General features: G+C 33.8%; 48 protein-coding genes (1 of these 48 cut by a window edge). 9 read left to right on the top strand and 39 right to left on the bottom strand.

Annotation, left to right across the window (positions count from 1 at the left end; translation table 11 throughout):
• Nucleotides 1–451: the beginning of a type IX secretion system membrane protein PorP/SprF gene (locus tag OD917_RS15200; RefSeq protein WP_111283807.1), read on the bottom strand. Its footprint begins 539 nt before the window's first position; the window shows 451 of its 990 coding nt (coding positions 1–451); the start codon lies at nucleotides 449–451; its stop codon lies off the left edge, out of view.
• A 143-nt stretch (nucleotides 452–594) separates the two neighbouring features.
• Here OD917_RS15200 and OD917_RS15195 point away from each other — a divergent pair, with 143 nt between their 5' ends.
• The 3 genes from OD917_RS15195 (at nucleotide 595) to OD917_RS15185 (ending at nucleotide 2,945) form a co-directional block, all read left to right on the top strand.
• The gene (locus OD917_RS15195; protein ID WP_263524266.1) at nucleotides 595–1,494 is read left to right on the top strand and encodes a NifU family protein; all 900 of its coding nucleotides are present in this window, start codon (nucleotides 595–597) and stop codon (nucleotides 1,492–1,494) included.
• A gap of 144 nt (nucleotides 1,495–1,638) precedes the next feature.
• The gene (locus OD917_RS15190; protein WP_263524265.1) at nucleotides 1,639–2,046 is read left to right on the top strand and encodes a YtxH domain-containing protein; all 408 of its coding nucleotides are present in this window, start codon (nucleotides 1,639–1,641) and stop codon (nucleotides 2,044–2,046) included.
• 86 nt (nucleotides 2,047–2,132) lie between these two features.
• Complete coding sequence (locus OD917_RS15185) at nucleotides 2,133–2,945, top strand: mechanosensitive ion channel family protein (RefSeq protein WP_263524264.1); 813 nt, start codon at nucleotides 2,133–2,135, stop codon at nucleotides 2,943–2,945.
• Between the two features lie 2 nt (nucleotides 2,946–2,947).
• Here the strand turns inward: OD917_RS15185 and tsaB are convergent, their stop codons facing one another.
• From tsaB to OD917_RS15150, 7 genes are all read right to left on the bottom strand, one after another.
• Entirely contained in the window at nucleotides 2,948–3,619 is a 672-nt protein-coding gene (tsaB, locus tag OD917_RS15180; protein WP_263524263.1) for a tRNA (adenosine(37)-N6)-threonylcarbamoyltransferase complex dimerization subunit type 1 TsaB, read from the bottom strand.
• A gap of 296 nt (nucleotides 3,620–3,915) precedes the next feature.
• A complete protein-coding gene (locus OD917_RS15175; protein WP_263524262.1) occupies nucleotides 3,916–5,208 on the bottom strand; it encodes an efflux RND transporter periplasmic adaptor subunit in 1,293 nt (430 codons plus the stop codon).
• A 6-nt stretch (nucleotides 5,209–5,214) separates the two neighbouring features.
• Nucleotides 5,215–6,666: a TolC family protein gene (locus tag OD917_RS15170; RefSeq protein WP_263524261.1), complete on the bottom strand. Its 1,452-nt coding sequence runs from the start codon at nucleotides 6,664–6,666 to the stop codon at nucleotides 5,215–5,217.
• Nucleotides 6,667–6,752: 86 nt separating this feature from the next.
• Nucleotides 6,753–7,868: an efflux RND transporter periplasmic adaptor subunit gene (locus OD917_RS15165; RefSeq protein ID WP_263524260.1), complete on the bottom strand. Its 1,116-nt coding sequence runs from the start codon at nucleotides 7,866–7,868 to the stop codon at nucleotides 6,753–6,755.
• Nucleotides 7,869–7,906: 38 nt separating this feature from the next.
• Entirely contained in the window at nucleotides 7,907–9,172 is a 1,266-nt protein-coding gene (locus tag OD917_RS15160; protein ID WP_111283791.1) for an ABC transporter permease, read from the bottom strand.
• Between the two features lie 2 nt (nucleotides 9,173–9,174).
• Nucleotides 9,175–10,419 (bottom strand): ABC transporter permease, encoded by a 1,245-nt coding sequence (locus tag OD917_RS15155; protein ID WP_263524259.1) that lies wholly within the window; start codon nucleotides 10,417–10,419, stop codon nucleotides 9,175–9,177.
• Nucleotides 10,412–11,113, bottom strand: a complete 702-nt coding sequence (locus tag OD917_RS15150; RefSeq protein ID WP_110347013.1) for an ABC transporter ATP-binding protein — start codon at nucleotides 11,111–11,113, stop codon at nucleotides 10,412–10,414. Before OD917_RS15150 ends, OD917_RS15155 begins: the two co-directional genes overlap by 8 nt.
• A 177-nt stretch (nucleotides 11,114–11,290) precedes the next feature.
• Between OD917_RS15150 and OD917_RS15145 the strand changes: the two genes are divergently transcribed.
• A complete protein-coding gene (locus OD917_RS15145; protein WP_263524258.1) occupies nucleotides 11,291–12,697 on the top strand; it encodes a DUF4403 family protein in 1,407 nt (468 codons plus the stop codon).
• An 18-nt stretch (nucleotides 12,698–12,715) separates the two neighbouring features.
• Here OD917_RS15145 and OD917_RS15140 read toward each other — a convergent pair whose 3' ends face one another.
• The 16 genes from OD917_RS15140 to OD917_RS15065 all read right to left on the bottom strand — a co-directional run bounded on the left by OD917_RS15140 (nucleotide 12,716) and on the right by OD917_RS15065 (nucleotide 32,636).
• Nucleotides 12,716–12,976: a hypothetical protein gene (locus OD917_RS15140; protein WP_263524257.1), complete on the bottom strand. Its 261-nt coding sequence runs from the start codon at nucleotides 12,974–12,976 to the stop codon at nucleotides 12,716–12,718.
• Nucleotides 12,966–13,550: a DUF420 domain-containing protein gene (locus OD917_RS15135; RefSeq protein ID WP_263524256.1), complete on the bottom strand. Its 585-nt coding sequence runs from the start codon at nucleotides 13,548–13,550 to the stop codon at nucleotides 12,966–12,968. Before OD917_RS15135 ends, OD917_RS15140 begins: the two co-directional genes overlap by 11 nt.
• A 2-nt stretch (nucleotides 13,551–13,552) precedes the next feature.
• Entirely contained in the window at nucleotides 13,553–14,239 is a 687-nt protein-coding gene (locus OD917_RS15130) for an SCO family protein (protein ID WP_263524255.1), read from the bottom strand.
• A gap of 11 nt (nucleotides 14,240–14,250) precedes the next feature.
• On the bottom strand, nucleotides 14,251–14,892 hold the full coding sequence (locus tag OD917_RS15125; protein WP_263524254.1) for a hypothetical protein: 642 nt from the start codon (nucleotides 14,890–14,892) through the stop codon (nucleotides 14,251–14,253).
• A 79-nt stretch (nucleotides 14,893–14,971) separates the two neighbouring features.
• Nucleotides 14,972–15,322 carry a cytochrome C oxidase subunit IV family protein gene (locus tag OD917_RS15120; protein WP_111364867.1) on the bottom strand — a complete coding sequence of 117 codons (351 nt, stop codon included), beginning with the start codon at nucleotides 15,320–15,322 and terminating at the stop codon, nucleotides 14,972–14,974.
• A 19-nt stretch (nucleotides 15,323–15,341) separates the two neighbouring features.
• Nucleotides 15,342–16,325: a cytochrome c oxidase subunit 3 gene (locus OD917_RS15115; protein ID WP_263524253.1), complete on the bottom strand. Its 984-nt coding sequence runs from the start codon at nucleotides 16,323–16,325 to the stop codon at nucleotides 15,342–15,344.
• Between the two features lie 42 nt (nucleotides 16,326–16,367).
• Nucleotides 16,368–16,955, bottom strand: coding sequence for a heme-copper oxidase subunit III (locus OD917_RS15110; protein ID WP_263524252.1), 588 nt, complete (start codon nucleotides 16,953–16,955; stop codon nucleotides 16,368–16,370).
• 2 nt (nucleotides 16,956–16,957) lie between these two features.
• On the bottom strand, nucleotides 16,958–17,860 hold the full coding sequence (gene cyoE, locus OD917_RS15105; protein ID WP_263524251.1) for a heme o synthase: 903 nt from the start codon (nucleotides 17,858–17,860) through the stop codon (nucleotides 16,958–16,960).
• A 156-nt stretch (nucleotides 17,861–18,016) separates the two neighbouring features.
• Nucleotides 18,017–20,140 (bottom strand): energy transducer TonB, encoded by a 2,124-nt coding sequence (locus OD917_RS15100; RefSeq protein ID WP_263524250.1) that lies wholly within the window; start codon nucleotides 20,138–20,140, stop codon nucleotides 18,017–18,019.
• 19 nt (nucleotides 20,141–20,159) lie between these two features.
• Nucleotides 20,160–20,903 carry a deoxyribose-phosphate aldolase gene (gene deoC / locus OD917_RS15095; protein ID WP_263524249.1) on the bottom strand — a complete coding sequence of 248 codons (744 nt, stop codon included), beginning with the start codon at nucleotides 20,901–20,903 and terminating at the stop codon, nucleotides 20,160–20,162.
• Between the two features lie 114 nt (nucleotides 20,904–21,017).
• Complete coding sequence (locus OD917_RS15090; protein ID WP_263524248.1) at nucleotides 21,018–21,401, bottom strand: VanZ family protein; 384 nt, start codon at nucleotides 21,399–21,401, stop codon at nucleotides 21,018–21,020.
• On the bottom strand, nucleotides 21,394–21,774 hold the full coding sequence (gcvH, locus tag OD917_RS15085) for a glycine cleavage system protein GcvH (RefSeq protein WP_111283763.1): 381 nt from the start codon (nucleotides 21,772–21,774) through the stop codon (nucleotides 21,394–21,396). Before gcvH ends, OD917_RS15090 begins: the two co-directional genes overlap by 8 nt.
• Before the next feature lie 83 nt (nucleotides 21,775–21,857).
• The gene (sprA, locus tag OD917_RS15080; RefSeq protein ID WP_263524247.1) at nucleotides 21,858–29,078 is read right to left on the bottom strand and encodes a cell surface protein SprA; all 7,221 of its coding nucleotides are present in this window, start codon (nucleotides 29,076–29,078) and stop codon (nucleotides 21,858–21,860) included.
• A gap of 25 nt (nucleotides 29,079–29,103) precedes the next feature.
• Complete coding sequence (gene ruvA, locus OD917_RS15075) at nucleotides 29,104–29,685, bottom strand: Holliday junction branch migration protein RuvA (protein WP_263524246.1); 582 nt, start codon at nucleotides 29,683–29,685, stop codon at nucleotides 29,104–29,106.
• Between the two features lie 78 nt (nucleotides 29,686–29,763).
• On the bottom strand, nucleotides 29,764–32,055 hold the full coding sequence (locus OD917_RS15070) for an NADP-dependent malic enzyme (RefSeq protein WP_263524245.1): 2,292 nt from the start codon (nucleotides 32,053–32,055) through the stop codon (nucleotides 29,764–29,766).
• A 155-nt stretch (nucleotides 32,056–32,210) separates the two neighbouring features.
• Nucleotides 32,211–32,636 (bottom strand): CBS domain-containing protein, encoded by a 426-nt coding sequence (locus OD917_RS15065; RefSeq protein ID WP_111283755.1) that lies wholly within the window; start codon nucleotides 32,634–32,636, stop codon nucleotides 32,211–32,213.
• A 290-nt stretch (nucleotides 32,637–32,926) separates the two neighbouring features.
• Between OD917_RS15065 and OD917_RS15060 the strand changes: the two genes are divergently transcribed.
• Nucleotides 32,927–33,157 carry a hypothetical protein gene (locus OD917_RS15060; RefSeq protein ID WP_263524244.1) on the top strand — a complete coding sequence of 77 codons (231 nt, stop codon included), beginning with the start codon at nucleotides 32,927–32,929 and terminating at the stop codon, nucleotides 33,155–33,157.
• A gap of 129 nt (nucleotides 33,158–33,286) precedes the next feature.
• Here OD917_RS15060 and queG read toward each other — a convergent pair whose 3' ends face one another.
• The 11 genes from queG to OD917_RS15005 all read right to left on the bottom strand — a co-directional run bounded on the left by queG (nucleotide 33,287) and on the right by OD917_RS15005 (nucleotide 48,082).
• The gene (queG, locus tag OD917_RS15055; RefSeq protein ID WP_263524243.1) at nucleotides 33,287–34,210 is read right to left on the bottom strand and encodes a tRNA epoxyqueuosine(34) reductase QueG; all 924 of its coding nucleotides are present in this window, start codon (nucleotides 34,208–34,210) and stop codon (nucleotides 33,287–33,289) included.
• Nucleotides 34,210–35,556: a cytochrome P450 gene (locus OD917_RS15050; protein WP_263524242.1), complete on the bottom strand. Its 1,347-nt coding sequence runs from the start codon at nucleotides 35,554–35,556 to the stop codon at nucleotides 34,210–34,212. The genes queG and OD917_RS15050 overlap by 1 nt, the downstream gene beginning before the upstream one ends.
• Nucleotides 35,557–35,567: 11 nt before the next feature.
• The gene (gene ruvB / locus OD917_RS15045; RefSeq protein WP_263524241.1) at nucleotides 35,568–36,590 is read right to left on the bottom strand and encodes a Holliday junction branch migration DNA helicase RuvB; all 1,023 of its coding nucleotides are present in this window, start codon (nucleotides 36,588–36,590) and stop codon (nucleotides 35,568–35,570) included.
• Between the two features lie 106 nt (nucleotides 36,591–36,696).
• On the bottom strand, nucleotides 36,697–38,499 hold the full coding sequence (locus tag OD917_RS15040) for a cbb3-type cytochrome c oxidase subunit I (RefSeq protein ID WP_111368034.1): 1,803 nt from the start codon (nucleotides 38,497–38,499) through the stop codon (nucleotides 36,697–36,699).
• Between the two features lie 30 nt (nucleotides 38,500–38,529).
• Entirely contained in the window at nucleotides 38,530–39,720 is a 1,191-nt protein-coding gene (locus OD917_RS15035; protein WP_111368032.1) for a cytochrome c oxidase subunit II, read from the bottom strand.
• Between the two features lie 19 nt (nucleotides 39,721–39,739).
• On the bottom strand, nucleotides 39,740–41,134 hold the full coding sequence (locus OD917_RS15030) for a quinol:cytochrome C oxidoreductase (protein WP_263524240.1): 1,395 nt from the start codon (nucleotides 41,132–41,134) through the stop codon (nucleotides 39,740–39,742).
• A gap of 27 nt (nucleotides 41,135–41,161) precedes the next feature.
• Nucleotides 41,162–41,707: a c-type cytochrome gene (locus OD917_RS15025; RefSeq protein ID WP_129748548.1), complete on the bottom strand. Its 546-nt coding sequence runs from the start codon at nucleotides 41,705–41,707 to the stop codon at nucleotides 41,162–41,164.
• Between the two features lie 8 nt (nucleotides 41,708–41,715).
• Nucleotides 41,716–42,240: a DUF3341 domain-containing protein gene (locus tag OD917_RS15020; RefSeq protein WP_008466841.1), complete on the bottom strand. Its 525-nt coding sequence runs from the start codon at nucleotides 42,238–42,240 to the stop codon at nucleotides 41,716–41,718.
• Nucleotides 42,233–43,636, bottom strand: a complete 1,404-nt coding sequence (nrfD, locus tag OD917_RS15015) for an NrfD/PsrC family molybdoenzyme membrane anchor subunit (RefSeq protein WP_008466839.1) — start codon at nucleotides 43,634–43,636, stop codon at nucleotides 42,233–42,235. The genes OD917_RS15020 and nrfD overlap by 8 nt, the downstream gene beginning before the upstream one ends.
• A gap of 34 nt (nucleotides 43,637–43,670) precedes the next feature.
• Nucleotides 43,671–46,721, bottom strand: a complete 3,051-nt coding sequence (locus tag OD917_RS15010) for a TAT-variant-translocated molybdopterin oxidoreductase (RefSeq protein WP_263524239.1) — start codon at nucleotides 46,719–46,721, stop codon at nucleotides 43,671–43,673.
• A gap of 32 nt (nucleotides 46,722–46,753) precedes the next feature.
• Nucleotides 46,754–48,082 (bottom strand): c-type cytochrome, encoded by a 1,329-nt coding sequence (locus tag OD917_RS15005; RefSeq protein WP_263524581.1) that lies wholly within the window; start codon nucleotides 48,080–48,082, stop codon nucleotides 46,754–46,756.
• 220 nt (nucleotides 48,083–48,302) lie between these two features.
• Between OD917_RS15005 and OD917_RS15000 the strand changes: the two genes are divergently transcribed.
• The gene (locus tag OD917_RS15000; protein ID WP_111287991.1) at nucleotides 48,303–48,692 is read left to right on the top strand and encodes an SPOR domain-containing protein; all 390 of its coding nucleotides are present in this window, start codon (nucleotides 48,303–48,305) and stop codon (nucleotides 48,690–48,692) included.
• A gap of 99 nt (nucleotides 48,693–48,791) precedes the next feature.
• Here OD917_RS15000 and OD917_RS14995 read toward each other — a convergent pair whose 3' ends face one another.
• From OD917_RS14995 to rimP, 4 genes are all read right to left on the bottom strand, one after another.
• A complete protein-coding gene (locus OD917_RS14995; protein ID WP_263524238.1) occupies nucleotides 48,792–49,301 on the bottom strand; it encodes a DUF4920 domain-containing protein in 510 nt (169 codons plus the stop codon).
• 153 nt (nucleotides 49,302–49,454) lie between these two features.
• Nucleotides 49,455–52,331: a translation initiation factor IF-2 gene (infB, locus tag OD917_RS14990; protein WP_263524237.1), complete on the bottom strand. Its 2,877-nt coding sequence runs from the start codon at nucleotides 52,329–52,331 to the stop codon at nucleotides 49,455–49,457.
• 59 nt (nucleotides 52,332–52,390) lie between these two features.
• A complete protein-coding gene (gene nusA / locus OD917_RS14985; protein ID WP_223707140.1) occupies nucleotides 52,391–53,644 on the bottom strand; it encodes a transcription termination factor NusA in 1,254 nt (417 codons plus the stop codon).
• Nucleotides 53,645–53,663: 19 nt separating this feature from the next.
• On the bottom strand, nucleotides 53,664–54,128 hold the full coding sequence (gene rimP, locus OD917_RS14980) for a ribosome assembly cofactor RimP (protein ID WP_162614981.1): 465 nt from the start codon (nucleotides 54,126–54,128) through the stop codon (nucleotides 53,664–53,666).
• A gap of 175 nt (nucleotides 54,129–54,303) precedes the next feature.
• Between rimP and OD917_RS14975 the strand changes: the two genes are divergently transcribed.
• The 3 genes from OD917_RS14975 (at nucleotide 54,304) to OD917_RS14965 (ending at nucleotide 57,592) form a co-directional block, all read left to right on the top strand.
• On the top strand, nucleotides 54,304–55,128 hold the full coding sequence (locus OD917_RS14975; RefSeq protein WP_263524236.1) for a universal stress protein: 825 nt from the start codon (nucleotides 54,304–54,306) through the stop codon (nucleotides 55,126–55,128).
• Between the two features lie 180 nt (nucleotides 55,129–55,308).
• The gene (locus tag OD917_RS14970) at nucleotides 55,309–56,730 is read left to right on the top strand and encodes an aldehyde dehydrogenase family protein (protein WP_263524235.1); all 1,422 of its coding nucleotides are present in this window, start codon (nucleotides 55,309–55,311) and stop codon (nucleotides 56,728–56,730) included.
• A gap of 61 nt (nucleotides 56,731–56,791) precedes the next feature.
• Nucleotides 56,792–57,592 carry a helix-turn-helix domain-containing protein gene (locus OD917_RS14965; RefSeq protein WP_263524234.1) on the top strand — a complete coding sequence of 267 codons (801 nt, stop codon included), beginning with the start codon at nucleotides 56,792–56,794 and terminating at the stop codon, nucleotides 57,590–57,592.
• Nucleotides 57,593–57,671 lie beyond the last annotated feature (79 nt).

Raw genomic sequence — 57,671 nt, 5'->3', positions numbered from 1 at the left:
GAATCGAACCGAAAACTATTGGGTCAAAAGTTCCTCCAAATTTCGTTTCATCTAATTGATTTTGTATTAAACCTCCGCTAATTCCAAAAGACAACTGATTTAAATCAAGTTCATCTCTCGAAAACATAATATGATGTGCATAAGTTAATTTGACACCTTTTTGAGAATGATATCCATTCTTATCGTTAAAAACAATAATACCTCCTCCAGAGCGTTCTCCAATTCTTCCGTTAAAGCTTAAGGTCTGCAAGGATGGCGCATCTTCTTGTTCAAACCATTGTTTTCTTGCCGTTAATCTAATTTTAGCGCAATTGGCAGCTCCTGCCATTGATGGGTGAATTAGGTAATAATTATCAGACAAATAATCTGAGTAAACTGGTATTCCCTCTTGTGAATAAGAATAAAAAGTAGTTATGAGAAAAATTAATAAAACCCTGATTTTAAATTTCATAAAGGCAATTTTGTTTCAATATATTTTTTACTCTTGCAATTTAACACGATTTCTTTGAGAAGAGTCTTAATTATTTCATTAAAAAATCAAATATAGGTATTAGTAGAAAATAACTTTAGTAAATTTGCAAAAAATATACAATCATGACGAAAATCACTATAAAAGAGACTCAAAACCCGACTATTTTAAAGTTTGAGTTTGAAGACTTTATTACACAAAATCAAAATTTCGAATTTAAAAATATTGATGAAGCACAAGCTTCTCCTTTAGCTCAGCAATTATTTTATTTACCGTTTGTTAAAACTGTTTATATCTCTGGAAATTTTATAGCTATCGAAAGATACAGTATTGTGGATTGGGATGATGTAAAAGATGCTGTTGCAGAGCAAATTAGTGCTTTTGTTGAAAAAGGTGGAGTGATCATTAAAGTTGATGAAAATAAAGCAAAAAAGCAGCCAATTACAGTTTATGGAGAAACAACTCCTAACCCTTCTGCCTTGAAATTTGTTGTAAGCAGAATGCTGACTCGTAACGCCGTAGAATATAAAAATATTGACCAAACTGCTTCTTCTCCATTGGCAAAGGAATTATTTAAATTCCCATATGTGAAAGAAATTTTTATTGATGAAAATTATATTTCGGTTACTAAATATGAGATCAATAACTGGGATGAAATCACTTTAGAATTAAGAACTTTCATTAAACAATATATAGAAAATGGAGGAACTGTTTTAGACGAAAGTTTAATTCAAACAGCTAAAAAAGATGAAGCTAAAAAAGATGAAGCTTTTGACAAATTAGATGTCACTTCACAGCAAATCATTAATATCTTAGAAGAATATGTAAAACCAGCTGTAGCCGCAGATGGTGGAAACATTGCTTTCGAATCTTATAATGAAGAGGACAAAACAGTAAAAGTGCTATTGCAAGGTGCTTGCAGCGGCTGTCCATCATCTACATTTACTTTGAAAAGCGGTATCGAAAATATGTTGAAAAGCATGTTGAATGATGAAGCTATAAAAGTAGAAGCATCAAATGCTTAATTCAATCAAAAATATAATAGAAAGCGTCTCATTGAGGCGCTTTTTTCATTATTAACCACTAGTTGTCAATTATTTACCATTAAAAAAACTAGTAATTCTATAAATTTAATTAATATTGTATTCATAACCAATTAATTAAAAACCATGGGATTATCTTCATTTTTTAAAAATTTATTTGGCTCAACCAAAGAGTCTGTAACAGAATTGGCTAATAATGCCGAAAGTACTTTTGAACAAGCAAAAGAAGCCGCAACGCCTTACATAGAAAAAGCAGAAGCTTTTGCTGAAGAAACAATTGAAAAAGTAAAAGAAGCATCTGAACCTATTATTGACCAAGCGGCAGATTATGCTGAAAAGGCAAAAGATACCGTAAGCGAATATGCTGACAAAGCTGCTAAAGTGGTAAATGATGTAGTTGATTCTGTTAAAGAAAAAACAGCTTCTTTGGCCGTTGAGACACCAGAAACTATTTCTGAATCGGTTGTTGATGTAAGCGAAAAATCTGCTGCAGAAGTAGAAGAAATAGGCGATGAAGCTGCTGACAAAGCATAAACAGACTTTTCTTATAATGTAAATATTTTTATATTTGCAGTACTAATCTACCTTCTCTTTTGAGAAGGTTTTTTTATTTTAAAATCATGAACATTAGCCCAGAACAAGTCAGTAAATATATTACTCGATTTATTGATATTTTAGTTGATTATTCACCAAAACTTATTTCAGCATTTTTAATCTTATTTGTTGGTTTATATGCTATCAGACTGATTAATCGTATCATTAGAAAAGTAATGATTCAGCGAAATCTAGATCCAACATTAACAAAATTCTTATCCGACATTTTATTGTGGGCGTTGCGAATATTATTGTTTGTAACCTTTATTTCTAAATTAGGAATCGAGACTTCATCTTTCGTAGCTATTTTAGGAGCAATGGGTCTTGCGGTTGGTTTATCATTACAAGGATCGCTTTCTAACTTTGCTGGCGGAATGCTGATTATTGTTTTCAAACCATTTAAAGTTGGCGATACAATTGAAGCGCAAGGTGTTGTTGCAACAGTTCTTGAAATCCAGATTTTTGTAACCAAAATGCTTACCGCAAATAATCAGACTGTGTTTGTTCCAAATGGTTCTTTATCTAATGGAAATATTATCAATTATTCAATGCAAGGAGAAAGAAGAGCAGATTTGACTTTTGCTATTTCTTACGATTCAGATATCAAAAAGGCAAAAGAAATCCTTCTAGATGTTTTAAATAAAAACCCTAAAGTATTGAAGAAACCTGCGCCAGAGGTTTTTGTAAAAAATCTATCGGCAAGTTCTATTGATTTTGCTGTACGTCCTTGGGCAAAAAACGCTAATTATGGAGCTGTTTTCTCTGAAACTCTAGAAAACTGCAAAATAGCTCTAGATGAAGCTGGAATTGCAGTTCAACCATATACTATTCAGAAATAATATTATTGTTTCTTTGGAGGAGCAATCATAAAATCTTTTAAATAATAAGGTTCAAAATAAGCGACATCCACAGTGTCGCTTTTTTGATACTTATCAAAACTGATTTTACTCATCGCCTGTGCAGAAGGGTATTTTACATTTTCTAAAAACACGAAATTATCTTTAGTCAAAATAGCTTTACATTTATCAGCGCAATCGCCAACAAAGTAAAGCTTATCTGTATATTCTTGAAATGAGTTTTCGTCAATAATTTCAGCTTTAATAGCTCTTTCAACTGTCAAATCTGAATTAAAAATGGCACTGTAAACTTCCATACGGCGCGCATCTAACATTGGTATAATTTTTCCGTCTGCAACTCCTGCCTGCGATGCCAAAGTTTGAAGCGTATCAACAGCAATTAACGGAATATTTAAAGCATAACATAAACCTTTTGCTGCAGAAACACCAATTCTTAAACCTGTATAGGATCCTGGTCCCTGACTAACTGCAATTGCACTCAAATCCTGAACAGAAATGCCTGCTTTTGAAATTACTTCTTCTATAAAAACATGAAGTTTTTCTGCGTGCGAATATCCTTCATCTGCAAGTTCGTTACATGCAATGGTATTTCCATCTTTTGCGACAGATACTGAACAATTTTTAGTAGCCGTTTCGATGTTGAGAATAAAAGACAAAATATTTTAATTTTAAATTATTAATGATTGACAAATAAAGTATGTCAGGAAAAAAGAAAAAGACAAAGTAACAACAGTAATGGTATAATACACAAATTAACCATCAAAAAACTCACATAAAGCATTATCTTTTTTCCAACTGAAAAATATACAAACTCTTCTTTGTAATATTCACTTTTATACACTTTATAATGCGTGTATGACATAGATGCTACTGTTACAACTAATCCAATCGTAAATAATGCTTGAAAAAATCCAGCTGGAGGGCTACCGCATAAAGAAATCATCATAAATAACTATTTCTTAGGTTCTTCCGCTTTTTTATTTTTTACTTTATCTCCGGAGTTAAGTTCCTTAGAAACTGTCGTATACGGACCTGTAATTACAACATCTCCTGGTTTTAACCCAGACATAACTTCAATATTAGTATCGTCTTGAATTCCTGTTTTAATGACTCTAATTTTAGCTTTATCTCCAACCTTCACAAAAACACATTCGAATTTTTTATCGCTTTTTGGAGCAGCTTTTTTATCTTGGTTTGGATCTTCAACAGTAAAATCTTTTACTGCAGTAGTATCTGATTTTACCACAACAGAACTAATTGGCACTGCCAAAACATTTGTTTTTGTTGTTGTGATAATATCAACCGTAGCCGTCATTCCTGGTCTAAAAGGAGAATAGGTGCTTGGTTTTCCTTCTAATAAATCTTGGTAAGAATCTTTTAAAATACGAACCTTAACTTTAAAGTTGGTTACCTGATCTGAAGTTAATGTTGTGCTGGCAGAATTAGAAATACTAGTTACCACTCCTTTGAATTTCTTTTTCAAATAAGCGTCAACTTCAACATTTGCTTCGTCTCCTATCTTAATTTTTACAATATCATTTTCGTTCACATCAACTTCAACTTCCATATTATTAAGGTTGGCAACACGTAAAAGCTCCGTTCCTGCCATTTGTTGCGTTCCTAGAACTCTTTCTCCTAATTCTACATTCAAAACAGAAATTGTTCCGTCTGCAGGAGAATAAATTGTTGTACGGCCAAGATTATCACGAGCTTCTGTCACAGATGCAGAAGCACTTTGAACATTGTAATAAGCGCTTTGTTTTGTTGCTTTTGCAACTTCATAAGAAGAAACGGCTTTATCCCAATCAGATTTTGAGATTACACCTTTATCATACAAAGTTTTATTTCGCTCATAATTTGCTTTTGCTTCTTTAAAACTAGCATCAGATTGAGTAAGACTTGCTTTTGTTCCTGCCAAATTTGCAACAGATCTATCTAATCCAGAAGTATATAAATCAGGATTTATTTTTACTAATAAATCGCCTTTTTTAACAACTTGTCCTTCTTTGATATTTAATGAAATGATTTCCCCAGAAACCATGGAAGCTATTTTAACTTCAATCTCTGGCTGAATTTTTCCTGTTGCCGAAACTGTTTCAACAATTGTTGAAGCAGTAACTTTTGCAGTTTCTACTTCTTTTCCTTCGTCCTTATTTCCTATTACTCCTTTCTTAGAAAGAACCACTAAAGCTACAATGAGAGCTACTGCTCCACCTAATAAGAAATAAACTGTTTTTTTTTGCATAATAAATTATTTTGTAATAATTGGAACGATCGGAATTCCGAAATAAAACTCTAATATTTTGATCTTAAACATGTAATCGTATTTTGTTCTAATTACATCAGACTGTGCATTAGTCAATAATGTTTGAGCTTGTGTGAAATCAAATGAATTCATTAAACCAACATCATATTTTTCTTTTGCGTAATTATAAGCCTGCTGTCTTGCTTCTAAAGTAACCGTAGCAGATTCATAAGTATTTAAAGCTCCTCTTGCATCTGTAAAAGCAGTATAAACGTTACGCTGCAAATCTAAACTTTTTTGCTCTAAATCTATTTTAGATTTTTCTAAACTTACTTTATTACGTTCAACATTGTTTCTTACTGAAAAGCCATTGAAAATAGGAACCGAAAGCTGGAATCCAAAAGACTGTCCTTTATTATCACTAAACTGATCTAAAATTGGATCTGCTTTTCCTAAAACAGGTGTGTAATTATTCTGTAAAACCGCTTGATTAGTTCCTTCAACGAATCCAATTTGAGAAGTCGGATTTGCTGTGTTTGGCACTGATCCAGTAACAACATCAGAATAACTTGCTCTGGTATTAAAACTGTAAAAGGCACTCAAAGTTGGCTGATAAGCTCCTTTAGCAATAGCTACGTTTTTCTCAGCAATCTCAAGATTAGTCTGCGCTAATTTTAACTCTGTTCTAGTTTCTTTAGCTTTATTATAGATATCAATCGGACTTTGAGCTAGGATATTATTTTCATCCGCTACATTAGTATCATCGACAACATCAAAATCTGCAAATTCTTTTAATTGCAAAAGCTGAGCTAAACTTAATTTAGAAATCAATAAATTATTTTCAGAAACAGCGATGTTTTGTTTATCAGTTGCAACAGTTGCTTTCAAATCGAACAAATCTCCACGTGGAATAGTTCCTGCTTTTACCATTTCTTCAGAACGTGCAAAACGTTTTTCGTCAATTGCCAATTGCTCTGTTTTAACCTTTAAATCTTCTTTATTAGATAAAATCTGCAAAAATGCACTGGCAACATTTAAAGAAATATCTTCTTGCATTTTTAGCAATTGATATTGTGATGCAACGATTGATAATTTTGCTTTTCGATAAGCATTTTGATTCTGAAGACCTTTATAGATATCTACACCAGCATTTAAACCAACAGAAGAATATTGTGTTGTTTGATTACGCAAAATACCTGTTGTAACATCCTGGTTCAAACCAATGTTCCAAGAGTGAGAAGCACTTCCGTTTACAGATGGAAGATAATTTCCAAATGCTGTTTTTTTGTCAATATCAGCACTTTTCAAATCTAGTTCAGATTGTTTTATCGTGATATTATTTTCAAGCGCGTATCTAACACACTCTTCCAAGGTCCATTTCTTTGATTGCGCTTGTCCAGTTAATCCGAAACCGAATAACATTGCAATAACCAGACTATTATATTTATTTATTTTCATATATCTTCGATGAAAGCGCAGTAAACTGAACTACGCGAATTTAACATTTTTTAAAACCAAAAAGATCCCTAAACCTTCAAATTAAATTATTTTTTTTCTCCTTCAGTAATCAAACCCTGATTCCAGATTTTGATTTTATCTGTGTCTTTTAGACCGCTTTTAACTTGAACGTAGATTCCGTCACTTACTCCTAAAACTAAATCTCTTCTTTGAAATTTCTGCGGAGCAGTTTCAATCTCAACATAAGGCTTTTGTGTTTTTTTGTCAAATTGAACCAAAGATTCTTTAATTGCCAGAACTTTATCTGCTTTTTCTAAAATAATTGAAGCGTTTGCACTCAAACCAGCTCTAATAAAAGTATCATCTCTATTGATCATTTGCCCTTTAATTTCAAACTGGATAGCTCCATTTTCTGTAACTCCTTTTGGAGCAATATAATTTAAAACAGCTTCAAACTTTTTATTTTCGATTGCACCAATTGTAATTTCAATTGGCATTTTTTCTTTAATTTTTCCTACTTCAGATTCGTCAATTTTTCCAATAAAAATCATTCTTCCAACATCGGCAACACTTGCAATCGTAGTTCCTTCGTTAAAATTATTACTTTCAATAACCTGATTTCCAACTTTTACTGGAACGTCTAACACCATTCCGTTTACCGTAGAACGAATTAATGTATTGGCATAACTTCCTAATGAAGAAGTTGTTCCTGTTTTAACAATATCCAAACTTTGTTTTGCCGCCAAATAAGTTTGTTTCGCCTGATTGTAAGCTACTTGTGCAGCATCAAAATCATTTGCTGAAATTACATCTTTTTCGAATAATGTTTTTTGTCTTTTATAAAGTCTTTCCTGATTATCCAAAGCAATTTTAGCTGTTTGAACCTGATTTTGCGTACTACTCACATTCGAAACATTGGCTACAACTCTAATTTTAGCAATCATATCGCCAGCTTTGATTTTTTCACCGGCTTTAATGTACACTTCTTCAATAATACCTGAAATATTTGGTTTAATTAAGACCTCTTCATCAGGTTGAATATTTCCTGTCGCAATAGTATTTTTTACTATAGTTTTAATCTCTGCTTTTTCCGTTTTAAATACAATCGGCGATTCTTGATTCTTAGCATACAAATAATAAAGTGCGCCAAAGAAAACAATTGCAATGAATATTAAAATGGTTACGGTTACTCCTTTTTTCATTTGTTCTTGGTTTAATCGATTTATTTTGATTGATAATTTTATTCTGTTCTTAATGCATCTACTGGCTTAACACTAATAGCGGTTTGCGCCGGAATAAATCCTGCCAATAATCCCGATCCTACTAATATTAACAATGCTACAAATACTACTCCCAAATCTACACTAGGGTTGGCAAACATTGTATTTCCGCCAGGCGGCATCGAATCTAATGCCATATTTAAAAGTGCTATAATTCCTGTCGCAACGGCAATTCCAAGCATTCCTGAAATGATCGTTAAAAATATAGATTCTGATAATATCTGACCTCTAATTGCTCCAGGTGTTGCTCCTAAAGCTCTTCTAATACCTATTTCTTTTGTACGTTCTTTAACTACAATCAGCATGATATTAGAAATTCCAATTACTCCAGATATCAAAACTAAAGTTCCTACGAAGTACGCGATCACTTTTAAAATATTAAAAAGACTTTGCACTTTATTAAACTGCTCGTACAAATCGAAATTTCCAACTGCACGATCATCTGTAGGATTAACTGAATGTAGAGCCTTAATTAATTCTAATATTTTTGGTTTCAGATCTGTAATCGAAGATTCGTCTTTTGCTGTCAGTGCCATCCATCCTACTTTATCTCCATAATTAAAAGCCTGTTGAAATGTAGTAAACGGAATAAAAATATTCTTTTGTTCTTGTTCTGCATTTCCTCCTTGCTGTTTAGAAGAGTAAACTCCAACAACCATGAAATTTATACCATTGATTTTGATGTAAGTTCCAACGCATTCTTCTTCTTTGCCGTACAATTCGCTAATAACCCCTTTTCCAATTACAGCTACTTTACGTCGCTCATTAATATCTTGCTGATTTACAAAACGACCTTTAATGATATCCATTGGCTGCTGCTTAATCAATTCAGGATAATCCCCATAAATTGTAAACGCAGAAGTTTTAGTCCCTCTTACCACATTATTGGTTCCATTAAAGTCGCCAAGCTGATTTCTTGGCGAAACGTATAACAAATCTGGTATAGCTTGTTTCAATGCGGCAACATCACTATTTCTAAAATCATAACGGCGTGTTTTTGGCAAACCTTTATACGCTTTAGAAGTGGTTTGACTCCACATAAACATTGTATTGGTTGCTATTCCATCAAATCCTTTTTTAACTCCATTTTCTAAACCGTTACCAGCCGCTAGCAATATTACCAAAATAAATATACCCCAAAACACTCCAAAAGCAGTTAGAACCGTTCTGAAAACATTGGCAGTTAATGCCTGTAAAATTTCGTCCCAATTATCTTTACTAAACATAATTATTCGTCTCTAAGTGCTACAATAGGTTTAATTTTGGCTGCTCGGTAAGCCGGAAAAAAACCAGCCATTGCACCTGCAAATACAAGTAAAATCAAGGTAGTCAATGCTACACCAAAATCTACTTCTGGATTTCTAAAGAATTCACTTTGAACCATTGGCCCAACAAATTCCAATAAAAGCAAACTTCCTAACAAACCAATAAAACCAGCAATGGTGGTAATAAATATTGATTCATGAAGAATCATTGAGATAATTGAAAATGGAGATGCTCCAAGTGCTTTTCTAATTCCAATTTCTTTTGTTCTTTCCTTTACAATGATAAGCATGATATTACTTACCCCAACTACACCTGCGATGATTGTACAAATACCAACCCACCAAAAGAAAAGTCTGATATATAAATTAAGATCATAAAATTGTTTGGCATCTTTTACCGAATTATAAACACCAACACCGCTGTCATCTTCTGGAGCAACCATGTTTTTACTTTTCAGTAAATCTTTTAAATCTTGTGTGAATTTTTCAGACTGTGCTAACGCTTCATCATAGTTACTTGTCTTTTTAAGTGTAAAAAACAAATTGCTGATTTTATCACCTCCTCCAAACGTTTTTTGAACGGTAGTCAATGGTAAATATGCACGAGTTTCTTCTCTTTCTCCTCCTGGATCAGTAAAAACTCCAATTACTTTAAAACTAATATTATTAATTAAGATCTCTTCTCCAATTGCTTCTCTATCTTTAAGCAAATCGGTTTTCAATTTCAGTCCAATAACGGCTACTTTTGCATTGCTTTCCAAGTCTTTAGCATTTACATATCGACCTTGAATAATGGTTAAATTTTCTATTCCGCCATAATCTGGATCAACACCTCTAAACTGATAATTCCCAGATTCTTTTCCATAAGCAAAAGATTGTCCCCAATAATTGTTTGTTGAGGCTCTCAAATCTAATTTGTCTTCAAATTTTTGAACAGATTGATTGTAATCACTATTACGAAATTGTACTTGTCTTCCTGGATTTAATCCTTTGTATTCTTTAGTTGTCGTACCTGACCAAACTTCTATAATTCCTGCAGCATCACGTTCGAATTGTTTTTCAATTCCGTTCTGAAGCCCTTTTCCTGCACCAAGCAGAATCACCAAAATAAAAATTCCCGAAGCCACGGAAACCCCCGTTAAGAATGTTCTTAATCGGTTTTTAGAAATGGCTTCAAATATTTCCTGCCAGCGTTCAATATTAAACATAAGACGAAGCTCTAACTTGTTCTACTTTTTTATCATCGATAATTAATCCATCTTTCAGGACTACGTTTCTTTTGCACATTGCAGCAATATCAGGCTCATGGGTAACGATCAAAATTGTTTTCCCTTCGTCGTTAATTCCTTGAATAAGCTCCATTACTTCATAAGAAGTTTTAGTATCAAGAGCTCCTGTAGGCTCATCGGCTAGTAAAACTTTCGGATTTGAGGCAAGGGCTCTAGCAATCGCCACACGTTGTTTCTGACCGCCCGAAAGTTCATTAGGCAAGTGATGAGAGTGAGATCCTAAGCCAACTTTTTCCAAATATTTCATTGCGATTTCGTAACGTTCTTTTCTTTTAATACCTTGGTAATAAAGTGGCATTGCAACATTGTCTAATGCTGTTTTATAGTTTATTAGGTTAAAAGACTGAAAAACGAAACCTAAAAATTTATTACGATATTTTGAAGCTATCGTTTCGTTTAATTTTTTGATTGGGGTTTTATCTAAAATGTAACTTCCAGAATCAGCTTCGTCCAAAATTCCTAAAATATTAAGAAGTGTAGATTTTCCAGAACCAGATGATCCCATGATCGCAACTAATTCTCCTTCTTCAATATTAAAATTAATCCCTTTCAATACGTGTAATTCCGAACTTCCCATTTTATAGGATTTGTGTAAATCTTTAATTTCGATCATGGTATTGTTAAATTTTTAGACAATAATAACATTTTTATTAAGTAAATTATGATAATAAAAAGTTAATAATTTTGTTACCTATTTAGTATTAGACTTACATTAATTATAATTGTTACACTTTTTTAAGAAAATATGATTGTTTTCGTAATTTTACCTTGTCTTAAAAATTCATACTAAATGAAGCTTACTTCTGTTATTTCAATGTTTTCGGTGCTTGCCGTATTAACAAGCTGTTCTTCAACTCAAAAATTAGAAACATTAAAACCTGAACCTGACGATGCTAGTCCGTTAGTTTACGACAGTAATCCTTCCTTTATTAACCTTCCGATAACGATAAAATTAAGCGATATTGAAAATCAGACAAATTCGCTTCTAAACGGATTAATTTATGAGGATAGCAATATCGAAGATGATGATATTGAGATGAAAATCTGGAAACAAGCTCCAATTAAAATTCAAAACGATCCTTCCAATCCAGATAAAAGAATAAAAACTATTCTACCGCTTAAAGCGAATATCAAATATCGAATTGGAACAAAAAAATTAGGTGTAGAATTATATGACGTTAGAGAATTTAACTTAAACGGAATTATAACATTATCTAGCGAAGCAGTTCTTAGCAATTGGAAATTAACCACTAAAACCGAATTCAAATCTCTCGATTGGAGCGAAAGCCCAACAATGACGGTATTTGGCAAAAACATGCCAATTACCTATTTAATAAATCCAGCGATTTCTATTTTTAAAAGTAAACTGGAAAAGAAAATTGACGAGGCAATTGAAAAATCAATGGATTTTAAACCAAATGTTCTTCAAGCAGTTGAAAAAATCTGCACACCTTTTCAAATGAGTGATACTTATGAAAGCTGGTTGAGAATTGTTCCTATTGAAATTTATTCAACAAACGCCAAACTTAAAAACGATTCATTTCTGCTAGATATGGGAATGAAATGCAACATGGAAACTATTGTTGGAAAACAACCTGAATCAAAATATAGCGCCAGCAAAACTGTCTTGAAACCTGTTGCTAAAATTCCAAATCAGATTTCTGCCAATATTGCAGCAATTTCCAGCTACGTAGATGCTTCAAAGATTATGACCAAGAATTTTGCCGGTCAGGAATTTGGTTCAGGAAGTAAAAAAGTCACGGTAAAAAATGTTTCAATCTGGCATAAAGACGGAAAAATGGTTATTGCATTAGACGTTTTAGGATCTATAAACGGAACACTTTATTTAAATGGTTTTCCGCAGTACAATCCGCAAACAAAAGAGATTTATTTCGACAAGCTGGATTATGTTCTAGATACCAAAAGTAAATTAATGAGAACTGCAAACTGGCTTGCACAAGGATATATTTTGAGAAAAATGGAAGAAAGCTGCCGTTATTCAATCCAGCCAAATTTGGAAGAAGGAAAGAAAAACATGGCAGGTTATTTAAAGAATTATTCTCCAATGCCAGGTGTATTTGTAAATGGAAAAATGGAGGATATACAGTTTGATAAAATACAGCTAACCAATCAAGCAATTATAGCTTTTATCAAAATAAACGGAACGGTAAATGTCTCTGTAAACGGACTTAAATAAAAAAGAAAAGCAGTGTAATTACACTGCTTTTTTCTTTTTAGAATACATACTGTAAATCAGATATCCTATAATTGCGACAAGTAAATACGGAATTACCATTAAATAAACAATTCCATCATTTACTGCTTCAGCTTTTTTAATATTAGAATCTCCTGATAGTGCTGCACGACACATCGCACATTGAGCATTCGAGGAAATTCCAATTAAAAAAACACAAATTCCAAGGGCAAACCTTTGGAGTTTAGAATTTGACTTTTGGATTTTATTTCTAGTGCGCATAATAAGGAGAAATCATTAAAAATACTACAACTCCAGTTACAGCGACATACAGCCAAATTGGAAAAGTGATTTTCGCAATTTTTCTGTGTCTGTCAAATCGTTTTGCAAGTGCTCTTACATAAGTAATTAAAACCAACGGAATAATTATTATAGAAAGCAAAATATGAGTTATCAGAATAACAAAGTAAACTAATCGCAATGAACCAACTTTAGCGCTTTCTACTGCATCCAAAATGCCATCGTGGTTAGAATCTCCAAATTTTGTAGAATCAGAAGTCATATGATAAGCTACATACATTACCAAGAATGCCAGAGATAAAGCAATTGCAAAAGTCATTAATCGTTCGTGCAATTTTTGTTTTCCATTTTTTATTGCTAAAACTGCCCAAACTAGCACAACAGCGGTAATACCATTTGTAGTTGCGTAAATTGGTGGCAAAAAAGACAAAGGTTCTACATTAAAACCAAAATCTTTTAATTTAACTCCAAATAAAATTGCCACTACAACCGGAATTACAATTGAAACCGCAATAATCAATTTATTATATTTTTTCTCTAAAGTATTATCTTCCATTTTTATTCTGCTAATAAAATTTTAATGTCTTCTTGAATATCACGAACTCCTTTTTTGTCTAAACCATCATAATAGATACTCGGATTTCCGTATTCATCTTTTCTGCATCGAATGTTTCCATCTTTATCAATTAAAGCAAACAATCCCGAGTGTTCGAAACCTCCGCTTACTTTATCATTTTCGCCAGCATAAAGATTAAAACCTTTGTTTGATAAATCCATAATTACGTCTTTCTCCCCTGTTAAGAAATTCCAGTTAGAAGATTTTACACCAAGTAATTTTGCATGATCTTTTAAAACCTGTGGAGTATCGTGTTTTGGATCAATTGTAATTGACACAATTCCGAAGTTAGGATTTCCAAAAAATGTCTTTTCAATTTCCAGCATACTCATATTCATCTTTGGACAAATAGATGGGCAAGTTGTAAAGAAGAATTCCAAAACATATACTTTCCCTTTGTACGTTTCATTTGAAACCTTTGCATTATCTTGATTCGTTAATTCGAATTTTGGCGCAGGCCCAATAGTCAAAAGTTTTACATCTTTAGAAGATTTCGATTCAACATTATCCAAACGGTTTCCTTTGACAACGTCACCGTTTTTAACTCGATCAACAATTTTAGGAATAGCATAAATCCCGAAAATCAGAATAACAAAAGAGATTCCTATATATGATTTGTTTTTAAACATTATAAATGATTTTAAAGTTGCTTTGTAGCGTTATGATTCTTCTTTAAAGCTGCGCGGTATTCGTATAAGATAATTTTAAAATCATCCAGCATTTCGTTACTTAACTCTGACGGATGAAAAGTATCATATCCTTCTTTATACTCTTCTTTATCTTTTCTTCCTCTTAGGTTTCTTTCTTTATCAATAATATAAACATTCGAAGTCCCAAGATTTTGATTTAATTTTTCTTTTAAATGCAATCCGTCATAAAATTCCTGAATCTCTTCATTTGAAGCAAATACAAAATTCCAGTTTTTAACATCTGTAAAAGGAGATAAAGCATCAACAATTTTTTGAGCATCTTTTTCTGTTCCGATCGGGCATAAAACTACAAACTGAAGATCTTCAAAACCATTATAACGTTTGTAGATCTTTTCATTTAAATTAAAATAATTCCCTCTGTTTTCTAAAATATTTGAACCCGAAAAACCTAATACAGTAATCTTTTTATCAAGGGAGATTTTTTTTCCGTTTAATGAATTCCAATTTCCAAAATCAGCAACTTTAGGTGTTATTACAGGAAGTGTTGTAAAACTATTTACACCAGAAGCGAAAAATAAATACGCTACAATTGGCAATACAAAAAGTACAAAGAGAACAATATTTTTTTTCATTGTATTAACGGAGAATTATTGAGGTACAAAAATAAAAAAAGCTCCGTAAATCGGAGCTTCTTTTCGAATTAATATCATGTTAAAAATTCCATTTAATAGTAGAATCTTTAAAAACCCCATAAATATAATGTCCTTCTGTTAACAGAATAAACAATAAATATAAAACTAGGAAGATAACAGGAGAAACAACAGACCATCTAAGGCTGCTTTTTTCACCTTCCATGTGCATAAATGCCCATACAATATAATATGCTTTGAAAATTGTTAAGATATAGAAAATCCAGTTTAATAGATTCAATCCAACAAAGTGATTAAATTCTAATACTCCAGGTTTGTAGATACCTAAGATAACTTCAACTGTAGTTACTACTGAAAGCAATCCGAAAACAAACCAGATTCTTTTTGTATTTGATACGTGCTCGTGTGACATAATAATTAAATTCTAAAAATTAAACTAGGTAGAAAACTGTAAATACAAATACCCAAACTAAATCTACAAAGTGCCAGTATAATCCAACTTTCTCTACCATTTCGTAGCTTCTTCTTTTCTCGTAAGTACCTAATAATACATTAAAGAAAATAATGATATTGATAATAACCCCAGAGAATACGTGGAATCCGTGGAAACCTGTAATGAAGAAGAAGAAATCAGCGAATAATTTATTACCATATTCGTTTCTAATCAAGTTAGCACCTTCTACAACATATTTAGCACTAGCTAAATGTTTTTCAGATTCTTCTCTTGATAAAACAGTCTTTTTCTTTTTATCTGTAAGTTTTTCTGTTCTAATTAAAATTTCAGGGTGAGCTTTAAATCCAGCCTGAACTTCAGCAACTGTATAAGAAGGAAGAGATTGAGCATCTTCCATAAACCAAGTTGAATGGCTTCTTGTTAAAGCTTCTCTTTGTTCTGGCAATTTAACAGCAAAATCAGCTAAAGCTACTCTTTTACCATCTTTGTCCACAAACTGAAGCAAACTACCTCCAACAGTTTCAACTGCTCCATATTCACCTTTAATGAAGTTTTTCCATTCCCAAGCTTGAGAACCAACGAAAATTAAACCTCCAATAATAGTTAAGAACATGTAGATTGCAACTTTTGTTTTTTTCAATTGGTGTCCTGCATCAACAGCTAATACCATTGTTACAGAAGAAAAGATCAAAATAAAAGTCATTAATGCTACATAATACATTGGAGCCGCAACACCATGCATAAATGGGAAGTGAGTGAACACTTCATCAGCCAAAGGCCAAGTTTCAATAAATTTAAATCTAGAAAAACCATAAGCTCCTAGAAATCCAGAGAATGTTAAGGCATCTGATACGATAAAAAACCACATCATCATTTTACCATAACTTGCTCCTAAAGGCTCATTGTGACCGCCTCCCCAAGTTTTTTCGTCGTTGTTTGCAGTAGTAACTGTCGCTCCCATAAAAGATATTCGTTAAAAAGTTCCCAAATTTACGTTTTTTTCTTATTTAAAGAAATATAAAAATAAAAATAAATATACCCATAATAAATCCAAAAAGTGCCAATACATCGCACCTAGTTCTATACCAAGAGTTTGAGTCGAATTGTATTTTTGTTTAAAATGATTATAAATTATAATTAAAAGTGAAATTAATCCGCCAGCTAAGTGCAACAAGTGTGTAACCGTTACAACATAAAGAAAAGTTGTAGTAATTGAGCTACCTTCTCCTGTAAAATAGTATCCTTCTTCAACGATTTGTCCAAATCCTTTGAATTGCAATACTACAAATAAAACTCCTAGAGCTAAAGTTCCTAAAAGCAAACTTGTAACTGCGCTTCTGTTATCTTTTTGAGTAGCTTTTTTGGCTAAATAAAAAGTAACACTGCACGCAATAATTACCGCTGTGCTCCAATAAAATGCTGAAGGAAGTTCGAAATTCTTCAACCAGTCCGCTCTTGATTTACTTACTACAAATGCGCTTGTTAAACCTGCAAACATCATGGTCATACTTACCATTGCAAAAAGTAAAATCAGTTTTGCTGATTTTGACTTTCTTGCTTGTTCTTCATTTGTTTTTAATGTCATTTCCATAACTATCTTAAAAATTTATCTACTATAAATACAATTTGTAAAAGCGATATATAAGACACACTTACTAGCATTAATGTCCTTGCCGCTTTTGCAGTTCTTAACTGATACAGTTTAACTGCATAGAAAAGCATCCAAATTCCTAAAAGAAATACAAGAACAGCTGCAATTGGAGAAATAAACAATTGTCCTGTAAAACCTAACATAGGCAATAATGACGCTATTATTAGCCAAATTGTATACAATATTATCTGTAATGCCGTTCCATTATCTTTTTTACCAGTTGGAAGCATAAAAATTCCTGCTTTTTCGTAGTCTTCATACAAAAACCACCCAATAGACCAAAAATGAGGAAACTGCCAAAAGAATTGAATCAAGAATAAAGTACCTGCTTCAATACCAAATTCGCCAGTTGCAGCTACCCAGCCCAGCATAAACGGAATTGCTCCAGGAAAAGCTCCAACAAAAACAGACAACGAAGTTACTGTTTTTAATGGCGTATATACACTTGTATAAAGAAATATAGAAATTGCAGCAAACATTGCTGACTTAGCATTTATAGTATAAAGAAGTGCAATCCCTAAAATAGTTAACAAACTTGCTACTAGCAAAGCTAATCTTGGAGACATACGCCCTGATGGCACTGGACGATTTTTAGTGCGATCCATTAAAGAATCAATATCTTTCTCAATTACTTGATTAAAAGCATTTGAAGCCCCCACCATACAGTAACCGCCAACTGCCAAAACAGCTAAAACGCCCCATTTAAAAGGGTGTTCAGAATCTACTCCTAACAAATATCCCGCAATAGAAGAAAACAACACACTAATAGCCAGACCAGCTTTAGTAATCTCTTTAAAATCTAGAAATATTGATTTGATTGATAATGTATTTTTTGCAGTGTTCAATCTAGTGTATTTTGTGTATTTTTTTTGAGTGCTGCAAATGTACAAATTAGATTGTAGAATATAGACCTATAAAAATAGATTTTTTTTAATAAACCCTGCATAAAATAAGAACTTGTAAATCTTTAACACTATTGTTTTGAAAAATCTTATTAAAAACTAGTAGTCAAAATACCAGTTGAAAATATCTGAACGTAAACCTATGCTAAACCAAGTCGTATTTTGCTTAAAAGTCGTAGCTGTTTCCTGAGTAGGATCAAAATTTCTATAAATTAGACTTCCGAATAATTTTAAATTGGTCATTGGGTTAATTAAATAACCTCCTTGGATATCTGCAATAAAAACACTTGTTTTATTCCCCTGCCCTATTTTTACACCTGTATCATAAGGTCTATTTTCGTCATAACTTTTATAAATATTGCCTCCATAATTATAGGAGTCTTCAGCAGTATCAAAATCTAAACCTCTGGTTCCAACTGTAAATTTAGCATCTGCTAGCCAACGCCCTTTATGGTAACGGGCAATTGCAACAAGCTCTCTAAAATTACCTCCCCATTGATGCCCTACACTCTGGTTATTATGCCCATAATTTGTAATAACAGAACTATGAGAATATACGTAAGGACGCACACTATTCCATTCAACTTGCAATAACAAATCTTTTACGTTGAATGCATTGAAATATTTTGCACCTAACTGAAATCCAAATTTATTTTTCCAGCTTTGATTTCCTGCTCCAACATCAGACACAGAAAATTCATCAATCAAAAATTGAGAGTACAGATTTACACTGTTATTCCATTTATATTTACCTGTTAATCCTAAAAGTGCATTTCCGCTTTTAGATGAAGATCCAAATTCTACGGCACGATAAAAAATAATTGGATTTATAAAGTTCGCATCGAAGCCTCTATTATTAGTATCTGCCCAAACCACAGATTCAAAGAATCCTAAATTCAATCTATTAGAGACATTCCAGCTCAAATAGTGGTTTGCCATAAATTTTGTAGCATATGTTTTTTCAGCAGTTACATCTGGACGAACATCTTTCATCCACATATAAGTGTTGGTATATTTAATTTTCCAAAAATTAGTATTAATCTTAAAGTATGGATAAGGACTCGCTCCATCACTTTCAAGCAAAGAACGATAACCATCTCCTATAAAATTTCTGCCATAACCCAATTGAAAGTCAAAAAACTTACTTGGAGCAAAAGTAATATTTGCCTCAGCTAAAGGAAAATCATAAGCATCAGTTTTAAATCGTTTTGCAATTCCAATCCCTGGTATTATTGCAGGATTTCCTCCTGATGGTTTAATTGATTCTGCATAATCATTAAAATAACCAGCAAATCTACCTTGGCTTTCAAAAAATGTAGTAGTAAAATTTATTTGTTTTCCTAAACCTCCTCTAAAATTTAATGCTCTTGTATTTACATATGTATAAGAAGCATCAAGATCTGAAGCTTTTCCTAATTGCAAATCAACAATCGAATTCAAAGCTAGCCAATAATCTTCTCCCTGAATCTGAACTAGGTTTTCGTTCCACCATTTTCTTCCCAGCCAAGTCGAAGTCTTTTTTTGCAATGACTCGTTAACTGCCTTTAGATTATAATATTTAGAAACCTCCGCATAAGTATACGGTTTAGATGCTGTATGATTATTACTTCCCACTTGATTCATCGCTGCATCAAACTGAGCATAATAACTATGTGAAAATGGAATATTTAAATGGCTTTCAAATTCTGGATTATTGTATTTTTTATACACTATACTATCCAGCTCAGTCATTGGTTTTTCAACTGGTTTTAAGATTTCAGCAGCTGCTAAAGCTTCTGCAGCAATCTGCTCTGAACTTTTTAGCGGAATATCAATAGAAATAGTATATTTAGAATATGTTGGCTTTCCATTATAAGTTGAGGGTTTTATCTTCGGAAATGCTCCAAACACACGTTTTGCTTCTTCAGACAATTCTTCATTTCCTGCAGAAACATAAATTACTTTAAATTCACCCTCAGCATTAACTTCAAAAAGTACTTTTACTTCTCCTTTATAATTGTTTTGTTTTAAATTTTCTGGAACTTGAAAATTGTTAAACACAAAATCCTGAACTTCTTTATAAAAACAATTTTCTAATTTTTTACCTTCCAAATTTTCGCAATTTGGAAAAACCGGAAACATTTCTGCCGTAAAACCAGGCTGAACGGAAGAACTCCCATTTTGCTGAGAAGAGACAATAAAGAATGAAAAAATTAAAACAAAGGACAAAAAAAACTTATTCACTTAAAATATGGGTATTTATTTAATATTGATTTGGGGAAATTTCTCCATTTGCAATTGCTTTTGCAGCTGAAGTTCCGATTCGCTTAACTCCTAAACGAATCATTTCTGAAGCTTCTTCAAATGAACGAACACCTCCCGCCGCTTTTACTGGAAGAGGAGAAACATTTTCAAGCATCATAATTATTGCTGGTACCGTAGCTCCGTTTGGAAGACCATTGTCTGTATTATAAAAGCCTGTTGAAGATTTTACAAACACAGAATCAAAATCATCTTCTTTAAAATTAGAAACCACAACATTTTTAATCAAGGCAGATAACTGAATAATTTCTTTATCTGTCAAAGCTGCAACTTCGATAATCCATTTAACTGTTTTATCATTCGCTAAACCAATTTGGGTTCCAATTAAGATTTCTTTTTTTACTAAATCAAGATCACCGCTCTTAAATGCTTCGTAATTACACACAAAATCTAAATCATCAGCTCCATTCGTAATAGCTTCGTTTGCTTCTTTAATTTTGGTTTCAAGACTTGACTTTCCTTCTGGAAAATCAATTACTGTTCCTACCAACAAAACCGAGTTGGCTTCAACTATCATTTTTTTTGCCAGAGAAACATATTCTGGTCGAATCATAATGAGTTTAAATCCTTCTTGAATTGCTTCGGCAATAGCATTTTTAACCACAAGAGTATTTTCTGCTTCCGAAAGACCAGCTTGCGATGCAGTTTTTAAATACGTTGAGTCCAAATATTGCTTTACATTCATTTTGATAGAAGTTGCAGAAAACCAGCACAAAAGTACATTTTATATTGAAAAAACACAGCTTTTTGAGCACTTCATTTTCTTGTAAAAAAAAACCCACCGAAGTGGGTCTTAATATTAAATTTTATCGATTTGCTTTTTAAATCCGATTGCAGAAAAGACTGCTACAAAGGCACCAAGTGTATTCGCCAAAACATCAGCAACATCTGAAGCTCTAGTCACAGTAAGAGCACTTTGCAGGATTTCGATTGTAATTCCGAAAAAAACAGAAAATATAAAGGAAATTAAATAGGCTTTATAATCATCTGCTTCTTTTCCTTTTAATTCTTTTTTGAAAAACAAAATCCAAGAAATTGTAAATCCAAAATGAAAACAGAAATGTACAATTTTATCAATACTTGGGATACTAACTGCAGGTAAGTTACCTGAATCTGTAAGACAAAAATAACTAATGATCCCTGTACAGATAATGGCCCAAATTAAAAGCAGCTGTTTAGGCACCGATTAATTGTTTATAGTCATCAGCTGATAATAAAGAATCAATTTCTGACACATCAGCAATTTTTACTTTAATCATCCATCCAGCTCCATAAGGATCTGAATTTACAGTTTCAGGAGCACTTTCTAAATCTTCATTAAAAGCAATGATTTCACCTGTTAATGGTAAAAATAAATCTGAAACTGTTTTTACAGCCTCAACAGTTCCAAAAACCTCATCTTTTGAAAGTGTCTGATCTAAAGTTTCTACCTCAACATACACGATATCTCCTAACTCTTTTTGTGCAAAATGAGTAATTCCTACAGTCGCAACATCTCCTTCGATGCTAACCCATTCGTGATCTTTTGTGTACTTTAAATTTGCTGGTATGCTCATAATAGTATGTTTGAAAATTGATAATTTAAAATTTAAGCCACAAATGTAATAATCTTCTAATAAATCTAGTTTAGAAACCCAAATTAATTTCCAAAATTATAACGAAGTGTGAAACCTGATCTAATATTCGTTAAAGGAAATGAAGTTGAGATAACTGCTTTCGAGAACGAATGGTCATAATAGAATATTGCGGTTAAGTTTTTACTGAAAGCATAATCTGCTGACACTTTTAAAGTCCATATATTCTGTCCTGCTGCCAGCTGATTATTATCGTAATCTAAATATCGAACCAAAGTCGCATTGTTTCTATATGAGAAATCGGCCTTCAGATTTATATCGCTTTTTATAATTCCTGTTGGATTATCTGCAAGTCTAGAAGAGATAATTACATCTTTAAAACGGTACCCCATTCCAACAACATATTCAATTCCTTTAACCTCTGTCAACAAGTTATTGTCAAAACTCATAGACAAGGCACGGTCCTTCTTAATTTCTGTTAGCAAACGGAATGAATTTTTCAGCTCGAAGTCTACTCTAATTAGTGGACTAAATTGTTCTACTAAATTCACATTTGACATGATCGTTTTGTTATAGAAATTTGTATTCACATCCTGACCTCCCGGAGTTTCATAATAGTCAAAATTTGATCTAAATTGACTAATTGTATAAGAAGCTCTATAATTATGCTGCAATGAAAAACGTCTAAAATGATCTTTAAAATATTTGTAACGCATTAATCCGTTGTATTTCACACTCCAGTTCGGAATAGGGAAACTTCTAAAAATATCTGTCGAACTATTTGAAGCATTTGCTCCCGTATATGCCGCCAAGAATGATGGCAATAAAACTGCTTGATTGCTTTTTGAGAAACCAATTGGATAACCAACGTTTGATGAATAAATTTTATAATTTGGATCAGATTCATCTGGAATTGGATTATTTGCATCACCATATCTAGGAATTGCTGCCCCACCATAATGCTGTTCTGCCAAACGATTGGCAATAGTCAATCGATTATTTCTAAAATCATCAAATGCCGCAGATTCTGTTTCTGTACTCGTAGAAAAAGAAGTTTTAATCAAGACTGTCGAAATAGAAAACATTCCATAGGTATATGGCGACAAAGGCAAATATTGCCCTGTTGCGGGATCAACGCTATATTGTTCTGATGAATTTTCAGAATAAGCGCGATCCATCGCCAAATCAATTTTTAAGTCTGGGAACAAATCAACATTTGCTGTTATTTTCAAAAGCTTATTGCTTACCTGTGTAAAATTTTGATTGAAATTTTGATAACTCGTCAACCATCCATTTTTAGCTGCTTCGAAACGTACATCATCTTGGCTACCAAAAACGAATCCTAATGAAGGTTTAGATGTTCCAAAGAAACCTACTCCAGGAATATATCCCGGTAAAACTGTACCACTGTTTTTAGTATAGTTAATTTGAACATTCTTAATACTCGTCAAAACTCCAATTAAACCATCATAAAAAGGATTACTACTTGTTACAGGTTTGGCTGTATTTACAATTTTTTCACCTGGTTTTGGCGGAGCAGCTGGTTTTGCTTTTGCAGCTGGTTTTGAACCTGGTGTCAATCCTAAATATTTATACAGCGTATTCATATTTAATGTCGTTGAAAAAGTATTCGAATTCGCATTCTGAACTGTATTTCCTAAATCCCACGACACTCCATTTTCGTCAACATATTGAGAAAGTGCAGTTGATGATCTTTGCCAATTGTAATCAGCCGTATACGAATAAGTGGCTTTTACAAAACTAAAAATTGGAATTTTATTAATTGGAATATCATAATTCAAAACCAATTGCTGTAAATGCTGATTTGGTATACCAATGTCCAAATAGTCATCCCAGATATTGAAGTCTTCTTTTGGCGTATTATCGTCATTCAAAAAGTTTCTTACGATATTGTTAGATGCTGCTGTATAATTTAATTTCAATGATTTCGTCAAATTAAATCCAAAACCGTACTGATAATTAAATGCAAAATTTCTTCTATACAGAGGATCAAGACCTATACCTTCTACATCAACTTGTCTATATTGCTGACGGTTGCTTTGTCTTAAAATATTGGTATTAAAAGATACATTCGACGGCAGGTAGTTAAAATTAAAATCGCTTAATAGTTTCCAATATTCACTTGTTTTCATGAATTTGGTTTGCTTAAAAGGAACTACTTCTTTAGGCTGAAATGTATAAGCATAATTCACCGAAGTATTAGATTGTTCATCTTCGTAATCTTCTACTTCATAATCATGACGCTCAACCTGATTATATGACTGAGAGAATGTAAAATTCTCCACATCATATACGTGAGGTTTTTGCTCTGGCGCTCTGTCTTTTCTTACCCCAATAAAGTTGATACTTTTACGCTTAGTATAATCTATTGCACGCGTTCTTATATTGTCTTTTTCTGCAGGGTCTGTTGTTTCAGCAATTAATTGATCTAGCTTAATATCCTGATTAAACGGATCATATTCTGGCGTAATGATCTCTTCACCAATTGCATAATTAAACGGAAGATTAATTCCCCATCTTTGAGGAAGTAATTTTCCTAAATTAATATTAGTTACGATATTATACTGCTGAATATCTTCACGATCTCTTTCATTGGCACCTTGTTCTAGAGAACCAAAACCAATTGTACTTTTTTTACCTGAAGCAGATAATGTCATCAAATCGGCCATGTTGGTATCAACATTTAATAAAGCAGCCATACCTCCTTTGTTCTCCAAATCAGACATGCGAAGCTCATTAAACCAAACCTCTCCTTTAATATCTTTATGATCGGCAGCACTTTTTACTCCGACCATTAAATTTCGTACTAAACCAAAATTTGGATTTCCTTTAATACCTAATCTTAATTTGCTGTCACCATCACCTCCACTTGGAATTAAATCTGGGTCATCATCTGGATAATAAATTCCATTAACATCTCTTTTACCAGAATTAATATCAACAGACATTCCTTTAATTTTCATTCGCGTCAATAAATCAAGCGCTAAATCAATATTATTTTCATCTAGCCAAACTTGGTTTGGACTTATGGTACAAGAACCTCCAGTTGTTGTTACTTTTAAAGGAATTTCAATTTGGTAAAAGTTTTGCGTAAAATCGTTACCAAAACGGATAAATCCAATCATTTCGTCATCCAAAAGAGGATTTTCACTTGGAAGCGATTCGGCGTGAAGGAACATTTTCAATTTTTTGTACTGACGCATGTCAACACTTACATTTTTGAAAACTGCTCTAGAATCTTGATATTGTAATCCTGTACCGCCTACTCTAACCGCTAACGACTGCTCATTTTGGTTAATAATTGTATTATTATTATACAATTGCTCTCTTTGAACTCCTGGAGGAATAACATAGTTCACAGGACATTTTGTACTGTTTTCTTGGATATTTACCGCCGCAACGTCAAATTCAGTTCCGTCATCATCAGGATTTGTGTCAGTAGCATCTAATGTTCCTGTATATCTTCTCCATTCTCCTCGAACTAAATCTAAAGCTCCAAAACGAACTGTCATTTGATCATTAAATCCAGTCATAAACATACGCATGAAACGAATCGATCTAAAATCGGTAATATTTCCAATGGTGTTTTTAGGCTGCGAAACAGGAATCTTAAACTGAATCCATCTTGCTCGCGTAGTAGATCCGTTTGGCAATTCTACATTACCTACATCTTCTGGTTCACGAATATCACTAATATAATTTTCCCCTACCTGCATTCCTGGTTTTAAATCAATACTGTATTCATAATACGCATTGATTGTACTCATGGTATTATCACGATTGATATCTTCAACGTCTGGAAGAGTTGTAGAACCGCGATTTGGATCATCAACACTTACAGCAGAGTTGTTCTCAGTTCCATTATATCTTTTATAACGCTCCAAAACACCTCCATCTGTATTTAAATAATAAATATAGTTATCAGCTGCAGGATCCGCTTCACCTGCATAATTGGTATAAACTGATGCCTCTTTAGCATCTGGCAAACCGTCTAAACCAACGTCTTGATTTTTACGATTATCTGGATTAGTATCAAATGCATAAATTAATGACTGAGAAGCCGGAACATCTCCCCAAAGTGGCTGAGGATTTACCATTATCTGATCTGGCCCTAAACCATTTTCATATTGTTTTCTTCCGTCCTTTAGAACATCCTCAGAAACTTCACCTAAATTGAAATAAATCTTACCAACGTTACTTGGCTGTGCTTCTCCATTTCCAACATAAGGATCAAGTACCCAGAACTGAATGTATTCTACGTTACCCTGCTCAAAGTTTGTAGAATTCAAGGCACGCATAATTCCACCAAAGTTAGTAGATGGATTACTTGTCGCAAAATTTGGATTATTATTATAAGGTCCTCTATCTGATGGATAATACGTTAAATCAAGAGTATTTACAACCTGAATCTGTCCCTGTGCAATATCTGTATTTGGATAAAGCTCTCTACTGTAAATTCTTCTGGTTGAATTTAATGATAAATCATCATTTGAAATCCCAGATGGCTTTGACGAATAGAAAATAGGATCAATAGTATACCAAGCTAATTTTGCACGTTTATAACCATACTCTAATGTATTTGAACTAGCATTAAAAGTATTATCTGTCGCTGAATTAATAAATGGTGTTGAAGCCAAACTCCAAGCATACGCAGATCTCATATCAATTGTTGTTTGAGATCCTTCAAAATCATCGATATAAATAGTTGCCTCTCCTTCAAAATCACTTGCTTTTGGTGCATCTGGTTTTAAAAATGCAACTTCTCCACGAATTGAAAGATTAGAAGGAACATCTGTATCAATATTTGGCAATTTGTTAGCCAGTCTTGTTAAGAATGGAACTTCTGTCGCATAATTTCCGTTGAAACCAAAAATAGTATTATTTACAGATTCTTGCCCGTAACTTGATTTTTGAGTAAAAGGACGCTCTGTCATTTTTAATAAAGTCCCGCCAACAACAAATTTATCAGAGATTTTATGTTCAACATTTACTCCCATAAATCTTCTTGTCTGCTGACCAAAGATAGAGTTGTTCTCTAACGAAACCTCGATTGGCGTATTTGAAGCTTGCAATGAAGGATCCAAAATCTGTACTCTCCCCAATTGGTAATCTACACTGTAGTCAATACCTTCGACTAAAACCCTTCCTGCAGCAGTTACAACAACAGATCCTTGAGGAACGTTGAAGGCTCCAATTGGAATACCGCTACTACCTGAAGATTTGTATTTTCCTCGTAATAAAAATTTGTTTTTATCACTATCCTGTAAAGCTCCCGCCTGAGTATTTTTATACATGTTTCTAAACACATATTTCTTCTGATTGGCATTGTACGAGTTTGGATCATTATAATTTTCACCCGAACCTGAGTTCTGTAATTTTCTAAACAAAAGTTCTCCAAATGGCTCTTTTGTTGTAAAAATAATTCGGGCATTTTGTACATCGACAGTTACCCCAGGAACATAATCAAAGAATCCATCTCCTCCAGTTTGAGGATCGTTATTGTAATTTAAACGGTCAAGATTAAAAACATTCAATAATGGCGTTTGTTCTACTTTATCATCTGGAGCAGGATTTGTTGGGAATGTAGTTCCTGTTACTGGCGTAATATAATTTATTGGCGAAGGATCTGTATAAAGAATGTTAAGTCTAAAATCTTCTTGTTTGATTTGATAAGCTTGAGGAATTTGATAAACGTTTTTCATCATCAAGTCCCAAACCGGATTATTAACGTTAGTCAAACTACTTTTCAGCATTTTCAAAACCAAACTTTGCGTTACAATTGCTTGGTTAGCATTGTTATTTCCTGTAACTACTGTTGCATCAACACCATCACTTCCAAATTCTCCGACTTGGTATACTTTTCCTCCAACGGTATATTCGAAAGCAACAGCTAAAATCTCATCATTAGCCAAACGCTGCTGTAACGAAATATACCCTAACTGCGGGTTAAATGTATATTCGTTTGTAGTTAATTTTCTAGCATTTTCAAGAACTGAGTAATCAGTACCTTCGTTTACATTGGTATTATTGAATCCAGATTTGGCTGTAACAATTTCTCTAATATTAGAATTCAAATAACTTCCTGCTTTTCCAATAGCTGCAGGATCATATTTGTTATTTGTATTGTCTGTTGGAGAATCTATAGGATTATTGAAAAATCCCGTTGGATCTGTAATAACAACCACTTCATTATCTGGAACACCCGAAACCTGACCTTCTCCTAAATCCTGAAGTGCAATAACGTTTCTTAAGTTATTACTCGTCGTTGTTACTCTATTTTGTTTATTGGTTACCCATACCTCAATCCTTGTAACTTGAACACGGCTGTCAATTAATGGATAATTTCGAAGAGAAGCATCGTATTTATTTCTGAAGTATTGTGACAAGAAGAAGTGTCGGTCATTATCATAATCTAATGCAAATAAATCAAAGTTCTGCACTGTTCCTCCACCTTCTGCGACTATACTTTTGGTTTGAGACTTTTGTTCTGAGAAAACTCCAGTCACAGTTGTTTTACCAAATTGCAGCTGTGCTTTAACCCCAAATAAACTTTGCGCACCACGAATTAAGGTACTATTTAAAGGCATACTCACATTCCCAACCTCTACTTTTTGAACGATATCATCTTCTGAAGGTGTGTAAGCTAGTTTGAATAAATTTTGAAAAGCAAATGTTGATTGTGTGTCGTAGTTTGCGTTTACTTCAAGACGAGTTCCAATTTTTCCCATTAAACTCATACTGATTCTTTGATCGAAATCAAAAGTCAGACTTGATCTATTTCTAGGTGAAAATGACGGATTATCTTGTTTAGTATAACGAAGACCCAAGTCCATTTCTACTGATCCTGTGGGTTTTACATCTATGGTATTACTTCCAAAAATACTTTCGAATAAACTCGAATTGATGTAATATCTTGGCAATAAATCTTTTTTGGCTGCTTCCGCTCCAGCTTTTTTACCATCTATGGCATCCGATTTTTTTCTAAAATAATCTCTTCTGGATTCTTTTAAAACTAAATCTTCATACTCTTTAGGAGTTAAAATTAGTGGATAATTGATAGAAAAACCGTCAACAGAATTGGTGTAGATATAACGATCAGTAATAGGGTCGTATCTGTACGCCGATAGTATACTTGGAGGATCTTCTAACTCGATTTTACCTACTGAAAACTGAGTTTTAGTTGTATCTTGTGTTGCGGGAGTAACCTGTGCGCGCAAAACATTACCGCAGAGTAAGACCAGCAACAAAATACAAATTTTACGCATAGAATTCTTTTATATGAAAATGAATTTATAAGCTTTTTAAAGCCTTTTTGATAATTGTTTCGACAGTAGCTTCAGGATCTTCTTTTACAATCCTTTCCACCACTTTTTCAGAAGCTTTTCGCACAAAACCTAATACTTCTAGAGCAGATAACGCTTCATCTCGGTTTCTATTGTTCTGAACAGCAAAAACTTCATCTATATCGTACAATTTAACAACTTTTTCCTTTAAATCAAGTATAACCCTTTGTGCTGTTTTGTTTCCTATCCCCTTGATAGACTGTATTACACCTACATCTCCAGATGCAATAGCATTTATAATTTGTTTTGGTTCTATTGACGAAAGCATCGTTCTAGCAATACCAGCTCCAATTCCTGATACAGAAATTAGCATTCTAAATATTTCTCTCTCCGATTTTTCAACAAAACCATATAAAGTATGCGCATCTTCTTTAATTTGAAGATGCGTATACAATTTTATATTTTCGGAATTTGGTATTAGGGCAAAAGTATGCAGTGATATATTTACCTGATAACCAACACCTCCACAATCTATTACAACGTCTGTAGGATTCTTTTCTACTAATCTTCCCTGCAAGTGTGCTATCATAAATATAATTAATTAGTATCAAATATAACAAAAATGCCATAAAACTACGACAAATTTGTCCAATCCTCGTAAGAACGTTTATTGCGCTGCTTTATTCTTTTTAATTTCTTTTTCCTGAGCGTCAATAACAGCGATTGCAGCCATATTAACCATTTCTTCTACGCTTGCTCCTAATTGGAAAATATGAACTGGTTTGCCCATACCCATCATGATTGGTCCAATCGAATTCACTTTATATAATTCTTTTAATAATTTGTAAGTGATATTTGCTGACTCTAAGTTAGGGAAAATCAATGTATTTACCTTTTTTCCAGCTAATTTAGAAAATGGGAATTTCTCTTGAAGCATTTCCGGATTTAAAGCAAAATCTGCCTGAATTTCTCCATCAACGATCATTTCTGGATGATTCTTATGCAAGTAAGCAACTGCTTCTCTAACTTTTGAAGCGCTTGGACTGCTTGAAGAACCAAAATTTGAGAAAGAAACCATTGCAATAACTGGTTCAATTCCGAACATTTTTGCAGTTTTTGCAGTCATAGTAGCAATGTTAATCAAATCTTCTGCAGATGGATTGATATTTATTGCTGTATCTGATAAAAACATTGGCCCTCTTGAAGTCAACATCATATTTGCAGTTGCAATTAACGATGCATTTTGCGCTTTTGGAATCAATTGCATCATTGGTTTTACCACTGAAGGATAACTTCTAGAATGTCCTGTAACTAAAGCATCTGCTTCACCTTCGTTAACCATCATTGCTGCAAAATAGTTTCTTTCGCGCATGAATTTCTCTGCGTCTAATTTAGAAACGCCTCTGCGTCCTCTTGTCTCCCAGAATGAATTTGCAAACTTGTTACGTCTTGCTTCTTCTTCATCTGTTTTAGGATCAATGATTTCAAGATCTGCATCAAAACCAAGTTCCGCTTTTAATTCTAAAATCTGTTCTTTGTTTCCTAATAAAATTGGGAATCCGATTCCGTCTTCGTAAACAATCTGAGCTGCTTTTAAAACGTTTAATTGATCTGCTTCAGCAAAAACAATTCTTTTAGGATCTAATTTAGCACGGTTTGTAATCAAACGTACCATTTTGTTATCGTTACCCATACGTTCGCGAAGAACATCTTCATAAGCTGCCCAGTCTGTAATAGGATTTTTTGCCACTCCAGATTCCATTGCCGCTTTTGCAACCGCTGGGGCTACAACAGTAATTAATCTAGGATCGAAAGGTTTAGGAATGATATATTCTTGTCCGAAACCAAGTTTTGTTGCGCCATATGCTACGTTTACTTGCTCTGGAACTGGTTCTTTTGCCAAAATAGCTAAAGCTTTTACAGCCGCCATTTTCATTTCTTCGTTGATCTTAGTCGCTCTTACGTCTAATGCTCCTCTAAAAATATAAGGGAAACCTAAAACATTATTTACTTGATTAGGAAAATCGGAACGTCCTGTCGCCATAATAACGTCTTTTCTCGTTTCTAAAGCTAAATTATAATCGATTTCCGGGTTCGGATTTGCCATTGCAAAAACGATCGGGCTTTTTGCCATTGTTAACAGCATTTCTGGCGAAAGAATATCTCCAGAAGATAATCCGATGAAAACGTCAGCATCTTTTACAGCTTCTGCTAAAGGAATCTGAGGTCCGTCAATTGCATATTTTAATTGTAAATCTGAAAGTGCTGGATTATCTTTAGTTAAAAGTCCTTTACTGTTGTACATTAAAACATTTTCAACTTTTACTCCAAGTAAAACATATAAATCTGTACACGCAATCGCTGCTGATCCTGCTCCAGAAACCACTACTTTTACGTCTTCTGCTTTTTTTCCTGCCAATTCAAGCGCATTGATTAAAGCTGCAGAAGAGATAATTGCTGTTCCGTGCTGATCGTCATGCATTACTGGAATATCCAATTCTTCGATTAATCTTCTTTCGATTTCGAAAGATTCAGGAGCTTTGATATCCTCAAGGTTAATACCTCCAAAAGTTGGAGCAATATTTTTTACAGTCTGAATAAATTCTTCAACATTTTCGGTATCGATTTCGATATCAAAAACATCAATGTCTGAGAAAATTTTAAATAATAGCCCTTTTCCTTCCATTACAGGTTTTCCTGCTTCTGGACCAATATTTCCAAGTCCTAAAACAGCTGTACCGTTTGAAATTACGGCTACTAAATTTCCTTTTGCTGTGTATTTATAAACATCTTCTTTGTTTGCCGCGATTTCTAAACATGGTTCTGCAACTCCTGGCGAATAGGCCAATGATAAATCTCTCTGGGTTGCATATTTTTTTGTGGGAACTACCTGAATTTTTCCTGGAGTTGGCTCTGCGTGATACAGCAGCGCTTCTCTTCTTTTACTCTCTTTGTTCATTATTTTTAGCTTTTATTCTAGCTTACAAAGATATAAGTCTTGTTTTAAAAAGGCATCTTTTTAGCGTTTTCTTTTCCTAAAATCTATTTAGAGAAATAAAAAAAGTCCAATAGAAATTGGACTCCTTTTAAATTTTTATCTTTTTTAGCTATGCTTTATTGAGAAATATAAGAATTCAAATGCTGAATGGTATCTTTCTGAATTTCTATAATTGCCTTCACTACATCACTAATTGAAATAATTCCAACGACAATTCCGTCTTCTAAAACCGGCAGATGTCGTATTCTTTTTTCACTCATAAGTTGCATGCAATCATCAAGATTATCTGAAAGTTTAACTGTAAAAACATTACTTTCCATAATCTCATGAACGAAAGTTTCTTTAGAAGATTTATCCTTTAAAACAATTTTTCGAGCGTAATCTCTTTCCGATAAGATTCCCTTTAAAACGTTATTATCAATAATTAGAATCGCTCCAATATTTTTGTCTCCCATTACTTTTAACGCATCATAAACCGTTAAATTGGAGAAAATAGAATAGACATTTCTTCCTTTTGCTTTAAGTATTTGATCTACAGTCATAATGAAAAATTTTTAGATTTATAAAGTTATAACAAAATCCAACACAATTTGCAACGAAATCGATTTTTTAAAAACTTAACCAATTCATTTTAAATATAATACGCCAAATTTTACATTTTCAAAATTATAGTGTAAAGAATGAATTTGTTTAGAGTTATTTTTTGAAGAAAATTAGATTTTTTAACGTTTACAGATCTGTTCTAGATACCTGTAACCTAGCGGGGTTATTTCACTTTTATAACCATAAAAACAATGCTCCATTGGAGCATAATATTTATAGCAGAAAAATTATGGCAAATCAAAAAAGCTCTATAGGAGGGACATATAGCCTAACAACATTCAAGGGTTGTGTAGTTACCGATATGCTAAAACTTTGCATTCTAGCTTTAGAGCAAGACGCTCTTAAAATTTCTGAAACCAACAAAAGTAAATCTATTAATGTAGACCTCATTTTAGACACAGTTCTTCAATTGATTTCTATGGATGAATTTGAGTTTTTAAGTGAAATGACTATATACTGAATAGAAATTCTAACACCATTATAGAATAAACAGATTAAAAAATCTTAAAATAATTATCAGTAAATAAATTCTTATAGATTACATTTTACAAAACAGCAATAAATTACAGCATCCAAAAAAAGATTTATTCTACTCTAAGAATTTAATATTCCGTTTTAAACCTTCAAATTTTGTTCTCTTGATAGGTGAATTTTTAAAAACAAGTTTAAAAGTTTCTTCAGTGATTTCCATCCAGTCTTTTTTAGTAAAAGAGAGTAAATCTGGATTTGGATTAAATAGAGGCTCCGAATGTGGTTTAGAAAATCGATTCCACGGGCAAACATCTTGGCAGGTATCACAACCAAACATCCATTCATCAAATTTTCCCTTCATTTCATTAGGAAGGTTTTCTTTTAATTCGATAGTGTAATAAGAAATACATTTACTACCGTCAACTATATAAGGGGCTACAATAGCTTGTGTAGGACAAGCATCTATGCAAGCTGTGCAAGTACCACAGTGATCTGTTACCGCATGATCATATTCTAATTCTAAATCAATAATTAGCTCAGCGATGAAGTAAAAAGAACCTACTTTTTGAGTAATTAAATTGCTATTTTTTCCAATCCAGCCAAGTCCGCTTTTGGCAGCCCAAGCTTTATCTAAAACGGGTGCCGAATCGACAAAAGCTCTTCCGGAAACTTCACCAATGTTTTCTTGAATAGAATAAAGAAGCTCCTTCAATTTATCTTTAATTACAAAATGGTAATCTTGTCCGTAAGCATATTTAGAAATCTTAAAACTTTCGTCATTCTGCAATGAATCGGGGTAATAATTAAGCAAAAGAGATACAACACTTTTACCATCATCAACTAACAAAGTTGGATCTAAACGCTTGTCAAAATGGTTTTCCATATAAGCCATTTGACCATTTCGATTGTTATTTAACCAATTTTCAAGACGAGGTGCTTCTTGTTCTAAAAAACCTGCTTTGGATATTCCACAAGAAAGAAAACCAAGTCTTTTCGCTTCATCTTTAATAAATTTCGAATATTTCTCTTTAGAATTTATCATTATCTTTCAGAAAAAATAACTTCAATACCAACAGGTTTTAAGGTAATCAGCGGATTAAACTTCACCGTATTTTCTACTGAAACGATTTTGTATTTTTTAACGATATAAGAAATCGCTAAACACATTTCATAAATAGCAAAACCAGCACCAATACACATTCTTGGTCCAGCTCCAAAGGGATAAAAATATTGCATCGAATGTTTTTTTTGTTCCCCTAAAAAACGATCTGGATTGAATTGATCTGGATTATCCCAATATTTTGGATTTCGATGTAATTCATAAAAAGAAACACCAATTAAAGTATCCTTTTTTATACTAAATTTTCCCAAAACATCATCTTCCACATTTTGCCGATCTGTAATCCAAGCTGGAGGATACATACGCATTGATTCATTCAATACGGCATTTATATAAGTCATTCTTTGGAGTTGCTCTATGACATCATTGCTTTCAGATTCAACTTCAAGAATTTCTTCATATACTTTTTGCTGCACATCTAAATGGCTTCCTAGTAATTGTAATGTAAAAGTCAGCGCATTAGCAGTTGTTTCATGACCAGCAATAAATAAAATTTTTATTTCATCTATTAATTGGTCAACCGACATTCCTTCGTTAGTATCTTCATAACGAGTTTCCAAAAGCATATTAAGCAAATCGTTGACTTCATTTTTTGATGCAACTCGTTCTTCAATAATACTTCGAATGATTGCATTATTTTCTTCAGCCAATAAAAGATGCTTTTTTACCTGGCCGCTAATAGCAAACCACCATCCTTTATGTGGAAGTCGAATTTCTTTAATTAGGAAATTTTGAACTGTTTCAATAATATATTTTATCCGATTCAGCTTTTCTTCTGCTATAGAAAATTGAAATAATGACTTAGCAACAACATTAAAAGCCAGTTCACTCATTAAAGGAAAAAGATCTACTACGCTATTTTCCTCAATTCTTTCTAACTCAGAAATGATTGTCGTCTTCATATTGTCAACCAGCTGATTCATCTTTTGCTTATGAAATGCTGGCTGAATAAGTCTACGCTGCTTTAACCAATATTCTCCATCAACAGTTAATAGTCCTTTACCCAAATATTTAGATAAGTAAACAGACTGAAATTTGGATTTATAATAGTTCCTATGATTTTTTTGCAATATATATTGAGCTACATCATTATCTCTAGATAAAATAATGTGTCGTGATTTTCCAATTCTTATAGAAAATGAATCTCCAAAACGTTCAAAATATTTTTTATGATAAGGTATAGGATTTTTACGAACTCCTTCGGCATCAACAAAAAATCTTAAAATAGAAAGTTTTGGCGGATAATTATATTTTTTACTTATAGACATTTCTATTAGTATTAAAATAACTCTCCTTGATTGTTTGTATTAACTTTTCCGAGATGTTTATAAGCCTTATCTGTAACCTCTCTTCCTCGAGGCGTTCTCATTATAAATCCTTCTTGAATTAAAAAAGGTTCGTACACTTCTTCAATAGTTTCACTGCTTTCGCTAACCGCCGTCGCTAAAGTTGAAAGTCCCACCGGCCCTCCTTTAAACTTATTGATAATCGTAAGTAGTATTTTATTATCCATTTCATCCAAACCGTGAGCATCTACATTAAGTGCTTTTAAGGCATATCTAGAAATTTCTATATCAATTCTTCCGTTCCCTTTTATCTGCGCAAAATCACGAACTCTCCTTAATAAAGCATTTGCGATACGGGGAGTTCCACGGCTTCTTCCTGCAATTTCAATAGCAGCCTCTAGATCAATAGGCATTTTTAATATAGAAGCACTTCTTTCAACAATAGTGGTTAAAAGTTCAGTAGTATAATATTGTAATCTAGAAGATATTCCAAAACGTGCACGCATTGGAGCAGTCAATAATCCTGATCGTGTTGTTGCTCCAATCAAAGTAAAAGGATTTAAATTGATTTGAACCGTTCTTGCATTTGGCCCCGATTCAATCATAATATCAATCTTGAAATCCTCCATTGCAGAATACAAGTATTCTTCAACAACAGGACTAAGTCTATGAATCTCATCAATGAACAAAACATCTCTTTCGTCTAAATTTGTCAGCAGACCAGCCAAATCACCTGGTTTATCCAATACTGGACCAGAAGTAATTTTAATACCAACTTGCAACTCATTAGCTAAGATATTTGCCAAAGTAGTTTTTCCTAGACCTGGAGGACCATGAAAAAGGGCATGGTCGAGCGCTTCTCCACGCTGGTTGGCAGCGGCAACAAAGACTTTCAAATTTTCCAAAACTTGATCTTGTCCAGCAAAATCATCAAATGACAGCGGACGCAATCTTTTTTCAAGATCTAACTCTTCTGAGTTATATCCTTTAGTATTAGGATCTAGATTTTCATTCATCCCACAAAGATATATAAACTAATCAGTTTCTAAAATAGTTAAACTGAACGATTAAAACTTTAACTAAACAAAAAAGGCTGTCATTTCTGACAGCCTTTGATTATTTTTAGTGGTGTAAAACTTCTTCACCTTCTTTCATTGGTACATTTTGAGGAACAAAATCTACATCGTGATTAGGGTTACTATAGTCATACGGCCAACGGTATACGTGAGGAATTTCTCCTGGCCAGTTTCCGTGAATATGCTCAACTGGCGTAGTCCACTCTAAAGTAGTAGATTTCCATGGGTTTTGAACTGCTTTCTTACCGTAGAAAATACTGCTAAAGAAGTTGTATAAGAATACTAATTGGAACGCACCTCCTACAAGAGCAAATGTTGTAATTAAAACATTCACATTTTGTAAATCATCAAATAATGGGAAGTTTGTATTAGTATAATAACGTCTTGGTAAACCAGCTAACCCGATAAAGTGCATTGGGAAGAAAACTCCATAAGCACACACTGCAGTTACCCAGAAGTGGATGTAACCTAAGTTTTTGTTTAACATTCTTCCGTACATTTTAGGGAACCAGTGGTAAATACCAGCAAACATTCCGTAAAGTGCAGAGATACCCATTACTAAGTGAAAGTGAGCAATTACGAAGTAAGTATCGTGAACGTTAATATCTAATGTACTGTCTCCTAAAATGATTCCTGTTAAACCTCCAGTGATGAAAGTAGAAACCATTCCGATAGAGAATAACATCGCTGGGTTGAATTGTAAGTTACCTTTCCATAAAGTTGTAATCCAGTTAAATGCTTTTACAGCAGAAGGGATTGCAATCAATAAAGTTGTGAAAGTAAATACAGATCCTAAGAAAGGATTCATACCTGAAATAAACATGTGGTGACCCCAAACGATAGTTGATAAGAATGCAATTGCAAGAACTGACATAATCATCGCTCTGTAACCAAAAATTGGTTTACGAGCATTTGTAGCCATAATTTCTGAAACAAGACCCATCGCTGGTAAGATTACGATGTAAACCTCAGGGTGACCTAAGAACCAGAATAAGTGCTCAAACAATACTGGAGAACCTCCTTGGTAGTGTAAAACCTCTCCAGCAATATAGATATCAGATAAGAAGAATGAAGTACCAAAACTTCTATCGAAAATCAATAATAAAGCTGCAGATAATAAAACTGGGAATGAAATAACACCAATAATAGCTGTTACGAAAAATGTCCAGATTGTAAGAGGAAGTCTAGTCATAGACATTCCTTTAGTTCTTAAGTTAAGTACAGTAACAATGTAATTTAAAGATCCCATCAATGAAGATGCGATGAAAATAGCCATAGATACTAACCATAATGTCATACCTGTTCCAGATCCAGGAATTGCTTGAGGCAATGCGCTTAATGGAGGGTAGATTGTCCATCCTGCAGAAGCTGGTCCAGCTTCAACAAATAAAGAACATAACATTACTACTGCTGATAAGAAAAACAACCAGTATGAAATCATATTCATAAATCCAGATGCCATATCTCTTGCTCCAATTTGAAGTGGAATCAATAAGTTACTGAATGTTCCACTCAAACCTGCCGTCAGTACAAAGAATACCATGATGGTACCGTGAATTGTAACTAAAGCCAGATAAATATCATTTGCCATTACACCATCAGGTGCAAATTTATCTCCTAATAAAACATTAAATATTTTGAAAGACTCTTCTGGCCACGCTAACTGCATTCTAAAAAGCAAGGACATTGCAATCCCAATTACTCCCATAACAATACCAGTAATCAAGTATTGTTTAGCAATCATTTTGTGATCAATACTAAAAATATATTTAGTAATGAACGTGTCTTTATGATGATGTTCGTGCTCGTGATCGTGTCCGTGATCGTGACCGTGCGCTTCTGCTGACATATATTTGTACTTTAAATTTTCTTAATAATATTATTTCATCGCAACTTTAGCTACAGCAGCTTTAACTGTATCGACAACTGTTTTAACAGTGTCAATTACTTTTGCAGCAGTATCTGTAGTTGGTGCAGCTCCTTCAGCTGGTTTCTCAGCAGCAGCTGCCGCTTTAATATCTTGAGCTAAAGTAGTTTTCTCACTTAACCATTTTTTGTAATCCTCTGGAGAATCAACTACAACTTTCATTTGCATGTTGTAGTGAGAAGCTCCACAAATTTTATTACATAATAATAAATAATCAAATGTGTAAGGATCTAAAGCTGTACCACCTTTTGCAACTAATTCAGCGCTTTTTTCAGCTCTAAGTTTGTTGATGTGTGCTACTTTTTCAACCATAAATGGTAACTCTCTATATTCTGCAGTAGTATAAGTAGGAACGAAAGCAAATTCAGTAACCATACCTGGAACACAGTTCATTTGTGCTCTAAAGTGAGGGAAGTAAGCTGAGTGCAATACATCCTGAGAACGCATTTTAAAGTGAACTTTTTTACCTTTAGGGATGTGTAATTCTGAAACTACAATATCATCTTGAGCATTGGGATCAGACATGTCAACTCCTAATGTATTAACGCCTTCAATTAAACGAACGTTAGCTTTACCTAAAACATTGTCTTGTCCAGCATATCTAGCTGTCCATTTAAATTGTTGAGCGTATAATTCGATTTCGATTACATCTTCATCTTTATCAACAAACATAATGTTATTCCAAGCATATAATCCGTAAAGGATCAAACAAGCTAAAACAACCGATGGAATAATACTCCAGATTGCTTCTAGTTTATTACTATCAGCAAAGAATAATGCTTTTCTATCCTTGTTTCCTCTATTTTTAAAAGAAAACCAGTAAAGCAAGCCTTGCGTAATAACTTGAACTGTAAAGATTAAAACCCAAGTAATATTCATTAAATTATCTACTAAACCACCGTGCTCAGAAGCAGGAGTATGAAGTACCAAATTACCCCATTTTAGTAAACCATAAATCGTAAATATATATATGAAAGCTAAAAAGCCAAACATAATATATCCCTGTACGTTATTGTCATTATCTGATGCAACCTGAGAATCATCAGAAGACGACCCCACCTGAGTAAGATCAAATATCTTCGTCAATTGCCATAATGCAACCGCTAATAAAACTAAAACTATAATTACCAACAAACTTGTCATCTGTTTACTTCTTTAAATATTAATAATGAAAATGTTTACTTTCTTCGATGAAAGGATTTCTTTTTGCAAGCAAAGGAGATTTAGTTAATGCAGTAAATACAACAAATATAAATAAACCTAAGAAGAAAAGAATCGATGCAATTTCAGGAACTCCAATAAACCATTTGTCTCCTACTGTACCAGGCATAATCATATTAAAGAAATCAACATAATGACCTAATAATATCACAATACCTGCCATTACAACAACCCAGTTAAGACGTTTGAAGTCAGTATTGATTAATATTAATAATGGGAAAACAAAGTTCATAACAACCGCTCCAAAGAAAGGAAGGTTATATAATTGAATTCTTGTTACAAAATAAGTTACCTCTTCCGGAATGTTAGCGTACCAAATCAACATGAATTGAGAGAACCATAAATAAGTCCAGAATACACTAATACCAAACATGAACTTAGCTAAATCATGGATATGACTTGTATTTACATACTCTAAATATCCTTTTGATTTTAAATAAATTGTTACTAATGCAATAGTTGTAATACCGCTTACAAAGAAAGAAGCAAATACATACCAAGCAAACAATGTACTAAACCAGTGTGGGTCAAATGACATAATCCAATCCCAAGCCATGATAGACTCAGATACAATGAAGAATACTAAGAATCCTGCAGAAGCTTTGAAGTTCTTTTTGTAGTAAAGATCATCATTTGCTTCATCTTGTGCTAAACAGTTTTTTCTTGAAAAGTGACGGTATAAATTCCATCCTAACAAAAAGATAGCTGCTCTTACAATCCAGAAAGGAAAGTTCAAATAACCAGATTTTCCAGCAATAATAGCATCATAATTAGCGTTTTTAGGATCAGTTACACCTTCACCTAACCAAACAAAGATATGGTTGAAGTGTAATCCGCATAAAACTAAGATGATAAAGAAGATAACAGAACCAGCCGGTAAATAAGCTGTGATACCTTGCATAACTCTAAACAAAACTGGAGACCAACCTGCTTGAGCAACTTGTTGGATAGCATAGAAAGCTAAAACTCCCATTGAAAGCAGTAAAAAGAAAATACAAGCTACATATACAGCAGACCAAGGCTTATTTTGCAATTGGTGTAATACGTGCTCTAAATGTTTTTCGTGCTCATTTGCACCAGAAACTTCAGCATTTGCAGCTCCTTTGTGAGCGTCATGAGTAGCTTCAGCAGCTTCATGATGACCTGCTTCTTTGTGAGATGCCTCCGCTTTTTCTTCATGTGCAGCACCATGTGAACCATGTTCCTCTGCAGCTAGTATTTTTTCAACTTCTTGAATATCTTTTGGTGCACTTAAAAAACCATACCCAATTCCTAATAAACCAACGGCCATTAAGATGATAGAAAAAGTTTTTAATTTACTTGAAAATGTATACATATCTATTACGATCAGTTTGTTCAACAATTATAATTGGCTTTTTAGTTTCAGAACATAGTCAGCAACTAACCAACGTTCGTGAGCACTTAATTGATTTGCATGTGAACCCATTGCATTTAAACCATAAGTCTCAACATGAAAAATACTTCCTTCAGTGATCTCTCTGTCTTTATAGCTAGGTACTCCAAGAAATTTTTCTCTTTCAACCAATTTACCTTTACCGTTACCAGCAGCACCATGGCAGCTAATACAGTAAATTTCGAAAAGTTCTTTCCCTTTACCAGAGTTTTTCTCTTCTTCTGTCAATGGTGATTTTAAATTAGCTTTTGCTAATTCATAACCAGCCGTTGAGTTTTCATATTCATAAGGTTCAAAACCTCTATTGATAGTTCCTGCAACAGGAAGCTGTCCTTCCTTTCCTCCCTTAAATATTTTTGCTTCTGAATATGGCTCGTAAGCAACAGACTCATACATATTTGGGAAATACTGATAGTTCGGTGCCGAATTATTGTGGCAAGATGAAACTAAAATAGTTATACCAACTAAAAGTGTTATTTTATATATCCTTTTCATAGCTACAATTAATTCTTTTCTATTACTTTAACTTCAACAGCTCCAGTTCCTTCGAAGAAAGAAACCAATTCAGCTTCGTTATCATTTACAGCAACCTCCATTAAAAAGTGGTCATCAGTTGTTCTTACATCTGGGTTTTCAGCTTCTTTAAAAGGCCATAATCTACTTCTCATATAGAAAGTGATTACCATTAAGTGAGCTGCAAAAAATACAGTCATCTCAAACATAATTGGCACAAAAGATGGCATATTTTGGATGAAACTAAAACTTGGTTTACCTCCTATATCCTGTGGCCAGTCATGAATCATGATGTACCCCATCATAGTTGTTGCAACAGAAATACCAACACATCCATATAAAAAAGCACATATTGCTAATCTTGTTGGTGCTAATCCCATGGCTTTATCCAATCCGTGAACTGGGAATGGAGTAAAAACCTCTTCAATATGATGATGAGCAGCTCTAGTTTTCTTTACTGCATTCATCAAAACGTCATCGTCATTATAAATGGCGTATATAACTTTATTACTCATGATGTGAATCTTTACTGTTTGCTCTTTCTCTAATATAATTATCTCCTGTTCCTTTCAAAATTGTTTTAACCTCTGCCTGAGCAATTACAGGGAATGTTCTAGAGTATAATAAAAACAATACAAAGAAGAAACCAATCGTTCCAATGAAAATTCCAATATCAACAAATGTTGGTGAGAACATTGTCCAAGAAGATGGAAGGTAATCTCTATGTAAAGAAGTAACAATAATTACAAATCTTTCAAACCACATACCGATGTTTACTACAATCGAAATGATGAATGAGAACATGATACTTGTTCTTAATTTTTTGAACCACATGAACTGAGGAGAGAACACGTTACATGTCATCATTGACCAATATGCCCACCAGTAAGGTCCAGTAGCTCTGTTTAAGAATGCATATTGCTCGTATTCTACACCTGAATACCAAGCTACGAATAACTCAGTGATATAAGCCACACCAACGATAGATCCAGTAATCATGATAATGATGTTCATTAACTCGATATGCTGTAATGTGATGTATGCTTCAAGGTTAGATACTTTTCTCATAACGATAAGCAATGTGTTTACCATCGCGAATCCAGAGAAAACCGCTCCAGCAACGAAGTATGGAGGGAAAATTGTTGTATGCCATCCAGGAATTACAGAAGTAGCAAAGTCCATAGATACAATTGTATGTACAGAAAGTACAAGTGGAGTAGCTAAACCAGCTAATACTAAAGATACCTCTTCAAAACGTTGCCAGTCTTTTGCTCTACCGCTCCATCCAAAACTTAAGATAGAATAAACTCTTTTATTAAAAGGAGTAATTGCTCTATCACGAAGCATTGCAAAGTCAGGTAACAAACCAGTCCACCAGAAAACTAATGATACTGAAAGATACGTTGAAATCGCGAATACGTCCCAAAGTAAAGGTGAGTTAAAGTTTACCCATAAAGATCCAAATTGGTTTGGAATAGGTAATACCCAGTATGCTAACCATGGACGTCCCATGTGAATGATTGGAAATAAACCTGCTTGTACTACAGAGAAGATAGTCATAGCTTCTGCAGAACGGTTAATGGCCATTCTCCAACGTTGACGGAAAAGTAATAATACCGCAGAAATTAATGTTCCGGCGTGACCAATACCAACCCACCAAACGAAGTTAGTAATATCCCAAGCCCAGCCAACTGTTTTATTTAATCCCCATGTTCCGATACCGGTAGATACGGTGTAAATTATACAACCTAACCCCCAAAGGAAGGCTATTAATGCGATTGAAAATACAATCCACCATTGCTTGTTTGCAGGCCCCTCAACAGGTGCAGCTACATCTACAGTTACATCGTGATAAGATTTATCACCTATAACTAAAGGTTTTCTAATGGGTGCTTCGTAGTGAGACGACATAATCCTTTATATTGTTTCTTAATTAATAATTTTACTAAGTATTTCTAACTTTAACATGGTAAACCACATTAGGTTTTGTACCTACATGCTCTAATAAGTGGTATGATCTTTCGTCAGCAGCTAATTTAGCAACTTTACTTTCTTTATCATTTACATCACCAAATATCATCGCTCCTGAAGAACAAGCACTAGAACAAGCTGTTTGGAATTCACCATCTCTAACTGGACGGCCTTCGTTTTTAGCTTTTAATTTAGTCGCTTGTGTCATTTGGATACACATAGAACATTTCTCCATAACACCACGAGAACGTACGTTAACGTCTGGATTAAGAACCATACGTCCTAAATCATCGTTCATATGATAATCGAACTCGCTGTTTTTGTTGTATAAGAACCAGTTAAAACGACGTACTTTATATGGACAGTTGTTTGCACAGTAACGAGTACCAACACATCTGTTGTAAGCCATATGGTTTTGTCCCTCACGACCGTGAGAAGTTGCAGCAACAGGACAAACTGTTTCACAAGGTGCGTGGTTACAGTGTTGACACATTACAGGTTGGAAAGCAACTTGAGGATTATCTCCTGCTTTTTCCATTTCATTAAATGTAGATAATGAACTAGATAAACCAGCAATTCCCTCTTTTCTTTCATTATCACCTTCAAAAGTACTTTCAGAAGAATAGTATCTATCGATACGTAACCAGTGCATATCACGGCTTCTTCTTACCTCTGCTTTACCTACAACAGGAACGTTGTTCTCAGCGTGACAAGCGATAACGCAAGCTCCACATCCAGTACAAGTATTTAAGTCAATTGAAAGATTGAAGTGGTGACCAGTTGTACGATCAAATGATTCCCATAAATCTACAGTAGTAGCCTCAACCTCTTGGTGATCTAAAGATACCATTGGTTTTTCATTCCAATGTTCAGCATCTTTAGTATTGAATATTTCTAAAGTAGTTTCTTTAATAATATCTCCTCTACCCATTAAAGTTTTCTGACCTTGAACACAAGCAAACTCGTGTACTCCTCCAGCTTTTGCTATAGATACAGATTGAACATTATTGAAACCTTTATATAAAGCGTAAGCATTTAAACCTACTTGCATTTCTTCTTTTAGAGCTGCTTTACGTCCATATCCAAGAGCTAGACCGATAGTACCAACTGCTTGACCTGGTTGAACGATAACTGGAACATTTTCTAATTTTGCTCCGTCAACAGTAATAGTAGCATAACTACCATTTAAGCCTCCGTTTGCAACAATCTCGTTAGTCAAACCAAATTTTTTAGCATCCGCATTAGAAACTGTTACATAGTTATCCCAAGAAACTCTTGTGATTGGATCTGGAAACTCTTGCAACCATGGGTTGTTAGCGTGTTGCCCATCTCCTAATCCTGTTTTAGTATATAATACTAATTCAAAATCACCAGCAGATTTAGATCTTGCAACTGCGTTTGCAGCAGTAGCAGCATCAATAGCTGCTCCTGATAATGCTGAAGCTCCTAAAACAGCTACACCATCGTGTAATACTTTATTCCAAGAAGCACCTGCAGTGTAAGCTCCAGAATTTGCTTTTAAATAGTCATAATAAGTACCTGCAGTACCGTTTACTGACAATAAAACATCTTGAAATTGTTTTGTATTGAAAATAGGACGAATTGTAGGCTGAGTTAAGCTATAAGTTCCGCTTGTAAGCTCAAGATCTCCCCAAGACTCTAAATAGTGAGGAGCTGGCGCAGCAATTGAAACAATTGATGCAGTCTCATCTTCTTTTAATGAAAATGCAACTGATGTTTTAACTTTTTTCAATCCAGATACAAAAGAAGCTGAATCAGCTAAAGTATAAACTGGGTTCACTCCACTCATAATTAAAGTATGAACACTTCCTGCATTCAAATCTTTAATTAATTGTGCAACTGCAGCATTAGAACCTTTTCTAATTTGTCTTGCTCCAGCAGTACTAAAAGCTTCACTAGCCAATACTTGATTGATAGCCAAAACTAATAATTGAGCATTTTTATCTTCAATTCCAGATACTAAAACTCCTTTTGAACCAGCAGCTTTAAGCTGTTGAGCAGCCTTTACTACTTCAGTTTTAAAGTTTCCTTCTAAAGTTACAGGAACAGAAGCACCTACAACAATATTATAAATTTGAACTAAAGCTTGCTTTTGAGCAGCTACAGTCATTGGAACACGCTTATCAGCAGCAGCTCCAGATAATGTCATGTTTGATTCAAACTGAAAGTGACGAGACATTTTTCCGTTTTGAGGAATACGTCCTTGTGCATATCCAGCATCATATCCTCCGCCTTGCCAGTCTCCTAAGAAATCAGCACCAACAGAAACAATTAAAGAAGCTTTTGAAAAATCGTAATCAACTAAAGCTCTTTGACCATAAACAGCTTCAAAAGCATCTAAAGCTTCAGATGAAGAAACTGCATCATATACAACGTGCTTAGCGTTTGGATTTTTTGCAATAAACTCACCAATTAATTTTTCTGTAGATGGACTTGCCAAAGTATTAGTTAATAATACTACTTGACCACCTTTAGCTTTAGCATCTGCTAAACTTGATTTGATTTTCAAATCAACAGCTGACCAAGAAGAATTTTGACCGTCTACTTTTGGCTCTTTCAAACGAGCGCTATCATACAGACCTAAGATAGACGCATGAATTCTAGCATTCGCAGAAAATTTAGCTCCAGCAATTGTATTGTTTTCAATTTTAATTGGACGACCTTCACGAGTTTTCACCAAAAGATTAGCAAAATCAAATCCATCAAAAACTGTAGTTGCATAATAATCTGCAACACCAGGAATGATTTGCTCTGGCTGTAATACATAAGGGATAGACTTGTGAACAGGACCTTCGCAAGCAGCTAATGTTACAGCCGCTGTACTAAACCCTACGTACTTTAAAAAGTCACGACGTGAAGTCCCTGATGTAGATAAAGCCTCAGCATTACCTAAAAACTCATCAGTTGGAATTTCTTCAACAAATTCGTTATTTCTAAGCGCCTCAACAATAGAGCTATTTTCTAGCTCCTCAACACTTTTCCAGTATTTTTTGTTTGATGACATTGTATATATATATTAAAATCTTAATAAATCGATTAATAGTGGCATTTACCACACTCTAAACCTCCCATTTGCGCTGCAGTTAATTTCTCTACACCGTATTTTTTAGAAAGTTCAGCATGAATTTTGTCATAGTAAGCATTACCTTCCATCTTAACATCAGTTTTTCTATGGCAATCAACACACCATCCCATTGTTAATTTAGAATATTGCTTCATGATTTCAAATTCTTGTACTGGCCCGTGACAAGTTTGACATTCAATACCAGCAACAGAAACGTGTTGAGAGTGGTTGAAGTAAACAAAGTCAGGCAAGTTGTGAATACGAACCCATTTTACAGGCTGTGTTTTTCCAGTATAAGCTTGTTTAGTCTTATCCCATCCAACAGCATCATATAATTTTTGGATTTGAGCATCGTAGAACGCTTTGCTGTACTCAGGAGTCGCAGTTGTTTCAGCAACTTCAGAAATGTTTTTATGGCAGTTCATACAAACATTCAATGAAGGAATACCAGCCGTTTTACTTACACGAGCAGCAGAGTGGCAATATTTACAATTTATTTCGTTATCACCAGCATGAATTTTATGAGAGTAGTGAATTGGCTGAATTGGTTCATAATTCTGATCTACACCTACTTGCATTAAGTAGCCGTAAACAAAATAACCACTTGCCAAAAGCAAGAAGATTGCAGTTACTAAAACCAAGAATTGGTTTTTAGCGAAAGCTTTCCAGATTGGAAGTCTTGCCTCTTTTGGAGCAACCTCAATACCGTTTTTATTTGCAACTTTAGTTAATACTTTGTTCACCATGAACAACATCACAACTAAAATAGCCATAACAAGAGCAAGAGCTCCTAAAATAATGTTATTTGAAATAGCGCCGTCCTGAACATTTGTTCCAGGAGGAGTTGCAGCACCTCCTGTAGCCGCAGCTGGTTCAGCCTTAGGTTCAGAAGTATAAGCTATAATATTATCAATATCTCCTTCAGACAATTGAGGAAACGAAGTCATAACAGCTTTGTTATTTTCCTCAAAAAGTTTAACAGCAACAGCATCACCTGACTTAATCATGTCAGAACTGTTATGCACCCACTTGTAAATCCAAGCCATATCATGCTTAGAAGCAACTCCCCTTAAAGCAGGACCAGTTGATTTAGCATCTAATTTGTGACATGCAGCGCAATTTGCATTAAAAAGTTCTTTCCCTTTTACTGGATCACCGCCTCCTGCAGCTGGAGCAGCCGCCTCAGGCGCCGCCGGAGCAGCAGCATCTTGAGCAAATGAAGTTAGGGAGAAAATTAACGTTAGCGATAAGCCAAGCAGTAATTTTCTTGAGATCGAATTATGGTTACCCACCTTTTTCATATAGTATAAATAATTGTCTACTAATTTTTGGTATGATTTTTTCTGTACTAAATCCAGCAAAAACCTATACCCTCTTTTAAAACTTGCACAAAAATACGACTTATGAGCTATTCTCAAAACCTTAAAATAGTCTTAATTATCAATTTATATCAATTCTAAATAATATTAAAATTTTACACTCAAACTTTAAATAGTATTTTTGCATAAAAACCATCACATTATGAGAATTTTAAGTCCTTCAAAAAACCTTTTCTTAACAATTACAACGATTGCTTTCGCGCACAATATTAACGCTCAGGACCAAAATTTAACATTGAATCAAGACCCTAAATTTGAGCAATTGCTAAATGAAAAGCGCAAAATTAACACGTCAATAAATACAAACGATACTTATAGAATTCAAATCTTTAGTGGCAAAAGCGACGAGGCTAAAAAAACGCTATCGGATTTTAAAAGAGAAAATTCAGACATTGACGGAACAATTATTTTTAGCACACCAAACTACAAGGTAATTGTCGGGAATTTCAAAACAAGAATTGAAGCCGAAAGAAACTTAGCTGAAATTAAAAAAAGATATAAAACAGTCTTTTTACTTAAACCTGGAAAATAATTTATTTCAAATAAAAAAGCGAGATTTTCATCTCGCTTTTTTATTCTTTTTTAAAGCCTAAATACTTCTTTATTTCTAAACAAACCGATAACATTTAGCTCACTTTACCACTTTAATACCACTAGCCAAAAAACGAATTTCTTCTTTAGGAGCTTTAATAGCGTCTATTTCTGTTTTGTTTTTCTTAGCATCTCTTGCATAATGCTTTAGTTCTTCAACAGAAGTAATTTTTCTTTCTACACTTCCTTCTAAAACTACATTTTTACCTTTTAATGCAGTTGGCACAAAAAAGGCATAATCTTTCATTTTAACAAAGAAAGATGCTCCATCTTCCGTTTTAACACTCACCCAGCACCCTCTTTTTGGACAAACATCAGTCACTTCACCTTTTACTGCAACTTTTTCTATTTTATTTACAATTTTTAAATCTTTTTCTAATGTTCCAACCGAAATCGCTTTACCAACTGTAATATTCGAGACATCTTCTCCATAATAATCCCCAACCAATGCATTGCCAGTCGGCGGAACTACTTTCTCTGCCGCCTCTTGAGCAAAAGAAAAAACAGAAAAACACATAAATAAAATCACTAAATAAAATCTATTTTTCATATTTCTTTATTTTTTATTCAACATCTTAAATTTAAACAAACTAAAATACAATATTTATCCTAAATCTTTTTCGCCCTGATTAATTTCAAACTAAAATTTTACCAATAAAAAAGTCCCAATTTGCATTGGGACTTTAAATATATTAATTGAATCTTATTTCAATTTCTTTTTGATTGCTACTTCATGGTAAGATTCAATAACATCATTAATTTCGATATCATTAAATCCTTTTATCTGGATACCACAATCATAACCTTTAGTTACTTCTTTTACATCATCTTTGAAACGTTTTAAAGCAACTAATTCGCCTGTATGAACTACAACTCCATCTCTAATAACTCTAATTTTAGCAGCTCTCAAGATTTTACCATCAGTTACCATACAACCAGCAATTGATCCGACTTTAGAAATTTTGAAAATCTCACGGATTTCTGCTGTTCCTAAAACTTCTTCTTTCATTTCTGGAGCCAACATCCCTTCCATCGCATCTTTTAAGTCATCGATAGCCGCATAGATAATAGAATAGTAACGGATATCAATTTCTTCCTTATCAGCAAGCTGTCTCGCATTTCCTGCAGGACGAACGTTAAATCCGATAATAATTGCATCAGACGCCGAAGCCAAGTTAACATCAGTTTCTGTAATCGCACCAACACCTTTATGAATAATATTGATTTGAACTTCTTCTGTAGAAAGTTTAGAGAACGAATCTGATAACGCTTCAACAGAACCATCCACGTCTCCTTTAAGGATGACATTCAACTCTTTAAACTGACCAAGAGCAATACGACGTCCAATTTCATCAAGCGTAATATGTCTTTGAGTACGTACAGATTGTTCACGCATTAATTGAGAGCGTTTAGATGCAATTTGTTTTGCTTCTTTTTCATCTTCAAAAACGTTAAACTTATCACCCGCAGTTGCAGCTCCATCCAGACCTAAAACAGATACCGGAGTTGAAGGACCAGCACTTAATACTGTATGCCCTCTTTCATCATGCATCGCTTTAACTTTTCCATGATGTTTACCAGCAAGCATATAATCTCCAATTTTCAAAGTCCCTTGTTGCACTAAAATTGTAGAAACATATCCTTTTCCTTTATCTAAATAAGCCTCAACAACAGTTCCTTGAGCAGCTTTATTTGGATTTGCTTTTAGATCCAAGATCTCAGCTTCTAATAAAACTTTCTCTAATAACTCTTTAACCCCTGTTCCGACTTTTGCAGAAATATCATGTGACTGAATTTTTCCACCCCAATCTTCAACAAGTAAATTCATACCAGCCAAACGCTCTTTAATTTTATCAACATTAGCATTTGGCTTATCAATTTTATTGATTGCAAATATAATTGGTACTCCCGCAGCCTGTGCGTGAGAAATTGCCTCTTTTGTTTGTGGCATGATGTCATCATCCGCCGCTACTACGATAATAGCAATATCTGTAACTTGTGCTCCACGTGCACGCATCGCGGTAAACGCCTCGTGTCCAGGAGTATCTAAGAATGCTATTTTTTGACCATTATCTAAAGTAACTCCGTACGCCCCAATGTGCTGCGTAATACCTCCTGACTCACCAGCAATAACATTTTCTTTACGGATATAATCCAATAAAGATGTTTTACCGTGGTCAACGTGACCCATTACTGTCACAATTGGCGCTCTTGTTACTAAATCTTCTTCTTTATCTTCTACAACTTCTATTGCTTCTTCAATATCTACTGTAATGAATTCAACATCATAACCAAATTCATCTGCTACAATAGTTAATGTTTCAGCATCTAGACGCTGGTTCATGGTTACCATGATACCAAGAGACATACAAGTTCCAATTACTTTAGTAATCGGCACATCCATCATGATTGCAATTTCACCTACAGTAACGAACTCTGTAACTTTAATAGTTTTACTTCCTTCGTCTAGAGCTCTTTGCTCATCATCAGATTTCTGACGGTGTGTTTCTCTTTTATCTCTTCTATATTTAGCCGCTTTAGATTTTCCTCCTTTACCTTGAAGTTTTTCAAGAGTTTCTCTAATTTGGTTTTTTACTTCTTCTTCTGTTGGCTCAACTTTAGCCACAATTGCAGGACGGTTTCCTTTTACGAAACCTGGTCTTTGGCTTCTGTTAGCATTAAAGCCTCCGCCATTGTTACCTTGAGCAGGTTTATTATTTGGATTTGGTGTTCCAGGCGCATTTCCTGTTGCAGGTTTTGGCGTACCAGGCGTACCTGGTTTAGGGCCAATTCTTTTACGCTTATTTTTATTTGCGTTATTATTACCAACTCCAGGAGCTCCAGGTTTATTCTGAGCCACTTTTGGATCTTCTTTCTTTTTCTTGGGCTTATTAAATTGAGACAAATCAATTGTTTGCCCAGTAAGAGTTGTCCCAGTAAGCTTTTGATATTGAGTAGTAATAGTTTCCTCTGAAGTTGTTGGATCAGTAGACACGATTGGCTCCTGCGCAACTTTAGAAGATTCTGCTTTAACTTCTTTTTTCTCAGTAATAATAGGTTCTTCTTTTTTTGTTTCAACAACTGGAGTCGAAACAACTGGTTCAGATTTTACTGTTTCATTTTGAACAGGTTTTTCTGGCTGTATAGGTGCAGCAACCGCTTTAGGCTCTTCAACCTTCGCCGGTTCCTCAGAAGGAGTAATTGCAGGTTTTTTTGGATTCAGGTCGATTTTACCTACTTGTACAGGCCCCGAAACAACCGCTCTTGCTTTGATTATTTCTTGTTGTTTTTGACGCTCCTCTTCTTGTCTGCGTTTGTCCTCAATTTCTTTCTCACGCTCTACACGTAACGCTTCTTTTTCTTTTCTTTTTTCTTCTCCAACCTCTTTAGAAGCCTCCTTATTCCCCTTATCGCCCGCAAATTGGCTTTGAAGGATATTAAATTCACTGTCAGAAATTTTTGCATTAGGATTAGCATCAATAGCAATTCCTTTATCTTTTAGATAATCTACAGCTCTTTCTAACGAAATATTTAATTCCCTTAAAACCTTGTTTATTCTTATTACTCTCTCTTCAGACATATAACCTTTTTATTATTACCTTTTTCGTTGTGTTGTTAGAGCAGATATTCAGCTATTTACTAGCTATCAAACTCTTCTTTTAGTATTTTCATAACGTCTAGAATAGTTTCCTCTTCTAAATCTGTTCTTCTTACTAAATCTTCTACGTCGTGTTTCAAGATACTTTTTGCAGTATCCAAACCTATTTTTGCAAATTCTTCAATTACCCACTCTTCGATTTCATCTGAGAACTCTGTTAATTCAACATCGTCTTCATCTGCAACTGTTCCAGCGACATCACCTTCACGAATAACATCTAATTCATAACCCGTCAATTGACCTGCTAATTTAATGTTGTGACCGCCTCTACCAATTGCTTTAGAAACTTCTTCTAATTTCAAGAAAACTTCAGCTCTTTTGTTTTCTTCATCAATTTTGATAGAAGAAACTTTTGCAGGGCTTAATGCTCTTGTAATAAATAATTGAATATTATTTGTATAATTGATAACGTCAATATTTTCATTTCCAAGTTCACGAACAATTCCGTGAATACGAGAACCTTTCATTCCTACACAAGCTCCAACTGGATCAATTCTATCATCATAAGAATCAACAGCTACTTTTGCTTTTTCTCCAGGAATACGAACTACATTTTTAACTGTAATTAATCCGTCGAAAACCTCTGGAATTTCTTGTTCAAATAATTTTTCTAAAAACTTCTCTGAAGTTCTAGACATAATAATTTGAGGTTTATTTCCTTTTAATTCAACGCTTTCGATAATACCACGAACATTATCTCCTTTACGGAAGAAATCTGAAGGAATTTGTTTTTCTTTTGGAAGAACAATTTCATTTCCTTCATCATCAACCAAGATAACAACTCTTGGACGTACGTGGTGCACCTCTGCTGTATAAATATCACCGATAATATCTTTAAATTGTTTGTAAAGATTTGTGTTATCGTGTTCGTGAATTTTAGATATTAGATTTTGACGAAGTGCTAAGATAGCTCTTCTTCCTAAATCAATCAATTTTACTTCTTCAGAAACCTCTTCACCAATTTCAAAATCAGCTTCAATCATTCTTGCTTCCGTCAAGGTAATTTCTTCGTTTTCAAAATCCAGATCTTCATCAGCAACGATTACTCTTCTTCTCCATATTTCCATATCTCCTTTATCAGGATTTATAATAATATCGAAGTTATCATCAGATCCGTATTTTTTCTTCAATGCATTTCTAAACACATCCTCTAAAATTGCCATAAGCGTTACACGATCAATAAGTTTATTGTCTTTAAACTCTGAGAATGAATCGATTAATGCTAAATTTTCCATGCGAATTCTTTAATTAAAATTAAAATGTTACTGTAACAACTGCCTCTTTAATTTCTGTATAAGGTATTTGTTGCTCTTTTTGAACTGTTTCTTTTCCTTTTCCTACTTTTTTAGGTTCCCTTGCTTTCCAAGACAAAATTATAAAAACATCGTTAGCTTCTATCAATTCTGCTTCGATTTTTTCAGTATTTGTAGTAACAATCAGCGTTCTACCAATATTTTTTTTGTATTGTCTTACCATTTTCAGAGGTGTTCCCACTCCAACCGATGCTACTTCAAGCGAAAAATCCTGTTCTTCACGATCCAGATTATTCTCGATTGCACGACTAATGTCAATACAGTCTTGCAACGCCACTCCATTATCTCCGTCTAAACCAACACTAATTTTAAAAGAATCCGAAACAGCCAGATCAACCAAAAAGATTGATGGTTTTTCCAGAAGAGCTTCCGTAATTAATCCGTTTACTTTTTCTTTGAATGTCATAATTTTATAAAAAGAGGGGACACTTAGTCCCCTCATTATTTAGATTTTAATAAATAACAGTGCAAATATAGTGTTTTTTTTATAAATCAAATAAATTGATTGCTCTAAAAATATTTCTTACCTTTATAGTAGCATTAAAACATAGAATCATTCACATTATTAACCCCTCAAAATCATGAAACGAATTTTAGTACCTACCGACTTCTCAGAACACGCCGAAGACGCTTTAAAAGTTGCTGCTCAAATAGCAAAAAAGAATAATTGTGAAATTATTCTTCTTCACATGCTTGAATTACCACATCAGACAAATGACGCGATAATGGGCGGAGCAAGCATCCCTGAAAGCATGCTCTTTATGAAGAAGGCAAACGAAACACTTGACGAAGTTGCCGCAAAACCTTATTTAGATGGAATTCCAGTAACTGAGGTTGTAAAAATGGACAAACCAATACATGGAATCACGCAAATCAGTAGAGATTACGATGTTGATTTAATCATAATGGGATCTCATGGATCTTCTGGTGTAGAAGAATTACTAATAGGTTCTAATACCGAAAAAGTTGTTAGAAATTCAGAAATCCCAGTTTTAGTTATCAAAAAAGACATCCCTAGTTTTAGTGCCGCTAATATCGTTTTCGCATCAGATTTCTCAGAAGAAGCAAAAAAACCTTTTAAAAAACTTTTAAAATTTGTAAAACTATTCGATTCAAAACTACACCTAGTTACCATTTGCACTCCTAATAGCTTCAAACCAACTCATGTTAGCGAAGAAATTATGAATGAGTTTATATCTGAATTCGACATTCCCAATTACACAACCCAAATTTATAACGACACCAATATCGAAAAAGGAATTATCAATTTCTCTAACAGAATAGATGCCGACATTATTGGAATGTTCACACATGGCAGAACTGGTTTCGCACACTTCTTTAATGGAAGTATTAGCGAAGGCCTAGTTAATCATGCCGTTAGACCTGTTATTACCTTAAAAATCTAAAAACCAACATATCAACATTAGTAAAAGCTTCTCAATTGGGAAGCTTTTTTTATGCAATTCACTACTTTAAGCAAAACCATATTGAGCTTTTCAACAAAGTAACTTTGAGCTTTTCAACAAAGTGAAACGCGCTATTAATGCAGAAATTTGTCAAATAAAAATTCATTAAAAAACTACAACATGAAAACAATAGACAAAATTTACATTAATGGAGAATTTGTAACTCCACAAGGAACAGAATATTTTGACCTTATTAGCCCAACAACAAATGAAAAATTAGGAAAAGTTCGTTTAGGAAATACCGAAGACACTCAAAATGCAATTAGAGCCGCTAAAAATGCTTTTAAAACTTTTTCAAAAACTACAGCTTCGGAAAGAATTCAATATCTGACAAACATTAAATCTTCTGTTGAAAAAAGAAAAAATGACTTTATCAATGTAATGACAGAAGAATACGGAGGCACATTACAATTTGCAACCATAAGCTACGAATATATGCTAAAAGGATTTGATTCAGCAATTGACTTATTAAAAAGCTATGACTTTACCAAAACAATGGGACAATCTGAAGTTCAAATGACTCCAATTGGAGTTGTAGGAATTATAATCCCATGGAATTCCAGCAATGGTTTTATCGCTAGTAAATTAGCAACAGTAATTGTCGCAGGATGCACAACTGTTATAAAACCAAGCGAAATGAGCGCACAACAAACGCAATTAATGATGGAATGCTTACACCACGCCCAACTTCCAAAAGGCGTAGTAAATATTGTAAATGGATTAGGAGAAATTGTTGGAGCAGAAATAAGCCGAAACCCAGACATTGCTAAAATCTCTTTTACAGGTTCAACCAATGTTGGAAAAATCATCGCAAAAGAGGCAATAAACAGCATGAAACGTGTCACTCTTGAACTTGGCGGAAAATCTCCAAATATTATTTTAGATGATGCCGATTTCCCAAAAGCCATTCCGCTTGCTATTGCCGCAGCGTTTATGAATAACGGACAAGCCTGTATTGCCGGCACTCGATTATTGATTCCTGAAAACAAGCTAGAAGAAATCAAACTAATCATTAAAGAGATTACTTCAAATATAATTGTTGGCGATCCTAAAAATCCAAATACAGCAGTTGGACCAATGGTTAGCACGAAACAATATAACCGCGTTCAGGATTATATTCAGATCGGGATTAATGAAGGCGCAGAAATTTTAACTGGCGGACTAGGAAAACCTGACGGATTAGAAAATGGAAATTTCGTTAAACCAACAGTTTTCATCAATGTAAACAACCAAATGCGAATTGCCAAAGAAGAAATTTTCGGACCTGTTTTATCTATTATCACTTATAAAACAGAAGAAGAAGCAATTGAAATCGCAAACGACACCACTTACGGATTACAAGCTTATGTAAGTTCATCAGACGAAAAAAGAGCCCACAATGTAGCTTCTCAAATTAATGCCGGACGTGTTCAGATAAACGGAATTGGACACGACCCAATGGCTCCTTTTGGCGGATTCAAACAATCTGGAATCGGGCGCGAATTTGGAACATTCGGATTAGAAGCTTATTTAGAACCAAGAGCTTTGATTCAGCAAAAATAATTTTACAGATCTGGAAATCTTCTTCAAAAAGATTATCCAGATCTTTTAGTAATTTTACAGTATGAGCACAAAAACAGAAAAACCAAAAATACTTTACTCTTGTTATTATTCGCGAAGCCGCGAAGGAGAACATTTTATTCCTGAACACGTTTTTAGTTATCAAATTTCTGGCGAAATGATCGCTTCCGATAATAAAAATACTTTTTATTCAAAACCAGGAGATTTTCGTTTTAGCAGAAGAAATAATCTGGCAAAATTCACCAAAATTCCACCTGAAGGAGGCGAATTTAAAACCATTTCCCTTTTTCTAGATCAAGAAATCTTGCGAGAAGTAAGTAAAGAGTACAATTTAAAGTCTGAGAAAAAAGTAGATTCGGACGCTATGTTTTCATTGGCTCCTAATCCACTTTACAAATCTTTTATGGAATCATTGCTTTCTTATCTTGAAGTAGAAGAAGAAAACAATGAAACTTTATTCCATTTAAAAATTAAAGAAGCTATTCATCTGTTATTAAAAGTAAATCCTGAACTAAAAGATATTTTATTTGATTTCAACGAACCCGGCAAAATTGATTTGGAGGCATTTATGAATAAAAATTTCCATTTTAATGTTCAAATGCAACGGTTCGCCTATCTTACTGGAAGAAGTCTAGCTACATTTAAAAGAGATTTCCAGAAAGTTTTTGCTGAGACACCTGGAAAATGGTTATTAAACAAAAGACTTCAGGAAGCTTATTATTTAATTAAAGAAGGAAAATCTCCATCAGAAGTTTACATTGGAGTTGGATTTGAAGACCTGTCTCATTTTTCTTTTTCATTCAAAAAGAAATTCGGAATAGTTCCTTCTTCTTTGAAACCTTAAATAAACTATCGGGTTCAAAATTCATAAAACAAAAAAAAGCCTCTCATTTCTGAGAGGCTTTTCTGTTGGTCTACTAGGA

Source organism: Flavobacterium sp. SH_e (assembly GCF_025717045.1).
Classification (GTDB): domain Bacteria; phylum Bacteroidota; class Bacteroidia; order Flavobacteriales; family Flavobacteriaceae; genus Flavobacterium.
Note: the sequence above shows the minus strand (reverse complement) of the source record. Positions and strands in the feature narration are given on the sequence as shown.

Excerpts from the sequence above, each read along its gene's own strand:
- OD917_RS15035 (WP_111368032.1), bottom strand. The coding sequence starts at position 39,720 with ATGACAAGTTTGTTGGTAATTATAGTTTTAGTTTTATTAGCGGTTGCA.
- OD917_RS15165 (WP_263524260.1), bottom strand. The coding sequence starts at position 7,868 with ATGAAAAAAGGAGTAACCGTAACCATTTTAATATTCATTGCAATTGTT.
- OD917_RS15135 (WP_263524256.1), bottom strand. The coding sequence starts at position 13,550 with ATGGAAGATAATACTTTAGAGAAAAAATATAATAAATTGATTATTGCG.
- OD917_RS15040 (WP_111368034.1), bottom strand. The coding sequence starts at position 38,499 with ATGTCAGCAGAAGCGCACGGTCACGATCACGGACACGATCACGAGCAC.
- OD917_RS15125 (WP_263524254.1), bottom strand. The coding sequence starts at position 14,892 with ATGAAAAAAAATATTGTTCTCTTTGTACTTTTTGTATTGCCAATTGTA.
- ruvB (WP_263524241.1), bottom strand. The coding sequence starts at position 36,590 with ATGAATGAAAATCTAGATCCTAATACTAAAGGATATAACTCAGAAGAG.
- OD917_RS14965 (WP_263524234.1), top strand. The coding sequence starts at position 56,792 with ATGAGCACAAAAACAGAAAAACCAAAAATACTTTACTCTTGTTATTAT.
- OD917_RS15150 (WP_110347013.1), bottom strand. The coding sequence starts at position 11,113 with ATGATCGAAATTAAAGATTTACACAAATCCTATAAAATGGGAAGTTCG.
- queG (WP_263524243.1), bottom strand. The coding sequence starts at position 34,210 with ATGATAAATTCTAAAGAGAAATATTCGAAATTTATTAAAGATGAAGCG.
- nusA (WP_223707140.1), bottom strand. The coding sequence starts at position 53,644 with ATGGAAAATTTAGCATTAATCGATTCATTCTCAGAGTTTAAAGACAAT.
- OD917_RS15010 (WP_263524239.1), bottom strand. The coding sequence starts at position 46,721 with ATGTCATCAAACAAAAAATACTGGAAAAGTGTTGAGGAGCTAGAAAAT.
- OD917_RS15070 (WP_263524245.1), bottom strand. The coding sequence starts at position 32,055 with ATGAACAAAGAGAGTAAAAGAAGAGAAGCGCTGCTGTATCACGCAGAG.
- OD917_RS14995 (WP_263524238.1), bottom strand. The coding sequence starts at position 49,301 with ATGAAAAATAGATTTTATTTAGTGATTTTATTTATGTGTTTTTCTGTT.
- OD917_RS14975 (WP_263524236.1), top strand. The coding sequence starts at position 54,304 with ATGAAACGAATTTTAGTACCTACCGACTTCTCAGAACACGCCGAAGAC.
- OD917_RS15030 (WP_263524240.1), bottom strand. The coding sequence starts at position 41,134 with ATGTATACATTTTCAAGTAAATTAAAAACTTTTTCTATCATCTTAATG.
- OD917_RS15025 (WP_129748548.1), bottom strand. The coding sequence starts at position 41,707 with ATGAAAAGGATATATAAAATAACACTTTTAGTTGGTATAACTATTTTA.
- ruvA (WP_263524246.1), bottom strand. The coding sequence starts at position 29,685 with ATGATAGCACACTTGCAGGGAAGATTAGTAGAAAAGAATCCTACAGAC.
- OD917_RS15140 (WP_263524257.1), bottom strand. The coding sequence starts at position 12,976 with ATGCGCACTAGAAATAAAATCCAAAAGTCAAATTCTAAACTCCAAAGG.
- OD917_RS15060 (WP_263524244.1), top strand. The coding sequence starts at position 32,927 with ATGGCAAATCAAAAAAGCTCTATAGGAGGGACATATAGCCTAACAACA.
- OD917_RS15020 (WP_008466841.1), bottom strand. The coding sequence starts at position 42,240 with ATGAGTAATAAAGTTATATACGCCATTTATAATGACGATGACGTTTTG.
- rimP (WP_162614981.1), bottom strand. The coding sequence starts at position 54,128 with ATGACATTCAAAGAAAAAGTAAACGGATTAATTACGGAAGCTCTTCTG.
- OD917_RS15160 (WP_111283791.1), bottom strand. The coding sequence starts at position 9,172 with ATGTTTAGTAAAGATAATTGGGACGAAATTTTACAGGCATTAACTGCC.
- OD917_RS15000 (WP_111287991.1), top strand. The coding sequence starts at position 48,303 with ATGAGAATTTTAAGTCCTTCAAAAAACCTTTTCTTAACAATTACAACG.
- gcvH (WP_111283763.1), bottom strand. The coding sequence starts at position 21,774 with ATGAGCATACCAGCAAATTTAAAGTACACAAAAGATCACGAATGGGTT.
- OD917_RS15145 (WP_263524258.1), top strand. The coding sequence starts at position 11,291 with ATGAAGCTTACTTCTGTTATTTCAATGTTTTCGGTGCTTGCCGTATTA.
- deoC (WP_263524249.1), bottom strand. The coding sequence starts at position 20,903 with ATGAATGTAAAGCAATATTTGGACTCAACGTATTTAAAAACTGCATCG.
- nrfD (WP_008466839.1), bottom strand. The coding sequence starts at position 43,636 with ATGTCGTCTCACTACGAAGCACCCATTAGAAAACCTTTAGTTATAGGT.
- OD917_RS14970 (WP_263524235.1), top strand. The coding sequence starts at position 55,309 with ATGAAAACAATAGACAAAATTTACATTAATGGAGAATTTGTAACTCCA.
- OD917_RS15005 (WP_263524581.1), bottom strand. The coding sequence starts at position 48,082 with ATGAAAAAGGTGGGTAACCATAATTCGATCTCAAGAAAATTACTGCTT.
- OD917_RS15115 (WP_263524253.1), bottom strand. The coding sequence starts at position 16,325 with ATGGGAGCGACAGTTACTACTGCAAACAACGACGAAAAAACTTGGGGA.
- OD917_RS15120 (WP_111364867.1), bottom strand. The coding sequence starts at position 15,322 with ATGTCACACGAGCACGTATCAAATACAAAAAGAATCTGGTTTGTTTTC.
- OD917_RS15050 (WP_263524242.1), bottom strand. The coding sequence starts at position 35,556 with ATGTCTATAAGTAAAAAATATAATTATCCGCCAAAACTTTCTATTTTA.
- infB (WP_263524237.1), bottom strand. The coding sequence starts at position 52,331 with ATGTCTGAAGAGAGAGTAATAAGAATAAACAAGGTTTTAAGGGAATTA.
- OD917_RS15185 (WP_263524264.1), top strand. The coding sequence starts at position 2,133 with ATGAACATTAGCCCAGAACAAGTCAGTAAATATATTACTCGATTTATT.
- OD917_RS15190 (WP_263524265.1), top strand. The coding sequence starts at position 1,639 with ATGGGATTATCTTCATTTTTTAAAAATTTATTTGGCTCAACCAAAGAG.
- OD917_RS15195 (WP_263524266.1), top strand. The coding sequence starts at position 595 with ATGACGAAAATCACTATAAAAGAGACTCAAAACCCGACTATTTTAAAG.
- OD917_RS15170 (WP_263524261.1), bottom strand. The coding sequence starts at position 6,666 with ATGAAAATAAATAAATATAATAGTCTGGTTATTGCAATGTTATTCGGT.
- OD917_RS15175 (WP_263524262.1), bottom strand. The coding sequence starts at position 5,208 with ATGCAAAAAAAAACAGTTTATTTCTTATTAGGTGGAGCAGTAGCTCTC.
- OD917_RS15155 (WP_263524259.1), bottom strand. The coding sequence starts at position 10,419 with ATGTTTAATATTGAACGCTGGCAGGAAATATTTGAAGCCATTTCTAAA.
- OD917_RS15130 (WP_263524255.1), bottom strand. The coding sequence starts at position 14,239 with ATGTTTAAAAACAAATCATATATAGGAATCTCTTTTGTTATTCTGATT.
- sprA (WP_263524247.1), bottom strand. The coding sequence starts at position 29,078 with ATGCGTAAAATTTGTATTTTGTTGCTGGTCTTACTCTGCGGTAATGTT.
- OD917_RS15065 (WP_111283755.1), bottom strand. The coding sequence starts at position 32,636 with ATGACTGTAGATCAAATACTTAAAGCAAAAGGAAGAAATGTCTATTCT.
- OD917_RS15110 (WP_263524252.1), bottom strand. The coding sequence starts at position 16,955 with ATGGAAATGACATTAAAAACAAATGAAGAACAAGCAAGAAAGTCAAAA.